This window comes from Amorphoplanes digitatis (genome assembly GCF_014205335.1).
GTDB classification, from domain to species: Bacteria; Actinomycetota; Actinomycetes; order Mycobacteriales; family Micromonosporaceae; genus Actinoplanes; species Actinoplanes digitatus.
In genome coordinates this window covers 3,077,773-3,135,443 of the sequence record NZ_JACHNH010000001.1, presented here as the reverse complement: position 1 = coordinate 3,135,443, position 57,671 = coordinate 3,077,773, and the positions used below count along the sequence as shown (strand labels likewise).

At 71.9% G+C, this 57,671-nt stretch carries 47 protein-coding genes and 1 pseudogene (2 of these 48 only partly in view); 21 read left to right on the top strand and 27 right to left on the bottom strand.

Going from position 1 to position 57,671, the window contains the following annotated elements; all coding sequences use genetic code 11:
• The 6 genes and pseudogenes from BJ971_RS13500 to BJ971_RS13485 form a co-directional block, all read right to left on the bottom strand.
• Positions 1 to 52 carry the start of an LPXTG cell wall anchor domain-containing protein gene (locus tag BJ971_RS13500; RefSeq protein ID WP_184993053.1) on the bottom strand. It extends 56 nt beyond the left edge of the window, so only the first 52 of its 108 coding nucleotides appear in the window; the start codon lies at positions 50 to 52; its stop codon lies off the left edge, out of view.
• Positions 53 to 66: 14 nt separating this feature from the next.
• Positions 67 to 1,074, bottom strand: coding sequence for a CLIPPER-2 domain-containing protein (locus tag BJ971_RS13495; RefSeq protein WP_438839538.1), 1,008 nt, complete (start codon positions 1,072 to 1,074; stop codon positions 67 to 69).
• Between the two features lie 12 nt (positions 1,075 to 1,086).
• Positions 1,087 to 1,257 (bottom strand): annotated as a pseudogene (locus tag BJ971_RS42645) (CLIPPER-2 domain-containing protein); the annotation flags it as partial.
• Entirely contained in the window at positions 1,242 to 2,597 is a 1,356-nt protein-coding gene (locus tag BJ971_RS42640; RefSeq protein WP_438839537.1) for a CLIPPER-2 domain-containing protein, read from the bottom strand. The pseudogene BJ971_RS42645 and the gene BJ971_RS42640, both read right to left, overlap by 16 nt.
• Positions 2,594 to 3,202 (bottom strand): DUF6923 family protein, encoded by a 609-nt coding sequence (locus BJ971_RS13490; protein WP_184993049.1) that lies wholly within the window; start codon positions 3,200 to 3,202, stop codon positions 2,594 to 2,596. Before BJ971_RS13490 ends, BJ971_RS42640 begins: the two co-directional genes overlap by 4 nt.
• A gap of 51 nt (positions 3,203 to 3,253) precedes the next feature.
• Positions 3,254 to 3,673 (bottom strand): MarR family winged helix-turn-helix transcriptional regulator, encoded by a 420-nt coding sequence (locus BJ971_RS13485; RefSeq protein ID WP_184993047.1) that lies wholly within the window; start codon positions 3,671 to 3,673, stop codon positions 3,254 to 3,256.
• Between the two features lie 84 nt (positions 3,674 to 3,757).
• Between BJ971_RS13485 and BJ971_RS13480 the strand changes: the two genes are divergently transcribed.
• The 3 genes from BJ971_RS13480 to BJ971_RS13470 all read left to right on the top strand — a co-directional run bounded on the left by BJ971_RS13480 (position 3,758) and on the right by BJ971_RS13470 (position 7,831).
• Positions 3,758 to 5,554, top strand: coding sequence for an ABC transporter ATP-binding protein (locus BJ971_RS13480; protein WP_184993045.1), 1,797 nt, complete (start codon positions 3,758 to 3,760; stop codon positions 5,552 to 5,554).
• A gap of 1,428 nt (positions 5,555 to 6,982) precedes the next feature.
• On the top strand, positions 6,983 to 7,636 hold the full coding sequence (locus BJ971_RS13475) for a hypothetical protein (RefSeq protein WP_184993043.1): 654 nt from the start codon (positions 6,983 to 6,985) through the stop codon (positions 7,634 to 7,636).
• 6 nt (positions 7,637 to 7,642) lie between these two features.
• The gene (locus BJ971_RS13470; protein ID WP_184993041.1) at positions 7,643 to 7,831 is read left to right on the top strand and encodes a hypothetical protein; all 189 of its coding nucleotides are present in this window, start codon (positions 7,643 to 7,645) and stop codon (positions 7,829 to 7,831) included.
• Positions 7,832 to 7,936: 105 nt separating this feature from the next.
• On the opposite strand, the gene BJ971_RS13465 is transcribed toward BJ971_RS13470, so the two are convergent.
• The 8 genes from BJ971_RS13465 to BJ971_RS13430 form a co-directional block, all read right to left on the bottom strand.
• On the bottom strand, positions 7,937 to 8,332 hold the full coding sequence (locus BJ971_RS13465) for a hypothetical protein (protein WP_184993039.1): 396 nt from the start codon (positions 8,330 to 8,332) through the stop codon (positions 7,937 to 7,939).
• 32 nt (positions 8,333 to 8,364) lie between these two features.
• Entirely contained in the window at positions 8,365 to 9,195 is an 831-nt protein-coding gene (locus BJ971_RS13460; protein ID WP_184993037.1) for a hypothetical protein, read from the bottom strand.
• A 135-nt stretch (positions 9,196 to 9,330) separates the two neighbouring features.
• Positions 9,331 to 10,659 carry an NAD(P)/FAD-dependent oxidoreductase gene (locus BJ971_RS13455; RefSeq protein WP_311772753.1) on the bottom strand — a complete coding sequence of 443 codons (1,329 nt, stop codon included), beginning with the start codon at positions 10,657 to 10,659 and terminating at the stop codon, positions 9,331 to 9,333.
• A gap of 126 nt (positions 10,660 to 10,785) precedes the next feature.
• Positions 10,786 to 16,164 (bottom strand): pullulanase-type alpha-1,6-glucosidase, encoded by a 5,379-nt coding sequence (pulA, locus tag BJ971_RS13450; RefSeq protein ID WP_184998828.1) that lies wholly within the window; start codon positions 16,162 to 16,164, stop codon positions 10,786 to 10,788.
• 169 nt (positions 16,165 to 16,333) lie between these two features.
• Positions 16,334 to 17,602, bottom strand: coding sequence for a Gfo/Idh/MocA family protein (locus BJ971_RS13445; protein ID WP_184993033.1), 1,269 nt, complete (start codon positions 17,600 to 17,602; stop codon positions 16,334 to 16,336).
• On the bottom strand, positions 17,599 to 18,453 hold the full coding sequence (locus BJ971_RS13440; RefSeq protein ID WP_184993032.1) for a class II fructose-bisphosphate aldolase: 855 nt from the start codon (positions 18,451 to 18,453) through the stop codon (positions 17,599 to 17,601). The genes BJ971_RS13445 and BJ971_RS13440 overlap by 4 nt, the downstream gene beginning before the upstream one ends.
• Positions 18,454 to 18,464: 11 nt before the next feature.
• Positions 18,465 to 19,370, bottom strand: coding sequence for a 1-phosphofructokinase family hexose kinase (locus BJ971_RS13435; protein WP_239087640.1), 906 nt, complete (start codon positions 19,368 to 19,370; stop codon positions 18,465 to 18,467).
• 17 nt (positions 19,371 to 19,387) lie between these two features.
• Positions 19,388 to 20,188, bottom strand: a complete 801-nt coding sequence (locus BJ971_RS13430) for an endo alpha-1,4 polygalactosaminidase (RefSeq protein ID WP_239087639.1) — start codon at positions 20,186 to 20,188, stop codon at positions 19,388 to 19,390.
• Positions 20,189 to 20,433: 245 nt separating this feature from the next.
• Here BJ971_RS13430 and BJ971_RS13425 point away from each other — a divergent pair, with 245 nt between their 5' ends.
• Positions 20,434 to 21,342, top strand: coding sequence for a carbohydrate kinase family protein (locus BJ971_RS13425; RefSeq protein WP_184993028.1), 909 nt, complete (start codon positions 20,434 to 20,436; stop codon positions 21,340 to 21,342).
• On the opposite strand, the gene BJ971_RS13420 is transcribed toward BJ971_RS13425, so the two are convergent.
• From BJ971_RS13420 to BJ971_RS13400, 5 genes are all read right to left on the bottom strand, one after another.
• Entirely contained in the window at positions 21,323 to 22,063 is a 741-nt protein-coding gene (locus BJ971_RS13420; RefSeq protein WP_239087650.1) for a carbohydrate ABC transporter permease, read from the bottom strand. The genes BJ971_RS13425 and BJ971_RS13420 overlap by 20 nt on opposite strands.
• Positions 22,064 to 22,142: 79 nt before the next feature.
• Positions 22,143 to 23,087 carry a carbohydrate ABC transporter permease gene (locus BJ971_RS13415; protein WP_184993026.1) on the bottom strand — a complete coding sequence of 315 codons (945 nt, stop codon included), beginning with the start codon at positions 23,085 to 23,087 and terminating at the stop codon, positions 22,143 to 22,145.
• On the bottom strand, positions 23,087 to 24,409 hold the full coding sequence (locus BJ971_RS13410) for an ABC transporter substrate-binding protein (RefSeq protein ID WP_184993024.1): 1,323 nt from the start codon (positions 24,407 to 24,409) through the stop codon (positions 23,087 to 23,089). Before BJ971_RS13410 ends, BJ971_RS13415 begins: the two co-directional genes overlap by 1 nt.
• Positions 24,410 to 24,423: 14 nt before the next feature.
• Entirely contained in the window at positions 24,424 to 25,311 is an 888-nt protein-coding gene (locus BJ971_RS13405) for an SIS domain-containing protein (RefSeq protein WP_184993022.1), read from the bottom strand.
• A gap of 74 nt (positions 25,312 to 25,385) precedes the next feature.
• Positions 25,386 to 26,678 carry an alpha-glucosidase/alpha-galactosidase gene (locus BJ971_RS13400; protein WP_184993020.1) on the bottom strand — a complete coding sequence of 431 codons (1,293 nt, stop codon included), beginning with the start codon at positions 26,676 to 26,678 and terminating at the stop codon, positions 25,386 to 25,388.
• A 116-nt stretch (positions 26,679 to 26,794) separates the two neighbouring features.
• On the opposite strand from BJ971_RS13400, the gene BJ971_RS13395 reads away from it, so the two are divergent.
• Positions 26,795 to 27,571, top strand: a complete 777-nt coding sequence (locus BJ971_RS13395) for a DeoR/GlpR family DNA-binding transcription regulator (protein ID WP_184993018.1) — start codon at positions 26,795 to 26,797, stop codon at positions 27,569 to 27,571.
• On the opposite strand, the gene BJ971_RS13390 is transcribed toward BJ971_RS13395, so the two are convergent.
• The gene (locus tag BJ971_RS13390) at positions 27,568 to 28,404 is read right to left on the bottom strand and encodes a siderophore-interacting protein (protein WP_184993016.1); all 837 of its coding nucleotides are present in this window, start codon (positions 28,402 to 28,404) and stop codon (positions 27,568 to 27,570) included. The two genes, BJ971_RS13395 and BJ971_RS13390, sit on opposite strands and share 4 nt — an antisense overlap.
• Positions 28,405 to 28,568: 164 nt before the next feature.
• On the opposite strand from BJ971_RS13390, the gene BJ971_RS13385 reads away from it, so the two are divergent.
• Together BJ971_RS13385 and BJ971_RS13380 are read left to right on the top strand one after the other, a co-directional pair.
• The gene (locus BJ971_RS13385; protein ID WP_184993014.1) at positions 28,569 to 29,807 is read left to right on the top strand and encodes an NAD(P)/FAD-dependent oxidoreductase; all 1,239 of its coding nucleotides are present in this window, start codon (positions 28,569 to 28,571) and stop codon (positions 29,805 to 29,807) included.
• Entirely contained in the window at positions 29,804 to 29,995 is a 192-nt protein-coding gene (locus BJ971_RS13380) for a hypothetical protein (protein WP_184993011.1), read from the top strand. Before BJ971_RS13385 ends, BJ971_RS13380 begins: the two co-directional genes overlap by 4 nt.
• Before the next feature lie 9 nt (positions 29,996 to 30,004).
• On the opposite strand, the gene BJ971_RS13375 is transcribed toward BJ971_RS13380, so the two are convergent.
• On the bottom strand, positions 30,005 to 32,344 hold the full coding sequence (locus BJ971_RS13375) for an FdhF/YdeP family oxidoreductase (RefSeq protein WP_184993009.1): 2,340 nt from the start codon (positions 32,342 to 32,344) through the stop codon (positions 30,005 to 30,007).
• Positions 32,345 to 32,502: 158 nt separating this feature from the next.
• On the opposite strand from BJ971_RS13375, the gene BJ971_RS13370 reads away from it, so the two are divergent.
• Together BJ971_RS13370 and gabT are read left to right on the top strand one after the other, a co-directional pair.
• Positions 32,503 to 33,939: a gamma-aminobutyraldehyde dehydrogenase gene (locus BJ971_RS13370; protein ID WP_184993007.1), complete on the top strand. Its 1,437-nt coding sequence runs from the start codon at positions 32,503 to 32,505 to the stop codon at positions 33,937 to 33,939.
• 2 nt (positions 33,940 to 33,941) lie between these two features.
• Positions 33,942 to 35,225 (top strand): 4-aminobutyrate--2-oxoglutarate transaminase, encoded by a 1,284-nt coding sequence (gene gabT, locus BJ971_RS13365; protein WP_184993005.1) that lies wholly within the window; start codon positions 33,942 to 33,944, stop codon positions 35,223 to 35,225.
• On the opposite strand, the gene BJ971_RS13360 is transcribed toward gabT, so the two are convergent.
• Positions 35,199 to 36,404 (bottom strand): saccharopine dehydrogenase family protein, encoded by a 1,206-nt coding sequence (locus tag BJ971_RS13360; RefSeq protein ID WP_184993003.1) that lies wholly within the window; start codon positions 36,402 to 36,404, stop codon positions 35,199 to 35,201. The two genes, gabT and BJ971_RS13360, sit on opposite strands and share 27 nt — an antisense overlap.
• Positions 36,405 to 36,640: 236 nt before the next feature.
• Here BJ971_RS13360 and BJ971_RS13355 point away from each other — a divergent pair, with 236 nt between their 5' ends.
• The 8 genes from BJ971_RS13355 to BJ971_RS13320 all read left to right on the top strand — a co-directional run bounded on the left by BJ971_RS13355 (position 36,641) and on the right by BJ971_RS13320 (position 48,861).
• A complete protein-coding gene (locus tag BJ971_RS13355; RefSeq protein WP_184993000.1) occupies positions 36,641 to 37,096 on the top strand; it encodes an Lrp/AsnC family transcriptional regulator in 456 nt (151 codons plus the stop codon).
• On the top strand, positions 37,093 to 38,463 hold the full coding sequence (locus BJ971_RS13350; protein WP_184992998.1) for an aspartate aminotransferase family protein: 1,371 nt from the start codon (positions 37,093 to 37,095) through the stop codon (positions 38,461 to 38,463). The genes BJ971_RS13355 and BJ971_RS13350 overlap by 4 nt, the downstream gene beginning before the upstream one ends.
• Positions 38,448 to 39,758 carry an NAD(P)/FAD-dependent oxidoreductase gene (locus tag BJ971_RS13345; protein ID WP_184998826.1) on the top strand — a complete coding sequence of 437 codons (1,311 nt, stop codon included), beginning with the start codon at positions 38,448 to 38,450 and terminating at the stop codon, positions 39,756 to 39,758. The genes BJ971_RS13350 and BJ971_RS13345 overlap by 16 nt, the downstream gene beginning before the upstream one ends.
• A gap of 80 nt (positions 39,759 to 39,838) precedes the next feature.
• Positions 39,839 to 40,048: a hypothetical protein gene (locus BJ971_RS13340; protein WP_184992996.1), complete on the top strand. Its 210-nt coding sequence runs from the start codon at positions 39,839 to 39,841 to the stop codon at positions 40,046 to 40,048.
• A 71-nt stretch (positions 40,049 to 40,119) separates the two neighbouring features.
• Complete coding sequence (locus BJ971_RS42090) at positions 40,120 to 41,670, top strand: tetratricopeptide repeat-containing diguanylate cyclase (protein WP_377885274.1); 1,551 nt, start codon at positions 40,120 to 40,122, stop codon at positions 41,668 to 41,670.
• 80 nt (positions 41,671 to 41,750) lie between these two features.
• Positions 41,751 to 43,100 carry a BNR repeat-containing protein gene (locus BJ971_RS13330; RefSeq protein ID WP_184992992.1) on the top strand — a complete coding sequence of 450 codons (1,350 nt, stop codon included), beginning with the start codon at positions 41,751 to 41,753 and terminating at the stop codon, positions 43,098 to 43,100.
• Between the two features lie 76 nt (positions 43,101 to 43,176).
• Positions 43,177 to 44,517, top strand: coding sequence for a glycoside hydrolase family 43 protein (locus BJ971_RS13325; RefSeq protein ID WP_239087638.1), 1,341 nt, complete (start codon positions 43,177 to 43,179; stop codon positions 44,515 to 44,517).
• Positions 44,518 to 44,784: 267 nt separating this feature from the next.
• Positions 44,785 to 48,861 (top strand): tetratricopeptide repeat protein, encoded by a 4,077-nt coding sequence (locus BJ971_RS13320; RefSeq protein WP_184992991.1) that lies wholly within the window; start codon positions 44,785 to 44,787, stop codon positions 48,859 to 48,861.
• Between the two features lie 76 nt (positions 48,862 to 48,937).
• Here BJ971_RS13320 and BJ971_RS13315 read toward each other — a convergent pair whose 3' ends face one another.
• Complete coding sequence (locus BJ971_RS13315; protein ID WP_184992990.1) at positions 48,938 to 49,360, bottom strand: hypothetical protein; 423 nt, start codon at positions 49,358 to 49,360, stop codon at positions 48,938 to 48,940.
• 105 nt (positions 49,361 to 49,465) lie between these two features.
• Complete coding sequence (locus BJ971_RS13310) at positions 49,466 to 51,889, bottom strand: alpha-amylase family glycosyl hydrolase (protein WP_239087729.1); 2,424 nt, start codon at positions 51,887 to 51,889, stop codon at positions 49,466 to 49,468.
• Positions 51,890 to 52,336: 447 nt separating this feature from the next.
• Between BJ971_RS13310 and BJ971_RS13305 the strand changes: the two genes are divergently transcribed.
• From BJ971_RS13305 to BJ971_RS13295, 3 genes are all read left to right on the top strand, one after another.
• Positions 52,337 to 53,446 carry a glycosyltransferase gene (locus tag BJ971_RS13305; protein WP_184992988.1) on the top strand — a complete coding sequence of 370 codons (1,110 nt, stop codon included), beginning with the start codon at positions 52,337 to 52,339 and terminating at the stop codon, positions 53,444 to 53,446.
• Entirely contained in the window at positions 53,443 to 54,483 is a 1,041-nt protein-coding gene (locus tag BJ971_RS13300) for a glycosyltransferase (RefSeq protein ID WP_184992987.1), read from the top strand. The genes BJ971_RS13305 and BJ971_RS13300 overlap by 4 nt, the downstream gene beginning before the upstream one ends.
• A 102-nt stretch (positions 54,484 to 54,585) precedes the next feature.
• A complete protein-coding gene (locus BJ971_RS13295; protein ID WP_184992986.1) occupies positions 54,586 to 55,011 on the top strand; it encodes a sigma-70 family RNA polymerase sigma factor in 426 nt (141 codons plus the stop codon).
• A gap of 10 nt (positions 55,012 to 55,021) precedes the next feature.
• Here BJ971_RS13295 and BJ971_RS13290 read toward each other — a convergent pair whose 3' ends face one another.
• Together BJ971_RS13290 and BJ971_RS13285 are read right to left on the bottom strand one after the other, a co-directional pair.
• Positions 55,022 to 55,444, bottom strand: coding sequence for a hypothetical protein (locus BJ971_RS13290; protein WP_184992984.1), 423 nt, complete (start codon positions 55,442 to 55,444; stop codon positions 55,022 to 55,024).
• Between the two features lie 97 nt (positions 55,445 to 55,541).
• Positions 55,542 to 56,660 carry a CaiB/BaiF CoA transferase family protein gene (locus BJ971_RS13285; RefSeq protein ID WP_184992982.1) on the bottom strand — a complete coding sequence of 373 codons (1,119 nt, stop codon included), beginning with the start codon at positions 56,658 to 56,660 and terminating at the stop codon, positions 55,542 to 55,544.
• A gap of 39 nt (positions 56,661 to 56,699) precedes the next feature.
• Here BJ971_RS13285 and BJ971_RS13280 point away from each other — a divergent pair, with 39 nt between their 5' ends.
• Positions 56,700 to 57,350, top strand: a complete 651-nt coding sequence (locus BJ971_RS13280) for an acetoacetate decarboxylase family protein (RefSeq protein ID WP_184992980.1) — start codon at positions 56,700 to 56,702, stop codon at positions 57,348 to 57,350.
• A 10-nt stretch (positions 57,351 to 57,360) separates the two neighbouring features.
• On the opposite strand, the gene BJ971_RS13275 is transcribed toward BJ971_RS13280, so the two are convergent.
• Positions 57,361 to 57,671, bottom strand: the end of a protein-coding gene (locus tag BJ971_RS13275) for a flavin-containing monooxygenase (protein ID WP_184992978.1). 1,144 nt of this gene lie beyond the right edge of the window; 311 of the gene's 1,455 nt are visible here — the last part of the coding sequence; its start codon lies beyond the right edge, outside the window; it ends in the stop codon at positions 57,361 to 57,363.

Here is a 57,671-nt window from a genome sequence, read left to right as displayed (position 1 = left end):
GGATCAGGGCCTGGCCGGCGAGCAGGCTGGTCGACAGGTCGTCTCCGGTCACCGGCAGGCCCTGGCTCACCGGGCCGTCGGGGCCACCCGGGATGGTCCGGTGAACACGGTCTCGCGGACGGCGACGTCGGTAAGTGCGACATCACCGACGTTCGTCACCAGGTAGGTGAAGGTCACCCTCTGGCCCTCGACGAACCGTGCGGGAGAGGTCGGTGAGCCGCTCTTGACCACCTCGATGGCGGGCGTGCCCGCGGCGCCACCGCTGTTGGTGAGCACCTCGGTGCCGCTGGGTGGCGACGTGACCGTGCCGCCGCCGGGGGTCGTTCCGCTCACCGTCGCGACGTTGCTGATCACGCCCTGGTCGAGGTCCTCCTGCGTGACGTCGTAGGTGACGGTGCAGGTCGTCGCGGTGCCGGGAGCCAGCGGTCCGGCCGGCGCGACGGGTGCGCAGGTCGGTGCGCTGAGCGTGCCGGTGCCCGTGAAGGACGTCTCGTCCAGGGTCAGGCCGGACAGCGCGATGCCGCCCGTGTTGGTGATGAGGAACGTGTAGGTGACCCGCTGGCCGACCGTGTCCACAGAGTCGGGGGACACGGTCTTGGTCAGGTCCAGGTGGGGCAGCCCGGTGGGTGTCACGCCCGGGACCGTCACGACGGCGGACGCCGGGTTGGAGACGACGCTGCCGCCACCGTCGGCCGCCGTGCCGACCGCGACCGCGGTGTTCCAGATGGTTTTGCGGTCCACGTCGGCCTGGGTCACCGTGTACGTCGCGGTGCAGGTGATGGAGTCGGACGGTGCCAGCGGCGCGGTGAGCGCGGTGGGCCGGCAGATCGGTGCGGAGAGCGTGCCGGTGCCGGTGAACGTGGTCTCGTCGATCGAGGAGAGGGTCACCGCCACGCTGCTGTTGTTGGTGATCTGGAAGGTGTAGGCGATCCGGTCGCCGGCGGTGTCGTAGACATCCGGGTCGGCGTCCTTGACCAGGGCGAGGGCCAGGCGGGTGGTGACGCCGACGGTCGCCGGGGCCTCGGGAGAGGTGGTCGTCGACCCGTCCGGCGCAATGCCGGTGGCGATGGCCACGTTGGACACCTGACCGGCTCTGATGTCGGCCTGGGTGACCGTGTACCCGGCGGTGCACGTGGCCCTGGCACCCGGCGCGAGTGTCGTCGGGCTCAGGGTGCAGGGCGGGTTCGCCATGGTGCCGGTGCCGCTGAACGAGTCGTCCCGCACGACCGCGCCGGTCAGGGTCACGTTGCCGCTGTTGACGGCCGTGAAAGTGTAGGTGACGGTCTGCCCGGCCGCGTCGACCGTGGCGGCGCGGCCGACTTGGTCAGCTCCAGCGCCGGCTGCCGGCTGAGATCGACCGGGGCGGAGTCCTCGTTGGAGCTCACGGGCGCACCGTCGGGATCGGCGCCGGCGGCCCGGGCCGCGTTGGTGATGACCTGTCGCGTCTCGTCGTCCAAGTCGGCCTGGGTCACCGTGTACGTCGCGGTACAGGTCACGGTGATGCCGGGCGCCAGCGAGGCGGCCTCCGGCGGGCAGCTGATCGACGACAGGTCTCCGGCGCCGTCGAAGCCGGTCTCGGAGATGCCCACCCCGCTGACGATGACGTTGCCGGTGTTGGTGACCGCGTAGGAGTAGGCGATCTCCTGCCCGGCGGCGGTGATCAGGACCGGATCCGCGCTCTTCTCCAGCGAAAGACCGGCTACGTTCGTGCCCGGAACGATCGCGGTGGAGGGCGGCGACTCCACCGGGACCTGCGTCCCCGGCGGGGTGCCGGTCGCGACGGCCGTGTTCTCGACGGAGCGCTGGGCCACGTCGGCGTCCGTGAGGGTGTACGTGGCGGTGCACACGGTCTGCTCTGTGGGTGCGAGCAGGGTGGCCTTCGCGTCGCAGGCGATGGCGGAGACGGCGCCCGAACCGGTGAAGTCCGTTTCGCGGATGCTGACGTTGGTCAGCGGGACGTTTCCGGAGTTGGTCGCCACGAAGGTGTACGTGACGGACGCGCCGGCGACGAAGGCCGTCTGAGCCAACGGTGCGGCGGACTTCTTGATCGTGATCCCGGGCTGCGCCACCGCGGTGTTGGTCACCGTGCAGGCGTAGTCGTCGGTGGTGGTGATCGGCAGCGTCCAGGCCCCCGCGACGCCACCGGGTGTGACCGGGGCGCCGGTGGTGGTGTCGGTGCACGCGATCGTGGTGTCGTAGTCGTCCAGGTCCGACGCCGAACCGGCGGCCATCGCGTCGGTGATGGTGTAGGTGCTGTTGTCGTCGACCGGCCAGTTGGTGGTGCTCACCGTGGTGGCGCCGCCCGCGGTGGTGGCCGAGGTGACGGGGGCGTCGCCGCTGTCGAGCAGGCTCACGGTGAACTGGTCACTCGCCCGCAGCCGCGCGGGCACCGACTTGGTGAGCGTGACCGTGGGAATCCTGTCCAGGAAGCACCGCGCGCCGTCGTTGCCGGACGAGGTGGGTCCCCTGGAGACCAGGATCGCGGCGCGGGTGCCCGGGTCGATGCGGTAGATGAAGCCGCTCTCGTTGTTCGAGGCGTACAGGAAGCCGCTGGCGTCGGCATAGGTGACGCCGTACGCGGACCGCTGGTTCCTCACCTCCGACGGCACGCCGGCGATCGCACCCTGGTCGGTCCGGTCGAACGGAGCAGGTGGACGTTGCCGTTGCCCGAGGTGGTCTCGGCGACGCCGAACAGCGCGCCGGCGACGTAGGACCAGTCCGAGGGCAGGTACAGCCCGGGCAGGCGGGCGATCGTGCCCTTCGCGACCAGCGCGGGAGGGGTGGACGCCCCGGGTGCCAGGTCGACCTCGTACCACAGCGCCAGGGTGGCGTTGGAGTTCATCTGCCACAGGTGCCCGGCCGGGTCGAAGTCGCCGACGTTGATGGCGGTGACCGGGAAGCCGGTGGGCAGGCCCAGCCCGAACATGGTGCCGTCTTTGTGGATCCGCGTCAGCTGGTTGGTCTGCTGGTCCCAGCCGTAGAAGTAGTTGTCGAGGGTGTTGTAGCCGACACCGTTCACGGCGCGCGTCGTCTTGCCCGAGCCGGTGGCGCCGGCGCCGGCGGCAAGGTTGACCTGCTGGACGTGGTGCGGGGTGCTGTTCGTCCCGTTCGGGCTCTGGAACAGGTAACCGGACTGGTCACAGGTCCACGGGTTGGTCTCGGCCAGTGCGGCGGCGGGTATCTCATGGCTATAAATGGCCAAACTGCCCCGAGGGGCCGGGTGGCGGCTACGTTCCGTGATCGCCGGCGGCGTCTAGTCGCGCAGCTCGCGCAGGATGCGGGCCAGCTCCGCGCGGTCTTCGCCGCTGAGCCCGGCGAAGAACCGCTCCGCCGCGGCCTGCCGGGCCGACTTGATCGCCACGCCGGTCGCGGTGCCCGCCTCGGTGAGGGTCAGCAGGGTGGCGCGCCGGTCGGCCGGGTCCGGCGCGCGGGCGACCAGGCCGCGCTCCTGGAGGTCGTCGACGACCTCGGTGGCCGAGCGGGCCGCGATCCGCAGGTGCTCGGCGAGCGCGCCCGGGCGCATCGGGCCGTGGCGCCACAGGACGCTGAGCGCCCGGCCGTGCGACGGCGAGATGTTCAGCGGCCCGAGGGTCTCGCGGTTGAGGTGGCGCAGGTTGCGGGCGACGGACCAGAACAGCTCGGACAGGCTGTCGTCGTCGGCGCCGCGGTCCACCGGAATACCGTACCAGCGATTGCGGTTGTAACCTCATGTTGAGGTAACCTCAGCTAATCACGTACCGGAAGAAGGTAGTCGCTCTTGGCATCAACACCCACCGAAGGCGGCCGCAAGGGCCGCGCGCACACCGTCACCGCCGCCGAGAAGAAGCAGGCCGCCGAGGTCTCGCTGCGCCGCATCGGCCGGCTCTTCGCCGCACACCGCCTCCAGCTCGCGGTCGTCACCGCGATCATCGTCGCCTCCTCCGTGATCGCCATGGCAGCGCCGTTCCTGCTCCGCGAGGTCATCGACCGCGCACTCCCCCGGCAGGACCTGACGCTGCTGGCCTGGCTGGTCGCCGGCATGGTCGCCGTCGCCGCCGTGACCTCCGCGCTCGGCGTCGCGCAGACCTGGATCTCCACCACCGTCGGCCAGCGGGTCATGCACCGGCTGCGCACCGAGGTCTTCGCACACCTGCACCGCCAGTCCGTGGCGTTCTTCACCCGGACCCGGACCGGCGAGGTGCAGTCCCGGATCACCAACGACATCGGCGGCATGCAGTCGGTGGTCACCTCGACCGCGACCTCGATCGCCGCCAACCTCACCACCGCCGTAGCCACCGCCGTCGCCATGGCCGCCCTGTCCTGGCAGCTCTCCCTCGTCTCGCTGGTCGTGCTCCCCCCGGCGATCCACCTGACCCGCCGCGTCGCCCGGATGCGCCGGGAGATCACCGCGCGGCGCCAGCGCGAGCTCGCCGACCTCAACGTGATCGTCGAGGAGGGACTGTCGATAAGCGGCGTGCAGCTGAGCAAGACCATGGGCACCGGCCCCGCGCTCGTCGAGCGCTTCACCGCCTCGTCCACCCGGCTCATCGACCTGGAGCTGCGCTCCGAGCTGGCCGGCCGCTGGCGGATGGCCGCGATGAGCATCATCTTCGCCGCCATCCCCGCCCTCATCTACCTCAGCGCCGGCCTGCCGGCGACCGCCGGCACGCTGAGCATCGGCACCCTCGTCGCGTTCACCGGCCTCCAGGCCGGCCTGTTCCGGCCGCTGATGGGCCTGCTGGGCGTCGGCGTCTCGCTGACCAGCTCGCTCGCCCTGTTCGCGCGCATCTTCGAATACCTCGACCTGCCGGTCGAGGTGGACGATCCCGCCGAGCCCGTGCGCCTGGACCGGCCGGTCCGCGGCCACCTGCGCTTCGAGGACGTCACGTTCGCGTACCCCGGCAGCACGACCCCCGCGGTCGCCGGCGTCACCCTGGACGTCCCGGCCGGCACGTCGCTCGCCCTGGTCGGCGCCACCGGCTCCGGCAAGAGCACCATCGCCGCCCTGATCGCCCGCCTCTACGACCCGTCCGCCGGCCGGATCACCGTCGACGGCATCGACATCCGCGACCTGCGGCTGGCCGACCTCGCCGGCATCGTCGGCGTGGTCAGCCAGGAGACCTACCTGCTGCACACGACCGTACGGGAGAACCTGCGCTACGCCCGCCCGGACGCGACCGACGAGCAGATCGAACAGGCCGCCCGGGCCGCACACATCCACGACCTGATCGCCGACCTGCCCGACGGCTACGACACGGTCGTCGGCTCCCGCGGACACCGCTTCTCCGGCGGCGAGAAGCAGCGCATCGCGATCGCCCGCACCCTGCTACGCGACCCACGGATCCTCGTCCTGGACGAGGCGACAAGCGCCCTCGACACCGTGACCGAACGCGCCGTGCAACACGCCTTCGACGAACTCTCCCGCGGCCGCACCACGGTGACCATCGCCCACCGCCTCTCCACCATCCGCGACGCCGACCAGATCGCGGTCGTCGCACACGGCCACATCCTCGAATCCGGCGACCACGCCGACCTCCTCTCGGCCGGCGGCCACTACGCCACCCTGGCCGCGTGACCGACGGCAGCCGCATCCACCCAGCCCACGCGACCAGCGGCCACCACGCCGCCTAACGGCGTCGAGCTGGACGTCGTCAGCCACGACCTGCTCAAGTTCGCCACCGCTTGAACGGCGATCCACGTCATGCCGACGCACCACCAGGCGGGCGCGATCACCGGCGGCAGCCGGCGGGCCGTGTGGCACCGCTGCACAAACCGAACCTCGACCTTCGGCTGCGCGGGTGAGACGGGTCGGCGGCGGCAACGTCACCGGTCCATCAGGAGGCAATCCACGGCCGCGACGGGTGTTGACCCTGTCCCGGCGGGGGGCGAGTCCGGCTTCCACCCCGGAGTCGGCACCCCTTGCGGATCACGACGCGCATCCACTGCCGCAGACGCTGACGCGACAGGCCACTCCGCGCGAATGTCACTCCCGCGGCACAAGAGAGCGAAATATGCACGGGGCTGCCGATGAGAGCTCGCCCGCTGGGCCGTCGAAATGCCTGATGCAGCGGACATCATATTCGTCGCGAAATCCCGAGTCCGGAATTGCTGGGGGCGGCGGAGGTCTTGCATTCCGCCGGTCGTCGACTCGGTTGAATTCACAATGGGTACTGCTTGTTGTTCGCGTGTGGATCCCGGCCCGGTCGCGATGCTCCTGGTGCGGATGAGGTCGGCGCGGGCGGCCCCGGTTCGCCGGTCCGGTCCGGGCCGGCACGGCGGTGGCGCGGCGCCGTTCGCCGGCGCGCCTCTCCGGGCGTGGTCGCCGATTGCGGGGCGCGCCGTGGCCGCCCACCCGGCGGGATCGATCCGACAGGCAGGGGAATCGGAGTCGGCGTCTCTCGGCGAGACCAGTCCAACGACTGGTCCCGCCGGGCGTGCAGGTCTTGGCGGATCCCACCCGGCCTGAGGTTTCGCCCGGCGAGCGCGGCTGGCCGATCTCCACTTGACCAGCAACCTCGTTCGGCGGATGCACTTCGGTCGGTTCCGCCGCGTCGGTGGTCTCGTCCAGTGAGGACGTCCGCGCAGATTCCACCAGGTGTGCAACCTCGCCCGACCGAGATGTCCGGGCAGGTTCCACCAGGTGCGCAACCTCGCCCGACCGAGATGTCCGGGCAGGTTCCACCAGGTGCGCGACCTCGCCCGACCGAGATGTCCGGGCAGGTTCCACCAGGTGCGCGACCTCGCCCGAAGGAGACGTTCCGCGCAGGTTGTTCCGGGTCGGCGAGGCAGTTGAGTCTGTGCTTCTCAGTTGGCTCGGTAGTGCAGGGGGTTCGGGCTTGTCGACGGCAAGCCGGCTGCGACGCCGCGACGGATCCTGATGGGTCGAGGTGCTGCGGCCCGCCGCCGGGCATCGGGTCGGTTCGACGTCGGCGGGCCCGGCCGGGCGGGTGGGTTGCGGGTCCTCCGGCCACCGCCCCGCCGGGCCTGCCGCAGTGTGTTCACCGTGTCGGCCGCGCAGCTGCCGCAGACGCCGGGCATGGCGTTGTGTCAAGCCCCATGCCCGGTGCCGCTCGTGCTCGCGGCGGAACTCGTCACGCTCGACGGAGTAATTTCGGGATGCGGTGCGGTCACGCATGGCGGCCAACTCACTGCTGGTGAAGAACTGAAGCTGCCGCATGTATTCATTATCTCGGAGCCTCCGACGTTTGTCCTTTCCGATCCACTTTCGATCATGCCAACTTTATCGGCGGCGAGCATCGATAAAGAAATGGCTGCATATTTAGATGAGCGCCGCAATAGAAGGCGCGTGGGGCCACTGGCGTGCCATGCCCCACCAGGGGTTCAAATCCCCTCCGGTCCGCAGACTCCCCTGCCGGCGTTCGCGCTCGGTGCCGACCAGAAAGCGGTCGTCGAACACAGCCGCATCCCCGAGTCCGGCGACCACGCCGGCCTACTGTCGGTCGGCGGCCACCGCGCCATCCTTGTCGCACGGCGCCGGCAATCGAGACCGGTCGGGGCATTCCTGAGAGGGCTACGATGGCCGCTGATGAGTTGCGGGCAACGCGCCGACATCGCCGCCCACGTCGACGCAGCGCTGCTGCGCGACGATTGGCACAAGGTGAAGCGGCTCACCACCCGGGAGCTCAATCAGGCGTGACCCGGCGTGGTGGACGACTTTGATCGGACGCTCGCCGAGATCGTGTTCAACGTCGGCGATGACCTGGGCCTCGTCCTCGCCGGTGGGTACGCGATCAGCGCACACAAACTCACCAGCCGACCGTCGCGGCAGCATTCCGCGACGCCGGACTCGCCGTCGCCGTCGTCGAACTCGCCGCGCGGGTGGCGCGGCTGACCGTCACCAGGAGCCCGATCCGGGCAGCCGCGACACCACCGACCGGGACGGATACCTCGACACGTGAGCCCGGTTGGTCTGGTTGCGCCGGTCGAGCGGGGCGGATCAGGGTTTGCAGGTGGTCTGCAGGTTGGTGGTGAGGCGGTCGGCGAAGGTGGCGTCGGCGGTGAGGCGCTCGCGGAGCTGGGTGACCTGGGCCTTGGTGAGGCCGGGGTAGGCCGGGGTGGCGGCGTAGGCCTTGGCCATCTCGGCGGGGTTGTCGTAGACGGTGGACTGCACCGTGCACAGGTGCGCGGCGGTGGCCGTGATGAAGGCGTCCTCGGCCGTGCGCGGTCCGCCGGCGGGCGCGGCCTCGGTGGTCGCGGCGGGCTGGGCCGGGGCGACCTGGGCCGCGGCGGTGGTGTCGGCCTGTGTGCCGCAGGCGGTGAGTCCTAGCAGGGCTGTCGCGGCCACGGCGCCGGCCGCGGCGAGGGTCAGGGTGCGGGTGGCGCGTGCTCGCATGATCGGCTCCGTTCGCATGGTGGGCAGGGTCATCAGACGGCGCCGAGCAGGATCGAGCCGGTGAAGCTGCCGCCGTCGTAGGTGGCCTTGACCGGTACGCGGACGGTGGCGTCGGCGGGCTGGTTCCAGGCGGTGGCGTCGAGGCGGACGCGGACGAAGTCGTCCTGGCCGACGGGCAGGGCGGAGCCGCCGTCGAGGCCCGCGGAGTCGCGGTCGCCGGGGTAGACGACGGTCAGCCCGGGCGGCGGGGTGAGGGTGACGCGGAAGTTGTCCAGGTTCGGCCTGTTGCCCCGGAAGGTGATCGTGGCCCAGGTCGGGGTGTCCTTCTTGATCAGGACGGGGGCGGTCTTCAGGACCACTGCCGGGTCGGTGCTCGGCGTCACGGGCAGGGTCACGGGCAGGGTCACGCTGCCCTTGGGCCCGCTGCACACGACCTTCTTGTCCTTGAGGTCGTCGTCCTTCTTGATCTGCCCGGGCGGGAGCAGGCGGTAGTCCACGTTCAGCGTCAGCGCGACGGGTGCGGTCGCGGCGGCGGGTGCCGTGACGCGGAACGCGGTGTAGTCGAGGTTGCCCGCGGCGAGCGTGTCGGCGGTGTAGAACGACGAGTGGTCACCGGTGCTGGCCGGGTAGCCGACCGTCGGGCCCTTGCCGGTGAGGGTCACGTGGACGTCGCAGACGTCCTGGTCGGCCTGCCACATGGTGCTGACCCAGCCCTGCTGGCCGGGAAGCATCGTGGCAAGGGTCGGTACCATCAGCGTCAGGGCGTCGTCCTTGCCCGCCGCCGAGGCCGGCGCCGCGAGGCTCACCATCCCGGTCGCCGTCGCCGCCATCAGCACCGATGCCGCGCCTACCCGAACCCGCATTCGACCATCCCCCGTTTGATGTCTGTGTACTGCCCGTACACAGACACCTTCGGCACCGGGTCGCGGGCGGTTAGCCCGAATTTCGGTACCCGAACACAAGAGCAACCGGACGGCACCACGCCTGCAACCCGGGGGTCAGGACGGGTCGGAGGACCGATTCGTGGTGTAGCGGTCGAAGGGGTTGCCGTATTCGCGGACGGCGGTGCGGGCGTAGGCCTGCTGGAACGTCGAGACGCGCTCCGAGCGGCCCCGGCCCAGGAAGCTGACCGCCCAGTGCAGCACCGCCGTCACCCGGTTCTTGAAGCCGACCAGGTACAGCAGGTGCACGGCGAGCCACATCAGCCAGCCGAGGAAGCCCGACACCCGTACCCGGCCGACGCTCGCCACCGCCGAGAAGCGGGAGATCGTCGCCATGCTGCCCTTGTCGAAGTATTTGAACGGCGGGCCGGGTTCGCGGCCGTCCAGGCGGCGCTTGATCTGGCCGGCGACGTAGCGGCCGCTCTGGATCGCGACCTGCGCGACGCCGGGCAGGGCGTCGAGCGACATCATGTCGCCGACCGCGTAGATCTCCGGGTGTCCGGGCAGCGAGCAGTCCGGGTTCACCCGCAGGCGGCCGGCCCGGTCCGTGGCGGCGCCGGTCGCCTCGGCGAGGCGGGTGGCCAGTGGGGGTGCGGCCACGCCGGCGGCCCACATCTTGGTCATCGACTCGATGCGCCGTCGGCCGCGCTTGGTCTCCACCTCGATGCCGGTCGCGTCGACGCCGACGACCCGGGTCTCCAGCTCGACCTCGACGCCGAGCAGGTGCAGCCGGCGCAGGGCGCGGGTGGACAGGTGGTCGCCGAACGTGTTGAGCACCGCGTCGAGCGCGTCCACCAGGATGACGCGGGCCCGGCGCGGGTCGATGTGGCGGTACTGGCCGGGCAGGTTGCGGTGGGCGAGTTCGGCGATCTGGCCGGCCATCTCGACGCCGGTCGGGCCGGCGCCGACGACCACGAAGGTCAGCCAGCGTTCCGCGTCGGCGGGGTCGGGTTGCAGGTCCGCCAGCTCGAAGGCGCCGAAGATGCGGGCGCGCAGCTCGAGCGCGTCGTCGATGCTCTTCATGCCGGGTGCGTGGTCGGCGTAGCCGTCGTTGCCGAAGTAGGACTGGGACGCGCCGGCGGCGACGATCAGGGTGTCGTAGCCGACGGTGTAGTCGATGCCGGGTGCCTCGACCGTCACGGTCCTGGCCGTGGCGTCGATGCCGGTGACCGTGCCGAGCCTGACGTCCACGTTGCCCTGGCGCCGGAGGATCTCCCGGATCGGCGGGGCGATCTCGCCCTCCGAGAGGATGCCGGTCGCCACCTGGTAGAGCAGCGGCTGGAACAGGTGGTAGGCGGTGCTGTTGATCAGGGTGACGTCCACCGGGGCCTTGCGCAGGGACTTGGTGGCGAAGAGCCCGCCGAAGCCGGCTCCGACGACCACCACGCGGTGCCTGTCATCAGATCGTTGAGGCATCAGGCGACGGTATCAACGATCACGAACGCCCGCCGGTGGTCACCCTCGGGGCGGAGGGTGACCACCGGCAGGCCGTGTGGCCCGGGGCGTGCCCGGTCAGTTCTGCACGAACACCGCCGTCGTGCGGGCCGGCACCCGGAACGCGCCGGTGGCCCGGTCGAACGTCGCCGGCTCGTGCTGTGCCGGGTGCAGGCCGATCGACGCGCCCGAGAGCGCCGGGACCGTCTGGGTCACCGCGGCCGGGGTGGCGTTGAAGACCACCGTTACCGACTTCCAGCGGCGGTCCAGCCCGCGGCCGTCGAGGTGCATCGTGATGACACCGGGTGTCTCGGCCGTGCCCGAGAGCGGGAACGACAGCCGCTTCTGTACCTCCGCCGCCGTCGGCAGGCCGAAGACCGGCGACGACTTACGGATCTCCAGCAGCTCCCGGTAGCGCGCGTCGGCGAGGTTCACCGCGTCGCAGCCGGGCACCAGCGCCTTGTCGGCCAGCAGCGGCTTGGCGTACTGCCACTTGGGCTCGTTGTCGGCCGCCGGGGGCAGGCCGCGGCCGAAGCCGTTGCCCTTGGTGCAGTCCCAGGCGATCTGGTTGAACCAGTCTCCGGAGTTGAACGAGTTGCGGTCGAGCGACTTCGAGCGCAGCCGTTCGCTGCCCGCGGTGACGAAGCCGACGCCCTGGCCGAGCGCCGTGGTCGCCAGCGCCACGGACTGCAGCTTGGCGCGGTCCAGCGCCGGGGTCGCCTGCGGCAGCTTGTACGCGAACGCGTCGTACAGGATCTCGTTGTCGTGCGCGTCCACGTAGGTGATCGCCTCGCCCGGCGCGGCGTTGTATCCCGCCGGTGACCCGTTGTAGTCGACCTGCGCGCCGGTGACCGGCGTGCCCGCGCTGTTGACGAACCGGTACGACGCCAGGTTGCCGCTCAGGCCCACCTTGATCTGGTCCTGGTAGCGCAGCAGCCGGGCCTTCTGCTCCTCGGGCGTCCCGTTGATCGGGTCGCCGTTGGGGGCGGTGAACAGGCCGGAGGCGAAGCCCTGGATCCGCGGGTTGCCGTCGAACGGGCCGCCGCCGCGCACGGCGTCGCGGAGCCGGTCGTTGAACGTCCCGATGCCGGTGCCGGCCATGTTGGCCTGGGTGGCCTGCTCGAAGCGCGCGTCGTTGGCGATCTCGCCGAAGTTCCAGCCCTCGCCGTACAGGTAGATCTTCTTGCCGTCGACGCCGTCCCGGGCCGGGGTGAGCTTGTCGAGCGCGGCCCGCACGGCCAGGATGTTCGCCTTCGGGTGGTGGCCCATCAGGTCGAAGCGGAAACCGTCGACCTTGTACGCCTTGGCCCAGGTGACGATCGAGTCGACGACGAGCTTGCCCATCATCGTGTTCTCCGGCGCGGTGTTGGCGCAGCAGGTCGAGTTCGCCACCGTGCCGTCCTCCAGCAGGCGCTGGTAGTAGCCGGGGACGATCTGGTCGAGCACCGAGTGCGGGTCGGTGCCGGCCGCCGACGTGTGGTTGTAGACGACGTCCATGACCGCACGCAGGCCGGTGCCGTTGAGCCCGGCGACCATCTGCCGGAACTCCTTGGTCCGCGCGGCCGGGTCGACGGCGTAGCCGCCCTCCGGCGTCGTGTAGTGCAGCGGGTCGTATCCCCAGTTGAAGCCGTCCTGCGCGGCGACCGCCGTGACGCACTTCTGCTGCTCGTCGGAGTCCGGCGGCAGCTTCGCCAGGTCACAGGCGGGCTGCTTCTGGTCCGCGCGCTTCTCGGGGATGGTGGCGAAGTCGAACACCGGCAGCAGGTGCACGTGGGTGGTGCCCGCCGCGGCCAGGGACTTGAGCTGCTTCATGCCCGCGGTCCGCGGGTCGGTGAAGGCACCGTAGGTGCCGCGGTGCGCCGGGGGCACCGTCTCGTCGCCGATGGAGAAGTCGCGGACGCTGAGCTCCGAGATCTGGATCCGGCCGGGGGTGTACTCCGGCTTGCGCAGCCCGGACCAGCCCGCCGGCGCGAGCGCCGGGTCGGTCAGGTCGGTGATCCGGCTGTGCGTCGAGTCGGCCGACAGGTCGACCGAGTACGGGTCGGTCACCGACGCCGTCACGACCTTGCCCGCGGCCGGCTGCCACGCGGTGACCCGGTACCGGTAGTACTTGCCCTTCCAGTCCTTGGTGCCGGTCGCCGACCACACGCCGGTGTCGGCGTCGCGGGTCATCGGCACCTGCTTGGCGGTCGCCGCCGGGTCGTCGAAGAGCTCGAGGGCGACGGTACGGGCGGTGGGCGCCCAGACGGCGAGCGTCGGCCGCTTGCCGTCGAAGGTCGGGCCGAGGTCCTCGTCGGCCGCGTCGGCGTAGATGTCGTCGAGGACGCCGGCGGTCTGCACGCCGGTGGCGGAGATCAGCTTGCCCTCGGCGTCGCGCTCGGTGACCGCGACCTGGCCGCGCAGCACGTCCTTGAGCCCGGACAGGTCGCCGGTGCGGAACGCCGGGTACTGCCACAGGTGCGGGTTCTTCGCGCGCTGCGCCTCGGTGAGGCCGTTGCGCCGGGCGGTGAGCCGGACGCTCTCGTGCGGGCCGGCCAGCTCGCCGTCGAGGATGCTCAGGCCGCCCTCGGGCGCCCAGACCAGGTCGTACACGCGGCCGTCGGTGCCCGCGCCGACCGGCTCGAGCGTCGTGCCGGTGCCGGTCTTCCAGGCGATCGTCTCCCGGTCGATCCAGACGGCGTTCGACTTGCTCAGGTCGGCGACGCCGCCGCCGGCCTTGCGCACCACGGGCAGCAGCCGGTCCGGTACGCCGGCGAGCAGCCAGACCTCACGCCCGGCGGCGGCGAAGTCGAGCCGCTGGTCGTCGGGCAGGTCCTTGGCGTCGCCCTTGTGGATGATGTAGTTCAGCCCGGTGGCCCCGGCCGCCAGCGGCACCCGGAACGTCACGCCGTAGTCGTCGGTCGAGGCGGGCGGGAGCGGCGCGGACCAGTCGGTCGGGCTCGCCGCGCCGGACCAGACGTGCATGCCCCACCCGGCGTAGTCGTTGTCGGCGCGGCGGTAGTGGATGACCGCGGTGTTCGGGTCCTGCTCGGCGGCCGGCCCGGTGGTGACGATCGCCGGGTCGCCCTGCTTGAGCCAGATCTCGGGGTTCTTACCGGGGTCGAGGAAGCGGTCCTGCTCGACGTCCTTGACGCCGTTCTTGTCGACCACGATGAATCCGACGTTCTTCGCGCCGGGCTTCAACTTCACCCAGGCGAAGCGCCCGTACGCGTCCACGCCGTCGAACGGCTGCCCGGCGGGCCAGTCGGTGGCGGCCGACGGGTCGATGTCGCCGAACGTGTAGAGCCCCCAGTTGTCGTAGTCGCCCGCGGGGCGCTGGTAGTGCACGATCGCGTAGTCGGGCCCGGCGGTGGTCGCGGGCGTGCCGACCTTGATCTGCGTCGTGGTGGTCGCGAGGCGTCCTCGAACGTCGCGCACCACCGCCTTGTACTTCACCGTGGTGCCGCCGGCCAGGCCGGTCAGGTCGTGGTAGATCCGGTACGGCGCGCGGTCGGCGGTGCCGAGCGGACGCCACGGCCCGTTGCCGACCTGCGCGGCGAAGGTGACCGTGGAGAGGTGGTCGCCGGTGGTCTCGGCGGTGAGCTCGGCGCGGGTCGGCACGAGCGCGCCGGCCGTGGGAGCGGTGAACTTCACGGTGGGCTCGGCCGCCGGTACGGCGACCGGCTTCGCGGCCTTGAGCACCACGGTCGACAGCGCGGGTACCCGCACGGTCAGCTTGCCGTCGGCGCCGGTGGCGGCCGGCGCCGCGCCGCCGTAGACGCCCGCGAAGGAGGCGTTCGGCGTCCAGGTGTCGAGCGTGACGGTCTGCGCGGTGGTCGCGTTGTTGGCGGCGACCACGTACTCGACGTTGGTGCGGCGGTCGATCCGCGAGGTGGCGAAGACGCCGGGGCCGTCGGCCGCGTACCGGGTGATCTGGAGGCCGTCGACGAGCGCCGGGTGGAGCTTGCGCACGTCGGCGAGCGACCTGATGGTCCGGTAGATCGGGTGGTTGCTCTCGTAGTTGGCGCTCGCGTGGGTGCGGTCGGTGCCGATCAGGTCGTCGTCGAGGTACTCGGCCGTCTTGGACGCGAACATGTCCTGGCGGGCGTCCTTGTCGCCGCCGGGGCCGGTGAAGCCCTGCTCGTCGCCGGAGTAGACGACCGGCTGGCCGCGGGTGAGGAACATCAGCTCGTGCGCGAGCTGGTCGCGGCGCAGGTAGGTGGCGGGGTCGGCGGAGCCGCCCTGTATGAACGAGCCGATCCGGCCCATGTCGTGGTTGCCGAGGAAGGTCGGCAGCCGGTCGGCGCCGGTGTCGGGCGAGGTGTAGAGGTCGTCCCGCGCGTAGAGGTCGGAGAGTGCCTTGGCCGTGCCGCCGTCCGCGGTGAACGACTTCGCGGCCGCCTGGAAGGAGAAGTCCAGGGTCGCCGGCAGGCCGCCGCGGCGCACGTAGGTCGACTCGACCTCCTGGTCGGCGCTGTAGACCTCGCCGAACATGAAGAAGTCCTTCTTGCCGGCCTTGCGGGCGGCGGCGTCGATGCCCTCGGCGAACTGCGGCCAGAAGTCCAGGTTCGTGTGCTTGACCGTGTCGAGGCGGTAGCCGTCGATGCCGGTCTTCGCGATCCAGTCGCCGTAGATCTTCGTCATGCCCTTGACGACCTCGGGGCGCTCGGTGAACAGGTCGTCGAGGCCGAAGAAGTCGCCGTACTCGCTGTCCTCGCCGACGAACGTCGAGTCGCCGCGGTTGTGGTACATCGACGGGTCGTTGAGCCAGGACGGCGACTTGGCCCGCGCGTCCTTCGGGTCGATCACCGGGGTGTACGGGTACGACGCGTCGTTGAGCTTCGGGAAGGCCCGGGTGCCGTCGGCGTAGTTGCGGTCCTCGAACGGCCGCCCCTTCGCGTCGGTGTACGGCGAGGTCGGCTTGTCGATGTAGGTGTACTTGTCCTCGGCGTACTTGATGACGTCCGCGGTGTGGTTGACGATGATGTCGAGGAAGATCTTCATCCCGCGCTTGTGCGCGAGCTTGACCAGCCGCTCGAGGTCGGCGTTCGTGCCGAAGTGCGGGTCGACCTGGGTGAAGTCGGTGATCCAGTAGCCGTGGTACCCGGCCGAGATGTCGGCGCCGCGGCCCTGCACGGGCTTGTTCTTGAAGACCGGCGCGAGCCAGATCGCGGTGGTGCCGAGCCCCTGGATGTAGTCCAGCCGGTCGATGATGCCCTGGAGGTCGCCACCGTGGTAGAAGCCCTTGTCGGTGGGGTCGTAGCCGGTCGAGAGCCGGTCACCGGCCAGCCCGCCGTCGTCGTTGGCCGGGTTGCCGTTGGCGAACCGGTCCGGCAGGACGAAGTAGAACTGCTCGGCGGGGGCGGGACGCTGGTCGAAGCCCCAGCTCGCGAGCGCCGCCGCGGTCGGCTCGGCGCCGCTCGCCGCGCGCGCGGGCACGGCGGAGGCCACCGGGAGCAGCACGGCGAGGACCAGCATGACGACGAAGCTCAGACGACGTCTGAGCAGCAGAATTTCCACATTGAGGCCTTCCGATGGGTGGCGACGGACGCACGCTAACCCTCGACGGATGGCCCTTGCAAGACCTTGCAGTAACTGTCGCGTAATTACATCGCATCGCCCCAGTAACAATATGGACATAGGGGCTTCAGTCGGCCGCGCCGTCCGGGCGCAGGTGCACCACCCGCCCCTCGAGCCGGGCGCGCTCCGCGGCCCAGACCACCCGGTGCGTGGCAAGACTTTGCGCCGCATCCGAGGAGATCAGCGCCGGGTCGCCGGCCGCGACCGCGGCCAGGAACGCCTCGGTCAGGCCCCGGTCGCCGCCGGCGTGCCCGCCGGCCGCCGAAGGATCGCCAGCGGCGACCTCGAGGACCTCCTCGGCGCCGGTACGGAAGTCGACGTACCGCAGCCGTACCCCGTCGCCGTCCAGGTAGCCGTGCGTGCCCATGAGCCGCGTGCGGCGGTGCTCCGCCGGCGTGAACGCGCTCATCGTGAACGAGCAGGTCGCGCCGTCCGGGAACGCCATCGACACCTCCTGGTGGTCGACGACGTCGTTGCCCGCGCCGTACACGCAGCGGCCGTACGGCCCGGTGCGCAAAGCGTGCAGCACCGCCGGCCCGGTCGCCTCCTCGGTGACCGCGCCGAGCGGCCAGAAGTGCCGGGCCGGGTCGGCGAGGGCGGCGAGGTAGAGCCGCTTCGCCGAGTACGGGCAGGCCGCCTCCACCCGGCAGTCCAGGCAGCGCTCGGCCGCGCCCTCGGGCCGGTGCTCAGCCCGGAAGTGCGTCAGGCCGCCGAACGAGCTGACCCGCTCCGGGATCGCGCCGAACAGGTGCACCAGCCAGTCGATGTCGTGGCAGGACTTGGTGAGCAGCATCGGGCCGGACTCCTCGGTGCTGCTCCAGTTGCCGCGCACGAACGAGTGCGCCTGGTGCCACCAGCCGACCGGCTCCAGGTGCTGCACGTTGACCAGGCGGCCGATCCGCCCCTCGTCGAGCACCCGCCGCAGCAGCCGGGTGTATGGGGTGTAGCGCAGCACGTGGCAGACCGCGACGATGACCCCGTTGCGCAGCGCAGCGGCGGCGATGTCGGCGGCCTCCGCCTCCGTCGGCGCCATCGGCTTCTCCAGCAACAGGTGGTAGCCCAGGTCGGCGAGCCGGACCGCCGGATCGCGGTGCAGGCGGTCCTGGGTGGCGACGACGGCCGCGTCCGCGAGCCGGCCCGCGCCGGCCAGTTGCGACCAGTCCGCGAAGACCCGGTCCGCGGCGATGCCGAACTCGGCCGCGACGGCCTCGCGGCGCCGCGGGTCCGGCTCGGCGACGGCGACCACCCGGCCCGCACCGGCGGCGACGGCGTGCCGCGCGTACGTCCGGCCGCGCAGCCCGGCACCGACCAGTGCGAGCGTGACAACGGGCCTCATCGGTGCGCCGGGGTGGTCGTGCCGGCCAGCAGTCGCAGCGCCGCGGCGACCGTGCCGGCCATCGCGGCCCGGGCCGGCGCCAGGTACCGGCGGGGATCGACGAGCGCGGCGTCGCCGTCCAGGCTCGCGCGGACCGCGCCGGTGAACGCGCTGTTCAGCGCCGTCCCGATATTGATCTTCACCATGCCGTGCCGGACCGCCGCGACCAGCTCGTCGTCCGGCACGCCCGACGAGCCGTGCAGCACCAGCGGCACCGGCACCGCGGCACGCAGCCGGCCGATCAGCTCGTGGTCGAGCCGCGCGGTCCGGGTGCGCATCGCGTGCGAGGAGCCGACCGCGACGGCGAGCGCGTCGACGCCGGTCGCCGCGACGTACGCGGCGGCCTCGCCCGGATCGGTGCGGGCGCCGGGCGCGTGCGCGCCGTCCTTGCCGCCGATCGCGCCGAGTTCGCTCTCCACCCACAGGCCCCGCCGCCGCCCGCGCCGCACCGCGGCCGCGGTCGCGGCCACGTTGTCGGCGTACGAGCTCGCCGACGCGTCGTACATGACCGAGCCGAAGCCGTGCGCCGCCGCCTGGTCGAACAGCTCGTCGCTCTCCACGTGGTCGAGGTGCAGGGCGACGGCCGCCCGGGACGAGTCGGCGACGGCGCGCGCGGCGGCGGCGATCGGCGCGAGCCGGCCCTGGTGGAAACGGACCGCGTTCTCGCTGATCTGGAGGATCACCGGCAGGCCGGCCTCCTCCGCGCCGGTGACGATCGCCTCGGCATGCTCGACGGTGATCACGTTGAAGGCGCCGACGCCGCCGCCGGCGGCCCGGGCCGCGGCGACGATCTCGGCGGTCGGTGTGAGCATGGCGGTTCCTCTCAGGCGGCCCGGACGCGCACGGCGGGCAGCAGGCGTCGATAGGTCTCGGGGTCGACGGCGCCGGCGAGCGGGGCCGCGACGGCGGCCGCCGACAGGGCCACCGCGTCGGCGAGCAGTTCGGGCCAGGGCGTGCGGTCGCGCAGCCCCCGGGCGAGCGCGGCGACGCAGGCGTCGCCGGCGCCGGTCGGGTTGCCGGTCAGCCGCTCGGGCGGCACGCACCGCCAGGCCTGGTCGCGGGTCAGCGCGAACAGCCCGTCGGGCCCGCGCGAGACGACCACGGCGCGGGCGCCGCAGGACAGGGCCCGGGCCGCGCCGGCCTCGTGGCGCCCGGTGTCCGCCGGCGTCGTCAGGGCGCGCAGCTCGGCGGCGTTCGGCTTGACCAGGTCCGGGCGCCCGGCCAGCCCGTGCCGCAGCGCCGCGCCGCTGGTGTCGAGCACCGAGGGCACGCCGCCGGCGGCGGCGAGGCGCACCAGGGTCGCGTACGCGTCGACCGGGACGCCCGGCGGGAGCGAGCCGCAGAGGGCGACCACGTCGGCGTCGCGGAGCAGGCCGCGGAAGTGGGCGACGAAGGCCGCCCACTCCCCCGGCGTCACCGGCGGGCCCGGCTCCCAGAAGCCGGTCGCGGAAACGTCGTCGGCGACCGCGACCGTGCGCCGGGTCTCGCCGGCGATCGGCGTGAACGCGGCCGGCACCGCGTCGGCGGCCAGCAGCGCGGTGACCCGGCCGCCGGTCGCGCCGCCCAGCAGGCCGGTCGCGAGGACCGGCTCGCCGAGCGCGTGCAGCACGCCCGCCACGTTGAGCCCCTTGCCGCCGGGCCGCTCGGCCACCGCGGAGACCCGGTGGGTGCCGTGCCGGACCAGCTCGCCGACCCGGTAGGTCAGGTCGAGCGCGGGGTTGAGGGTCACCGTGACGATCATGAGGATCAGCAGGCGTTGTAGACGTAGGTGCCGCTGCCGGGCGCGGTGACGTTCACGTCGCGGCGTACCACCGAGCTGCGCGCGCCGATCGCGGCGCAGGCCCGGCGGTAGCCGCCGGAGGTGTACTCGATGGCGATCACGTTGTCGCCGTAGACGTCGGTGAAGTCGCCGCACTCGTCGTACTGGCCGCACTCCTCGGCGATGGCGAAGTCGAGCCCGGCCGCCTTGCCCTCGCCGCCGAGGCCGGTGGTGTTCTTCTGCGCGATCGCCAGGCCCTTGGCGTGCGCGTGCGGCGCGAGCAGCCGCAGGTAGGCGACCGCCTGCGCCTTGGTGAGGTAGCTGGGAAAGCGGTCGTAGGTGTCGATGTTGTCCGGCTCGACGGCTCGGAAGCCGGCCGCGGCGCAGCCGTCGATCCAGCCGTTGACGACGGCGGCGAGGGCCGTCCGCTTCGCCGCCGTGCGGATGTCGAGCACGATCTCGTTCCAGTCGCCGTCGATGACGTACCGGCCGGCGGAGTCGCGCAGCAGCAGGTCGTCGTGGTTCGCCTGCCACCAGGCGACCTCCTGCGGCTGCACCTGGAACGCGTTGACGTAGCAGATGTTGTAGAGGCCGGCGGCGGGCGCGGCCAGCCGGTCGCGGCTGACCACCTGGACGCCGGCGGGCGGGGTGTATGCCGCCCCGATCTGGTAGTCGAACTTGGCGTTGACCGGCGGCAGGGTGACCGCCGCGGCGTCGGCCCGCGGGGCGGCTCCGACGGTGAGGGTGAGTGCGACGACGGCGGCGAACAACGCTTTTCGGGTGACCACGGCTGAGACTCCCAGGGGTGCTCAGGGATCTGCCCCGCCTCGGGCGCCGGAGAGCGCCCTGGCGACCTGGTGCCGGGCTGGGGATTACCGGCTGGGCTGGATCGTTGTCAGCGATTCAACTGATCGAACGCGCAGGTGTCAACTGTCGTTTGTGCGCGTATGGTGCTCTCGACGCCAGTTTGAGGCCCGAAATCGGGCAAGTGCGCAATTCAGATTGTTCATTTGAACAATGGCGAGGGAGAAGCATGGACCTGCTGGTGGTCGGCGACGCCAACCCCGACCTGGTGCTGCGCGGCGACGTGCGCCCGCGCTTCGGCCAGGCCGAGCAGCTGCTGACCGGGGCCGACCTGGTCCTGGGCGGCTCGGCCGCGATCACCGCGGCCGGCTGCGCGCGGCTCGGCCTGGACACCGCGCTGCTCACCGCGCTGGGCGACGACGTCTTCGCGACCGTCACCCGGCGCCACCTCGAGGACCGCGGCGTCACGCTGCTGCTGCGCCCGTCCGGCGGCGCGCCGACCGGGCTGAGCGTGATCCTCGCCCCGGCCGGCGACGACCGGGCCATCCTGACGCTGCCCGGCACCATCCCGGCGCTGCGCCCGCGGGACGTCACCGCCGAGCTCCTGGCCACGACCCGGCACCTGCACGTGGCGTCGCTGTACCTCCAGCCGCGCCTGGCGGCCGGGCTGGCCGGGGTCTTCGCGCGGGCCCGCGCGCTCGGCGTCGGCACCTCGCTGGACACCAACTGGGATCCCACCGGGCGGTGGGCGTCGATCACGGAGATCCTCGCGCACACCGACGTCTTCCTGCCCAACGCCAACGAGCTGCGCGCGGTCACCGGCCGCGACGACCTGGACGAGGCCGCGGCCCTGCTTGTCGCGACGGGCACGACCGTGGTGATGAAGGACGGCGCCGCCGGCGCCCGCGCGTGGTGGCCCGGCGGCGCATGCGCCGCGCCGGGCCGCCCGGTCGACGTGGTCGACACGACCGGCGCCGGCGACAGCTTCAACGCCGGATTCCTGGCCGGGCGGCTCGCCGGCCTGCCGGTCGCCGGCGCGCTCGCGTGGGCGACCGCCGCCGGCTCGCTCAGCACCCGGGCGGCCGGCGGCACCGCCGCACAGGCCACCCGCGCGGAGCTCACCCCTTCAGGCCGGTGAACGTCATGGTGGCGATGAAGCGCTTCTGTGCCACCAGGAACGCCACGATCAGCGGCATCGTGGCGATCACGTTGCCGGCCATCAGCTGCGACCATTCCGTACGCCGGGTGCCCTGGAAGCTCGCCAGCCCGACCTGGAGGGTGAACCGGCTGTCGTCGCTGATCGCCACCAGCGGCCAGAGCAGGTCGTTCCAGCTCGACAGCAGCGTGAACACCGCGAGGGTGGCCAGCGCGGGCCGGGCCAGCGGCAGCACCACGCTGACGAACGTGCGCAGCGTGCCGCAGCCGTCGAGGCGGGCCGCCTCCTCCAGCTCGACCGGCAGCCCGAGGAAGAACTGCCGCATCAGGAAGATGCCGAACGCGGAGGCCAGCCACGGCACGAACGCCGCGGCCAGGGTGTCGACGATGCCGGCCCGGGCGAACATCAGGTACGTGGGGATCATCAGCAGCTGGATAGGGATCATCACGGTCGCGATGATCGCCAGGAACGCGACGCCGCGGCCGGCGAACTTCAGCCGGGCGAAGCCGTAGCCGGCCAGCGAGCACAGGATCAGGTGCGCGGTCACCGCGATCGCCGACACCAGCACGGTGTTGGCGAACCAGCGCACGATGTGCGACTCGGCGAGCAGCGTGACATAGCCGTCGACGTGCAGGCCGGACGGGAGGAACTTCGGCGGGAAACGGTTGATCTCGGAGGCGGTCATGAACGAGGTCAGGACCATCTGCACCAGCGGCAGGACGAAGATAGCGCCAGCGGCATGAGCAGCAGGTGCCAGGGGCTGAACGGCAGCTTGCGCGGCATCAGAAGACCTCCGATCCGCGGCGGCGGCTGTACCAGATGACGCCGACGGTCAGCAGCATCGTCACCGCGAAGAGCAGGTACGCGACGGCGGCGCCGTAACCCAGCCGCTGGGTCTGGAAGGCCAGCTCGTAGATGTAGTAGACGACGGTCTGCGTGCTGTTCATCGGGCCGCCGCGGGTGGTCGTGTAGATCAGGTCGAACAGCTGCATCGCGGTGATGGTCTGCCAGATGGCGACGAAGACGGTGACCGGCCGCAGCTCCGGCAGGATGATGTGCCGGAACACCCGCCACCGGCCGGCGCCGTCGACGGTCGCGGCCTCGACCAGGTCCGGCGGAATGTCCTGGAGGGCCGCGAGGTAGACGACGGCGGTGAAGCCGACCTCGCCCCAGAGCGCGATGACGCAGACGACGAGCAGGGCCTGCCCGGGGCTCTCCAGGAACTGCTGTGCGGGCAGCCCGAGCCGGCGCAGCGCCTCGTTCGCGGCGCCGAACTGCGGGTTGAAGACGAAGCTGGCCAGGATGCCGGTTGCCGCGGCCGACGCGACGTACGGCACGAAGATGCAGGTGCGGTAGAAGCCGATCAGCCGGATCCGCTGGTTCAGCGCGACCGCGATCAGCATGCCCAGCAGGATGGACGCGGGCACGAACAGCAGCGTCAGCACCAGCGTGTGCCGCGCCGCCGCGATCGCGTCCGGGTCCTGCACGATCCGCTGGTAGTTGCGCCAGCCGACGTCGACGGCCGGCGCGATGCCGTTCCACTTGGTCCGGGAGATGAAGAACGCCCAGACCGCCGGGAAGAGGGAGAGGCCGACCACGATCAGCGTCGCCGGCCCGGCGAAGGCCCAGCCGGTGACGTTGCGCCGGGCCGACCGGCCGAGCCTTCCGCGGGGCCGGGCGGCGACGTCCGGGCGGGTACGGGGTGTCGCCGCGAACGTGATCGCCATCAGTCCTCCAGCGCGCCGGCCGATTTGCGGGCCGCCTCGTCGAGGGCCTCCTTCGGTGCGGCCGCGCCCTGGAGCACCGCGGCGATGGCGTCGCCGACGTTGCGCGACATCACCTCGTAGCCGGGCACCGTCGGCCGGGCCTGCTTGGCGTTGGCGAGGTTGTCGAAGAACTTCTGGCCGCCCGGGTACTCCCGGACGTACGCCGCGAACTCGGGCGTGCCCTGCTCGACCGAGCGCAGCGGCAGGTTGCCGACCGCGAGGTTCCACTTCGCGTCGACCTCGGCGCTGGTCAGCCACTTGATGAAGGCGCGGGAGGCGCCGGCCCGGTTGGCGTCGTCGTGGTCGAAGAGCACCCACAGGTCCGGGCCGGAGACGGTCTGGTGGTCGCCGTCGACGCCGGGCAGGACGGCGACGCCGTAGTCGAGCTTGGCGTCCTTGATGTCGAGCAGCGACCACGGGCCGGAGAGCATCATCGCGACGTGGCCGCTGTTGAACAGCGGGCCGTACTTCTGGTCGGTCTGGTCCAGGTACATCGACCTGTCGTCGACGGCCATCGCGCGCAGCGTCTCCAGCGCCTTGACCCCGGCCTCGGAGTTGAAGGCCGGCGTGGTGCCGTCGAGTATCTTGCCGCCGTGCTGCCAGAGCAGCGGCCACAGGTGCCAGGTGGTGTCCTCGCCGCCGGAGACCGAGTACGCGGTCCCGTAGGTGTTCGTCGAGGCGTCGGTGAGCCGCTTGGCCGCCGCCCGGAAGTCCTCCCAGGACCAGTCGTCGGTCGGGTACGGCTGCCCGGCGGCGTCGAAGAGCTTCTTGTTGTAGATCAGCGCCAGGTTGTCGACGAGCGCCGGGATGCCGATCACCTTGCCGTCGGCCGTCGCGACCGCGCGGGCGGCGGCCGGCATCTCGGTCCACGCGAACGCCGGGTCCGCCACGTACGAGGTGAGGTCCTGGGTCCGCCCGCTGGCGCCGAGGTCGCCGGCCCAGTTGCCGTACGCGTACGAGATGTCGGGGTAGCTGCCGCCGGCGAATCCGGCGGAGAGCTTGGTCAGCAGGTCGTCCGTGGTCGGCGCGCCCGGCGAGGTCTTGATCGTCACGTTGGGGTGCGCGGCGTGGTACTCGGCCGCGAGCCGCTCGGCGACCTGCTCGGCCTCCGAGGTCTGGCCGGTCCACCAGGTCAGCTCGACCGCCGCGGCGGGGTCGTAGCCGGCGGCGGCGTCCTTGCCGTCGTCGTCTGAGCCGCCGGTGCAGGCGGCCAGGAGCAGTAGTGCCGCGCTCGTCGCGGCCAGCAGCCGGGCCGGCCGGCCGCGCGGGTGGGTGGTCGTCATCCTGGTGCCTCTCGTCAGGCGGCGTCGGTGAGTACGACTGAGCGGGTCAGCAGGCGGGGACGGTCGGGGTCGAGGCCGCGGTGTGCGGCCAGGGCCAGGGCGAGGCGCTGGGCGAGGATCAGCTGGGCGAGCGGGTCGCGATCGTCGCGGTAGGTGGTGGCGCCGGCCGAGCGGCCGGCGTCGTCCAGCCCGATCGGCACGGCGCCGAACGAGAAGACCAGGCTGCGCGCGCCGGCGACGGCGACCGGCCCGTGCCGGAAGTCCATCGCCGGGTAGGACTCCGAGTACGCCTGCGCCGCCTCGCGGACCTTGAGCGCCGCCTCGTGTGCGAGCCCGACGGTCCAGCCGGTGCCGAGGAAGACCAGGTGGTCGATCGTCGCCGGGTCGGCGGGCAGCGGCGCGGCCAGCGCGGCCCGCCCGTCGGCGACCAGGTGGCCGAGATCCGCGCCGAACGCGGCCCGGGCCAGCGCCAGGACCGTGGTCGGGAAGCGGGTCTGCACGACGCTGCGCTCGTCGGCGAAGTCGAGCAGCAGCCGGCTCTCGGCGAGGCCGTCGACCGGCATGCCGGGCACCGCGGTGACGGCCACCCGGTGTGCGCCCGGCGGCACCTGCCGCAGCGCGTCGAGCACCTCGGTGGAGGTGCCGGAGCGGGTGATCGCCACGACCCGGTCGTAGCGCCTGCGCGGGACGTACTCGGAGGCGCAGACCGCGTCGGTCTCGCCGAGGCCGGCGCCCTCCCGCAGCTCCGCGATGCTCTGCGCCACGAACCAGGAGGTGCCGCAGCCCAGCACCAGCATCCGCGCGCCGGGTGCCGCCAGTTCCCGGCGGGCTTCGGCCGTCTGGGCCAGGGCACGCTCCCAGACGGCGGGCTGGCTGGCGACTTCCGCCGATGTGTCGTTCATGGTCGAGAATTATGCTCGTTTGTTTTCGTTTCTCAAGGCTTCGTGTCCAAACGAGCAGTCCAAAATGCACAGTTCTAGCGGAGCGCCTCCGGGATCAGGTCGCCGTGGGCGGCGGTCAGCTCGTCGCACAGCTCCCAGATCCGGTCGAGGCTCAGCGTCGCGGCGGTGTTCGGGTCGACCATCGCGGCCTGCCGCACCATCCGCCGGTCGCCGGTCAGCGCCGCCCGCACGGTCAGCTCACCGACGTTGACGAACCCGCGGTTGAGCGCGGCGCACTGCGCCGGCAGCGCGCCGACGCGCTCCGGGCGTACGCCGAGTGCGTCGACCACGCACGGCACCTCGACGGCGTAGCCCTCCGGGAGATTGCTGATCAGCCCGGCGTTGGCCACGTTGGCGTGTATCCGGCGCCGGGTGCCGGTGGTGATGCTGTGGATGACCTGCGGCGCGTACTCGGTCGCGTCGCGGCTGACGTCGAGCGGCTCGCCGGCCAGCACCGCGCGGCGGGTCTCGCGGTACTCGTCCACGTTGTCCGCGCTGATCCGCAGGTAGTCGCCGACCGGGATGCGCAGCCGCTCGATCTCGGCGTCGTCGCGCAGGTACCAGGGCACGTACTCGCTGGAGTGCTCGCTGGTCTCGGTCGGGAAGTAGCCCAGCCGGCGGTACATGTCCATCCGGACCCGGCGGCGCAGCCCCGGGTCGCGCTCCAGCAGCTCGTCCAGCCGCGGATAGAGGCTCTCGCCCCGGTGCTCCAGGCGCAGCAGCCAGGCCTGGTGGTTCACCCCGGCCCCGGTGTAGTCCACCTCGGAGTACGGCACGCCGAGCAGGTCGCTCAGGTCGCGCACGGTCCAGTAGACGGAGTGGCACAGGCCGACCGCCCGCAGGTCCGGCGCGATCGCCGCGAGGTAGCCGATGTTCATCGCCATCGGGTTGGTGTAGTTGAGCAGCCACGCCCGCGGGCACAGCTCGCGCATGTCGGCCGCGATGCCCGCCAGCACCGGGAACGTGCGCAGCGCGCGGAAGATGCCGCCGACGCCGAGGGTGTCGCCGATCGTCTGGCGCAGCCCGTACCGCGCCGGGATCTCGAAGTCCCGGACCGTCGCGGCGTGCATGCCGACCTGGACGGCGTTGACGACGAAGTCGGCGCCGTCCAGGACCACCCGCCGGTCGAGGCTCGTCGTGATCACCGGAAGCGCGCCGAGCTGGGACGCCGTGCGACGGGCGATCGCCTCCGCGGTCTCGAGCCGCTCGGCGTCGATGTCGTGCAGGGCGAGCGTCACGCCGCGCAGCTCGTCGAACGTCAGGATGTCGGCGAGCAGCTCGCGGGTGAAGACGACGCTGCCCGCGCCGAGGAACGCGATCGTGGTCATGGCGGAATTGTTCGGGCCGGTGTCCGAATCGCGCAAGGAATTCTGGCGTATCGCTTGGAAACGAACTATGGTGACTGCGCGTTTGCTCAAGTCAACCACGCTCTCGATGAGGACCGATGCCCCAGAGTTCCCTGCGCCGCGCCGACCGGGTGTCGGCCATCCTGGAGCGCGTCGCCAGCAACGGCTCCGTGGACGCCGGCCACCTCGCCGGCGAGTTCCAGGTCTCCTCGGCCACCATCCGCCGCGACCTCCAGGTCCTCGAGGACCAGAAGCTGCTGTCGCGCACGCACGGCGGCGCGGTCGCGGTCGACGTCGCGTACGAGCTGCCGGTGCGCTACCGCATCGGGCAGCACCGCGAGGAGAAGGCCCTTGTCGCGCAGAAGGTCGCCGCGCTGCTGCCGAAGGGGCCGCTGACGCTCGGCCTGACCGGCGGCACGACCACCCACCTGCTGGCCCGGCTGCTCGCCGAGCGCGTCGACCTGACCGTGGTGACGAACGCCCTGAACATCGCCGCGGAGCTGGCGCTGCGGCCCCGGCTCAAACTGATCATGACCGGCGGCGTGTCCCGCACCCAGTCCTACGAGCTGGTCGGCCCGATCGCCGACCAGGCGCTCGCCGGGCTGAACATGTCCGTCGCGGTGGTCGGCGTGGACGGCATCAGCGCCCGCGGCGGCCTGACCACCCACGACGAGATCGAGGCCAACACCAACGCGACGATGATCCGCCGCGCGGACCGGGTGATCGTGGTGGCCGACGGCTCCAAGGTCGGCCGCGTCTGCCTGGCCAGCATCTGCGCGATCACCGACGTCGCCACCCTGGTGACCGACGCGAGCGCGGACCCGGCCGGCGTGGAGGCGATCCGCCGCACCGGCACCGAGGTGATCGTGGCCTAGCCGGCCTCGGCCTCCTGCTCGCGCTCGATCTGCTGGTTCCACTCGCGCTTGGTGGACTGCCAGCCGTCCTCGTTGAGGCCCCGGCGCCAGTACCCGGAGATCGACAGCTGGGACATCGGCAGGGCGTGCTCGACCCGCAGCAGGGCGCGCAGGTCTTTCACGAACGTCGCCTCGCCGTGCACGAACGCGTGCACCCGGCCGGCCGGGAAGTCCAGCCCGCGCACGGCCGGCACCAGCAGCTCGCCGTGCGGCCGGGCGCCGCGGTGCAGCCAGGTGATCTCGGCGTCGGCGGAGGTCTCCAGCTTCTGCTCCTCCGCCGGGTCCTCGACCTCGATGAACGCCCTGACCCGCGCGCCGGCGGGCATGCGCTCCAGTGCGACGGCGATCGCCGGCAGCGCGCTCTCGTCGCCGGCCAGCAGGTGCCAGTCGGCGTCCGGGTCGGGCGCGTAGCCGCCGCCCGGGCCCATGAAGCGGACCGGGTCGCCGGGCCGCGCGCCGGCCGCCCACGGCCCGGCGATGCCGGCGTCGCCGTGCACCACGAAGTCGATCCACAGCTCCGGCACCTCGGGCAGCCAACGGCGGACCGTGTACGTCCGCACCAGCGGCTGCCGCTCGCGCGGCATCGTCTCGCGGATCACGGCCAGGTCGAACGGCTCCGGGTAGGTAGTGCCGGGCGGCGGGAAGTACAGCTTGACGTAGTGGTCGGTGAACTCTCCGGCGCTCATCCCGGACAGGCCGGCACCGCCCACCACGACGCGAACCATGTGCGGCGTGAGCTGCTCGACCCGGGTGACCTCCCCGAACCGCGCCGCCCGGACTGGCCTGTTCGCCATGAGAACACTTCCCTAATGATGTCGGTCCGGGTAAGGCTACCCTTACGAAACCACCTCCGCCCGGCGCCCCCGGCCCACGCCGCGTATGCATCATCCGGGCACATCGGGTACGACCCGGACGCGAGCGCCCGAGTCGTGGCATGGTGTCCGGATAGGAGGGTGCCATGACCGTGGACCGCACGTTCGTCATCGCCGGCGCCGGACTCGCCGGTGCGAAGGCCGCCGAGACCCTGCGCGCCGAGGGCTTCACCGGCCGGATCCTGCTGATCGGCACCGAGGACGAGCGGCCGTACGAACGGCCGCCGCTGTCCAAGGGGCTGCTGCTCGGCACGGCCGATCGCGCCGACGCCTTCGTGCACGACCCCGCCTGGTACGGCGAGAACGACGTCGAGCTGCGTACCGGCACCACCGTCGGCGCCATCGACCCCGAGAAACGCCGGGTGCGCCTCTCCGACGGCGACGAGCTCACCTACGACCGGCTGCTGCTGTCCACCGGCGCCTCGCCCCGGCCACTCGCCGTGCCCGGGGTGGGGCTGGGCAACGTGCTCACCCTGCGTACCCTCGCCGACTCGGACCGGATCTCCGCCGCCGTGCGCGCGGGCACCCGGCTGGTCATCGTGGGATCCGGCTGGATCGGCCTCGAGGTGGCCGCGGCCGCCCGCGGCCGCGGCGCCGAGGTGACCGTGGTGACGCCCGACGCGCTGCCGCTGCGCAATGTCCTCGGCGACCGCATGGCGCAGGTGTTCCTCCGGCTGCACCGCGACCAGGGCGTCGACTTCCGCTTCGGCACGCAGGTCCGCGAGCTGCGCGGCGACGTAGACGTGTCGCAGGTCGTGCTGACCGACGGCACCGTCGTTCCCGCCGACGCCGTGCTGGTGGCGATCGGCGTCACCCCGAACACCGGCCTCGCCGACCAGGCCCGGCTCCCGGTCGACAACGGCGTGCTCGTCGACCGGCGGTTGCGCACCGCCGACCCGGACATCTTCGCCGCCGGCGACGTCGCCAACATCGACCATCCGCTGCTCGGCGCGCGGATCCGCGTCGAGCACTGGGCGACGGCGCTGAACACGGGCCCGGTGGCGGCCCGCGCGATGCTCGGCCAGGACGTCGAGTGGGACCACCTGCCGTACTTCTTCACCGACCAGTACGACCTGGGCATGGAGTACGCCGGCTGGGTGCCGCCCGGCGCCGCCGCCGAGGTGGTCGTCCGCGGCGACGAGCAGGGCGGCGAGTTCATCGCGTTCTGGACCGTCGACGGGCGGATCGCGGCCGGCATGAACGTTAATGTGTGGGATGTGACCGACCAGATACAGGACCTGGTCCGGGCGGGCCTGCGGGGCGTCCGGGTCGACCCGGCCCGGCTGGCCGACCCGGACGTGCCGCTGTCGGAGGTAGGGACATGAGCGAGGCGCTGACCCGGCTGCTGCGGTGGGAGGAGTCCGGCGGGAACTGGCGTGTCCTGGTGCGCACGCCGGACGCGGTCGAACTGGCCCTGCTCACCTGCGACGCCGGCGAGGAGGTCGACCGGCTGCTCACCGCCGACCCGGCCGTCCTCGACCATCTCGGCGACCGCGACCGCTCCGGGCAGTAGCCCGGCCGGCTACGGCGCGGGCGCGGACGCCGTGACCTCGACGATCAGGTGCTTGGTCAGCGGCTGGTCGCTCTGCGGGCTGTTGTCGGTCAGCGCGCACAGCACGTTCAGCTCCGGCATGTAGCCGGTGACACTGCCCCTCGGTGTGTCGTAGCCGACCGCCCGGTAGCCCCAGACCGTCCGGGTGCTGCCGTCGCGGGCGTGGCTGGTGATGTCGATCAGGTCGAACTCGCCCAGCCCACGCTCCGCCATGTCCTCGCGGTTCATGAACAGCAGCGTGCGCAGGTTCTTGATCCCCCGGTAGCGGTCGTTGTCGGAGTAGATGGTGGTGTTCCACTGGTCGTGCGAGCGGACCGTCGACAGCATCAGCCGCCCCGCCGGTGGCACCACGTCCGGCATCGGCGCCGGGTTGAACTCCGCCTTGCCCGAGGCGGTGAGCCAGACCCGCTCGCGGGCGGGCTGGGCCAGCCGGAAGCCGAACGGCTCGCGGGCCCGGCGGTTGAAGTCCTCGAAGCCGGTCAGCGCCCGGGCCATCACGTCGCGGATCCGGTCGTAGTCCTCGGCGTACAGCTCCCAGGGCGTCGCCGACGCGGGCAGCGTGGCCCGGGCCATTCCGCACAGGATCGCGGACTCGGAGCGCAGCAGCGGCGAGGCCGGCTTGCGCTTGCCGTACGACAGGTGCACGTAGCTCATCGAGTCCTCGACCGTGACGCCCTGCTCGCCGGTGGCCCGCACGTCCTTCTCGGTGCGGCCGAGGCACGGCAGGATCAGCGCGCGGCGCCCGTGCACCAGGTGGCTGCGGTTGAGCTTGGTGCTCACCTGCACGGTCAGGTCGGTGTTGCGCAGGGCCGCGAACGTGGCCGCGGTGTCCGGCGCCGCCAGGGCGAAGTTGCCGCCGAGGCTGACGAAGACCTTCACCGTGCCGGCCGCCATCGCCTCGATGGTGGCGACCGTGCCGAGCCCGTGCGCGCGCGGCGAGACGATGCCGGTCGCCGCGTCGTGCTTGGCCAGCCACTCCTCGGTCGGGTGGTGGTTGACGCCGCAGGTCCGGTTGCCCTGCACGTTGCTGTGGCCGCGGATCGGCGACGGCCCGGCGCCGAGGCGCCCGATGTTGCCCCGCAGCAGGAGCAGGTTGACGATCTCGCGCATCGTGTCGACGCTGTGCTCCTGCTGCGTCAGGCCGAGGCACCAGGCGATGATCGTGCGCCGCGACGCGATGTACCGGCCGGCCAGGTCCCGGATGATCTCCTCGGCGACCCCGGACTGGTGGACGATGTCGTCCCACTCGGTGTCGTCGACCAGCTTGCGGTAGGCGTCGTAGGCGTCGGTGTGCGCTTCGATGAACTCCTGGTCGACGGCGTTCTGCTCCAGCACCACCTTGGCCAGGCCGCGCAGCAGCGCCAGGTCACCGCCGATGCGGGGCTGTACGTTCATGGTGCCGGTCTTCGTGGCACGCATCGTGGCCATCGAGGCGAAGTCGTGCGGCACGATCGTGCGCTTGCTCGCCGCCTCGATCAGCGGGTTGACGTGCACGATCTCGGCGCCGCGCCGGGCCGCCGCGGCCAGCGAGGTGAGCATCCGGGGTGCGTTCGAGGCGGCGTTGACCGCCATCAGGATCAGCAGGTCCGCGGACTCCCAGTCGTCGAGGTCGCAGGTGCCCTTGCCGGTGCCGATCGCCGCGATCAGCGCCCGGCCGCTCGCCTCGTGGCACATGTTGGAGCAGTCGGGCATGTTGTTGGTGCCGAACTCGCGCACCCACAACTGGTAGAGGAACGTGGCCTCGTTGCTGAGCCGGCCGGAGGTGTAGAAGGCGGCCTCGTCCGGGCCGTCGAGACCGCGCAGGGCGTCGCCGACCAGGGCGTACGCGTCGTCCCAGGAGATCGGCACGTACCGGTCGGTCTCCGGGTCGTAGCTCAGCGGCTCGGTGAGCCGGCCCTGGTTCTCCAGGTCGAAGTCGTTCCAGCCGTTGAGCTCGGTGACCGTGTGCTGCGCGAAGAACGCGCCGTCGACCTTCTTGCGGGTCATCTCCCACGTGACGTGCTTGATGCCGTTCTCGCAGACGTCCAGGTGCAGGCCGTTCCGGTCGTCCGGCCAGGCGCAGCCGGGGCAGTCGAAGCCGTCCTTGCCCGGTGCGAGCTTGAGCTGGTTCATCTTGAGGATCGCGTGCGGCGCGGCGAGCGGCTCGCGGGCGGCGGCGATGACGCGGCCGACGCTGCGGGTGGCGCCCCAGCCGGCCGACGGGTGGTCGTCGTCGCGCCGGGAGAAGTCGCCGCCGCGGCCCGGGCCCCGCCCGGTCGCGGGCGTGCCCGGCGAACCCTGCCCCAGCCGGTCTCCAGGGATCTCCGTCATGACTGCTCCTTTCGCCCGGCGCGCGCTGCTGTCACCACGCTTGCACGCCGATCGCAAGATAGCCAACCGCGACGGAAACAGTGGTCGTAGGGTCTTGTCTGCTGCGGATTCGGTGAAAAGATGTCTCCGCGAGGCGTGATATCACTGCGGGAGGCCGGATGACCACCAAGAGCGTGCTTACCAACTTCATCGGCGGGGCCGCGGTCGAGCCGGTCGAGGGGCGCTACGAGGACCTGATCGACCCGTCGACCGGCGAGGTGTTCGCCGCCGCGCCCGTCTCCGGGCAGGCCGACGTCGACAACGCGATGGCCGCGGCCGCTGCCGCGTTCGAGAAGTGGCGGGACACGACCCCCGCCGAGCGCCAGCGCGCCCTGCTGCGCTTCGCCGACGCGCTGGAGGCCCGCACCGACGAACTGGTCGCCGCGGAGTCGCGCAACACCGGCAAGCCGCTCGGGCTCACCGCGAGCGAGGAGCTGCCGCCGGCGATCGACCAGATCCGGTTCTTCGCGGGCGCGGCGCGGCTGCTCGAGGGCCGCTCCGCCGGCGAGTACCTGTCCGGGTACACCAGCTACGTGCGGCGCGAGCCGGTCGGCGTGTGCGCGCAGGTCACACCCTGGAACTATCCGCTGATGATGGCGGTGTGGAAGCTGGCGCCCGCGATCGCGGCCGGCAACTCGGTGGTGCTCAAGCCCTCCGACACCACGCCGGTCACCACGATCATGCTGGCCGAGATCGCCGCCGAGTTCCTGCCGCCGGGCGTGCTCAACGTCGTGGCCGGCGACCGCGACACCGGCCGGGCGCTGGTGTCGCACCGGACCCCGGCGATGGTGTCGATCACCGGATCGGTCCGGGCCGGCATGGAGGTCGCCTCGGCGGCCGCCGCCGACCTCAAGCGCACCCACCTCGAGCTGGGCGGCAAGGCCCCGGTGGTGATCTTCGACGACGCCGACGTCGAGGCGGCGGCCGCGGCCATCGCCGAGGCCGGCTACTTCAACGCCGGCCAGGACTGCACCGCCGCCACCCGGGTGCTGGCCGCGCCGGGCGTGTACACCGACTTCGTCGCGGCGCTGGCCGAGCAGGCACGCGGCACGCGGACCGGCCCGCCGAGCGACGCGGACGTGCTCTACGGCCCGCTCAACAACGCCCGGCAGCTGGACCGGGTCGGCGGCTTCGTCGACCGGCTGCCCGATCACGCAAGCCTCGACGCGGGCGGCGCCCGGGTGGGCGAGCGCGGCTACTTCTACTCGCCGACCGTCGTGTCGGGGCTGCGGCAGAGCGACGAGATCATCCAGAACGAGGTGTTCGGCCCGGTCATCACCGTCCAGCGGTTCACCGACGAGGACGAGGCGGTGCGCTGGGCCAACGGCGTCGAGTACGGCCTGGCCTCCTCGGTCTGGACCGCCGACCACGGCCGGGCGATGCGGATGACCCGGCGCCTCGACTTCGGCTGCGTCTGGGTCAACTGCCACATACCCTTGGTGGCGGAGATGCCGCACGGCGGGTTCAAGCACTCCGGCCACGGCAAGGACCTCTCCGTGTACGGCCTGGAGGACTACACCCGCATCAAGCACGTCATGCACAGTCTCGGGGGCTGACGATGAACTCCGAGGAACTGCACAAGCGCCGCGGCGCCGCCGTCGCGCGCGGGGTCACCTCCGTGATCCCGTCGTACGTCGAGCGCGCGGCCGGCGGCAGCCTGCACGACGTCGACGGCCGGGAGTGGATCGACTTCGGCTCCGGCATCGCGGTGACCAGCGTCGGCAACTCGGCGCCCCGGGTCGTCGCCGCCGTCCGCGAGCAGGTCGAGCGGTTCACGCACACCTGCTTCATGGTCGCGCCCTACGAGTCGTACGTCGCCGTCTGCGAGCAGCTCGCCGCGCTGACCCCGGGCACCTTCGACAAGCGGGCGGCGCTGTTCAACTCCGGCGCCGAGGCGGTGGAGAACGCGGTCAAGATCGCCCGGCACGCGACCGGGCGGCAGGCCGTGGTGGTGTTCGACCACGCGTACCACGGGCGTACCAACCTGACGATGGCGCTGACCGCCAAGTCGATGCCGTACAAGCACCGGTTCGGGCCGTTCGCGCCGGAAGTCTACCGGGCGCCGATGTCGTACCCGCTGCGCGACGGCGGCCTCTCCGGTGAGCAGGCGGCGGCGCGGGCGATCGACGTGATCGAGAAGCAGGTCGGCGCCGCCAACGTGGCGGCGGTGCTGATCGAGCCGATCCAGGGCGAGGGCGGCTTCGTGGTGCCGGCGCCGGGCTTCCTGCCGGCGCTGGCGGCCTGGGCCCGGTCGGCCGGCGCGGTGTTCGTCGCCGACGAGATCCAGACCGGCTTCTGCCGCACCGGCGCGTGGTTCGCCTGCGAGCACGAGGGCGTCGAGCCCGACCTGGTGACGACGGCCAAGGGCATGGCCGGCGGGCTGCCGCTGGCCGGGGTGGTCGGCCGCGCCGAGCTGATGGACGCGGTGCACCCCGGCGGGCTGGGCGGCACGTACGGCGGCAACCCGATCGCCTGCGCGGCGGCGCTGGCCGCCATCGAGACGATGCGCGAGCTCGACCTGAACACCGCGGCGCAGCGGATCGAGGCGTGGTTCCGGCCGCGCCTGGACGCCGTCGCGGCGGCCGGCGCGGGCATCGCCGAGGTGCGGGGCCGCGGCGCGATGCTCGCCGTCGAGCTGGTCCGGCCCGGGACGATCGAGCCGGACCCGGCGCGCGCCGCGGCGGTGGCCCGGGCCTGCCACGACGCCGGGCTGCTGGTGCTGACCTGCGGCACCTACGGCAACGTGCTGCGCTTCCTGCCCCCGCTGGTGATCTCCGAGGAGCAGGTCACCCGGGGCCTGGACATCCTCGCCGGATCACTGCTCGCGCAGCTGCCAGGGTGAGCCGTACTCGACGAGCTTGTCGAGGAAGGGCACGGCGTCGAAGGCCTCCGGGCCCAGGACGCCGGCGCCCTGCCACACCCCGGCGGCGAGCAGCTCCAGGGCGATCACCGGGTTGACGGCCGTCTGCCAGACGACCGCCTGCGACCCGTACTCCCGCATGGACCATTCGTTGTCGACGACGTGGTAGAGGTACACCGTCAGCGGATCGCCGTCGCGGTCCGCGCCGGTGACCAGCGTGCCCGCGCAGGTGCTGCCGGTCATCCGGTGCCCGAGCGCCGCCGGGTCGGGCAGGCAGGCCGCCACCACGTCGCGCGGCGACACCGACACCCCGCCGACCTTGACCGGCGCCGTGCGGTCCAGCCCTAGCTTGCGCAGGGTCTTCAGGACGTCGATGAACTCCTTGCCCAGGCCGTACTTGAAGGTGACCCGCCGCGCGGGCACCCAGCGCGGGATGAGCAGCACCTCCTCGTGCTCGACGTGCACGCACTCGACCTCGCCGATGCCGCCGGGGAAGTCGAAGACCTCCGGCTCGCTCAGCGGCTCGGTGGTGAACCAGCCGCGGTCCGCCTCCCAGATCACCGGCGGGTTGAGGCACTCCTCGATCGTGGTCCACACCGAGAACGAGGGCGCGAAGTCGTAGCCCGCGACGACGAGGTTGCCGCCGTCCCGGATGCCGATCTCGTCGATCCGGGAGAAGAGGTGATCGGCGGCGTACCTCGCGAAGACGTCGGACAGGCCCGGCTCGACGCCCATGCCGACAAGGGCGAGCCGGCCCTCGTCGAGCCAGCGGCCGGCCGCGGCGAACTGCTCGTCGCCCAGCTTGACGCCGGTGAGTGAGTACGGCTGCTCGGCGTGCGGGCGCGACAGCGACATGGCCATGTCGAGGTAGTCGGCGCCGGCCGCGTGCGCGCCGTCGAAGATCGGCATGACGAAGCGCGGGTCGACGGCGTTGAGCACGTGGGTGATGCCGTGCTCGCGGCAGAGCGCGGTCACGGCCGGCGCCGACGAGGCGTCCAGCTCGGCCGCGACGAAGCCCTTCGGCTCATGCCCGGACACCGCCGCCTGTGCGCGGGCGAGGTCTCGGTCGGCGACCACGAAGCGTTCGTAGAAGTCGCGGCGGGCGGCGATGCCGACGGCCGCGGCGCCGACGCCGCCGGCACCTACGAGCAGTACACGCATGACAACGCCTCTCCGCGTAACAAGCACCGAAAACGTGTTACGAGCACGTTAGCGCGACGGAAACGCTTGTCAATGGCCCAAAAATCTGCGATAAACGCAGTTGTGAGACCACGACACCGCCGGCCCGGAGCGCCCGCGCCACCTTCGGGGGGTCAGCGCGACGGAATCACGGGACCGGCCGGAACTCGCCAACGGATTCCGTTGCGATTCCCCCGGGCTCAAGCCAGAATCGCAGCGTGACGGACCTGGCCCTGGACGATGTCAACAAGCAGATCATCGAGCACCTGCAACGCGACGGACGCATGTCCTACGCCGGGCTCGCCAAGATCATCGGGTTGTCGGAGGCGGCCGTCCGGCAGCGCGTACAACGCCTGCTCGACGGAGGCATGATGCAGATCGTCGCGGTCACCGACCCGCTGATGCTGGGCTTCGCCCGGCAGGCGATGGTCGGCGTCAAGGTGACCGGCGACCTGCGCCCGGTGGCCGAGGCCCTCGCCCAGATACCCGAGGTCGACTACGTCGTCTACTGCGCCGGCGGCTACGACCTGCTCGTCGAGCTCGTCTGCACCGACGACGAGCACCTGCTGACGCTGCTCAACGACTCCATCCGTGCGGTGCCGGGCGTCACCGGAACGGAGACATTCATGTACCTGAAGCTCGCCAAGCAGACCTACGCGTGGGGGACCCGATGACCGAAGAACTCTCCGCCGCCGCCCGGGACCATCTGTGGATGCACTTCACCCGGATGTCCTCATACACCGGCGCCGGCGCCGCCGAGGTGCCGGTCATCGTGCGCGGCTCCGGGCCGTACATCTGGGACCAGCAGGGCCGCCGCTACCTGGACGGGCTCTCCGGCCTGTTCGTGGTGCAGGCCGGGCACGGCCGCACCGAGCTGGCCGAGGCCGCCTCCAAGCAGGCCTCGGAGCTCGCCTACTTCCCGCTCTGGTCCTACGCGCACCCGACCGCGGTCGAGCTGGCCGAGCGGCTCGCCGCGCTGGCGCCCGGCGACCTGAACCGGGTCTTCTTCACCACCGGCGGCTCCGAGGCCGTCGAGAGCGCGTGGAAGCTGGCCCGCAGCTACTTCAAGCTGACCGGCAAGCCGATGAAGACCAAGGCGATCTCGCGGACCATCGCGTACCACGGCACCACAATGGGCGCGCTGTCGCTCACCGGCCTGCCGCTGATCAAGCAGGAGTTCGAGCCGCTCGTGCCGGGCGCGCTGAAGGTGCCGAACACCAACTACTACCGGCGCCCCGACGAGTCCATGAGCGAGGAGCAGTTCGGCATCTGGGCCGCGGACCGCATCGCCGAGGCCATCGAGTTCGAGGGCCCGGACACGGTGGCCTGCGTGTTCCTCGAGCCGGTGCAGAACGCCGGCGGCTGCTTCCCGCCGCCGCCCGGCTACTTCCAGCGGGTCCGCGAGATCTGCGACCGCTACGACGTGCTGCTCGTCTCCGACGAGGTGATCTGCGCGTTCGGCCGGCTCGGCGAGTACTTCGGCTCGGCCCGCTACGGCTACACCCCCGACATCATCACCTGCGCCAAGGGCCTGACCTCCGGGTACGTCCCGCTGGGCGCGATGATCGCGTCCGAGCGCCTGGTCGAGCCGTTCCTGACCGGCGCGAACTCGTTCTCGCACGGCATCACGTTCGGCGGGCACCCGGTGGCGTCCGCGGTCGCCCTGGCCAACCTCGACATCTTCGAGCGCGAGGACCTCAACGGCCACGTCCGGGCGAACTCGGCGCTGTTCCGGTCCTACCTGGACCGGCTGACCGACCTGCCGATCGTCGGCGACGTCCGCGGCGACGGCTACTTCTTCGGCATCGAGCTGGTCAAGGACAAGGCCACCAAGGCCACGTTCGACGCCGACGAGTCCGAGCGGCTGCTGCGCGGCTTCCTGTCCCGCGCGCTGTTCGAGAGCGGGCTGTACTGCCGCGCCGACGACCGCGGCGACCCGGTCATCCAGCTCGCTCCCCCGCTGATCTGCGAGGAGCAGCACTTCGCCGAGATCGAGCAGGCGCTGCGCTCGGTGCTCACCGAGGCCTGGACCCACCTCTGAGCGCGTCGTACTGGCTGGCCGCCGCGCACGAGCCGGCGGCCGCCCGGTCGCCGCTGCCCGGCGACCGCGACGTCGACGTCGCGATCGTCGGCGGCGGGTACACCGGGCTGTGGACCGCGTACTACCTGGCGCGCGCCGACCCGGGCCTGCGGATCGCGGTGCTGGAGGCCGAGTACGCGGGCTTCGGCGCGTCGGGCCGCAACGGCGGCTGGTGCTCCGGGCTGTTCCCGGTGCCGGTGAGCGCGCTGGCCCGCCGGCACGGGCGCGACGCCGCCGTGGCCATGCACCGCGCGCTGGCCGCGAGCGTGGACGAGGTGGGCCGGGCGGCCGCGGCGGAGGGCATCGACTGCTCCTTCGCCAAGGGCGGGACGGTGGCGCTGGCCCGCTCGGCCGCCCAGCTGCGCCGGGCCGAGGCTTCCGCGCGCGAGGCCGAGGAGTACGGCCTGGACGTGCGGCTGCTGGACGCCGCTGCGGCGGCGGGCATCTGCGGCGCGACCGGCGTCCGCGGCGGAACCTTCAGCCCGGACTGCGCCTCGCTACAGCCCGCGACCCTGGTCCGCGGCCTGGCCACGGCGGTCGAGCGCGGCGGCGTCGCGATCTACGAGGGCACCCGGGCGCTGCGGCTGTCGCGCGGGTCGGTGGTCACCGACCACGGCACGGTACGCGCGGACGTCGTGGTCCGCGCCCTGGAGGGCTACACCTCCGGGCTGGCCGGGCACCGGCACGCGCTGGCGCCGGTGTACTCGCTGATGATCGCCACCGAGCCGCTGCCGCCGTCGGCGTGGGAGCGGATCGGGCTGGCCCGGCGGGAGACGTTCACCGACTATCGGCACCTGATCGTCTACGGTCAGCGCACCGCCGACGACCGGCTCGCGTTCGGCGGGCGGGGCGCGCCGTACCACTTCGGGTCGCGGGTGCGCCCGGCGTACGACCGGGAGCCGGCGGTCTTCGACGCGCTGCGCCGGGCCCTGGCCGACCTGTTCGGCGTGTCCATGCCGGTCGAGTACCGGTGGGGCGGGCCGCTGGGCATCCCCCGGGACTGGATGCCCTCGGTAGGGCTCCGCGACGGCGTCGCCTGGGCCGGCGGCTACGTCGGCGACGGCGTCGCGGCGGCCAACCTGGCCGGCCGGACGCTCGCCGACCTGATCACCGGCGCCGGCACCGACCTGACCGGGCTGCCCTGGGTCGGGCACCGGTCCCGGCGCTGGGAACCGGAGCCGCTGCGCTGGCTGGGCATCAACTCCGTCCGGCACGCGACCGCCCTGCGCGACCGGCTGGAACGCGCCCGTCCTTAGGATTTCGCGAATAAAGGTGCAGATGTCGATCGACCGGCCGATGGAAGGGCCGAGAGTAGATCATCTGACGGGAGTACGGCATGGCGGTAGAAGGCATCGGCCCGGCGAATTCGACCGGTTCCGCCGCGCGCATCGAGTTCCAGCGGTTCCAGGAGAAGGTCGCCTCGGACCTCGCCGAGAAGAGCGCACAGAGGGTCGCCGCCGCGGACAAGGAGGCGGTCGTCAAGACCGACGTGAAGGCGCTGGCGGAGCGGCAGGAGAAGACCGGCACCGTGGACCTGATGGTCTGACCGAATACGCCCCGCGCGGCACGCCGCGCGGGGCGGTCGGGAGGTTCCGGATCGGGCGGCGGCAACCGATAATGAACGCTGTGAGTGAGGCCTCGATCGCCGGGCGCGACCTGGATGCGGAACTGACCGCGCTGGAGGACCGCTTCGGGGCGGACACCGAGACGGTGCTGGCCCGCTCCGAGCAGATCGAGCTCGCCGCACGCGCGCTGCCGGACGAGGCGGTGCAGGTCCGCGCCCGGCTGTTGCAGGCCAACATGCACCGGCGCGCCGGCGACGTTGCCCGGGCCGCCCGGATGTGCTGGGAGGCCAACAGCTGGGCCGACGAGCGCGCGCACCGGCCGCTGCTGGCCCGCAGCCATCAGATGCTGTCCGCGGTCTACGACAACCTCGGCGACACCGCGACCGGGCTCGAACACGCGCTGCGCGCCGTCGAGTTCCTCGACGACGACACCCCGCCGCGGCTGCGGGCCGTGATGCTGGTGAAGCTGGCCGACGACCTGGCCATGGCCGGCTCGCCGGACGCCGCCCGCGAGCGGTACCGGCAGGCCGAGGAGATCGCGCTGGGCCTGGCGGACACCGCCATGCTGGTGACGGTGCTCAACAACTTCGCGTACGCGGAGTACCTCGCCGGCGACTTCGAGCGGGCCTGGGCCGCCATGGAGCGGCTGCGCGAGACCACCGACCGGGCCGGGCAGCGGCTCACCCCGGACGCGGTGGACACACTCGCGCGCATCGAGATCGCCCTGGGCCGGCACGGCGACGCGGCCCGCACCGCCCGCGCGAACGTTGCGGAGCAGGCGGCCGGCGGCGGGGACGACATCGACTCGATGGCCGAGTTCCTGCTCACCCTCGCCGTGGCGCAACGCCACCTGGGCGACACCGCGCAGGCGCAGGACAGCCTCGACGAGTGTGCCGTCCTGTGCCGCGAGCGCGACCTCGCCGGCATCGGCGTACGGGTGTTGCAGGAGCAGGCGGAGCTGCACGCCGCGCGCGGGGAGTTCGCGCGCGCGTTCGCGGCGCACAAGGAGTACCACGCGGCCGAGCAGCGCCTGGTGTCGCGGGAGCGGGCGGCACAGGCCCGCACCCGGCACGCGATGTTCGAGACCGCGGAGGCCCGGCGCGAGGCCGAGCGGTTCCGCGAGCAGGCCCGGCGTGATCCGCTGACCGGCCTGCACAACCGCCGGTACGTCGACGAGCAGCTGCCGGCGCTGCTGGCGCGGACGCCGGCCGTCGTGGCGATCGCCGACCTGGACCACTTCAAGCGGATCAACGACCAGTGCTCGCACCAGATCGGCGACCGGGTGCTGGTCGCGGTCGCCGGGCTGCTGCTCGAGGCCGCCGCGGCGCCGGGCTTCGCGGCCCGGCTCGGCGGCGAGGAGTTCCTGGTCGTGATCGCCGGACCGGACGACGCCGGCGCGGCGCTGCGGCTCGATGAGCTGCGCCGCGCGGTGGCCGAGCACGACTGGGCACCGCTGACCGGCGGCCTGCCGGTGACGGTCAGCCTCGGCGTCGCGACGGCCGCGCTGGGCAGCGATCCGTCGCCCGTGCTGGCCCGGGCCGACCGCGCCCTGTACGCCGCGAAGCACGGCGGCCGCAACCGGGTGAGCGTCGCCGCGCATTGATGGACTTGACTGTCTCGGATCCGGCGGCTTAACGTCTCGGGAGCCTTCCGCGCACCGTCGAAGCCATTCGAGGTCGATCGATGAAACGTTTCATGCTCGCCGTTGTCCTCCTGCTCGCCACCCTCCTGGCGGGCACGCCCGCGCTGGCGGCGGCGCCGTCGGTGACACAGACCTCGGTCACCGTGCTCACCACGACGGGCCGGACCGCGCTGACCTACACCGGTTACATGAACGGCGAGTCCTTCCAGCAGGACGGCATCACCACGGTCGCCGGCTGGCAGTACACGGCGTTCTGGGACCAGAGCGGCTACGTCAACCTGTCCCGGCGCAAGCTGCCGTCCGGCGCCTGGCAGAACCTGCGGCTCACCGACTACGCGACCACCTCGACCGACTCGCACAACACCATCAGCATCGGCGTCTCCCGGCAGGACGGCACGCTGCACCTCGCCTTCGACATGCACTCCTCGGCGCTGCGCTACCGCAGGTCGGTCGCCGGGCTGGCCACCTCGCCGGACACCGCGGCCTGGCAGGCGAGCAGCTTCGGCGCCGTGCGGACGACGCTGACCGGCGCGGCCATGCCCGCGCTGACCTACCCGCAGTTCCTCACCACCCCGGCCGGCAAGCTGCAACTCGCCCTGCGGACCGGCACCAGCGGCGCCGGCGACGAGGTGCTCTACGAGTACGCGTCCGGCGCGTGGACCCTCGTCGGCCGGTTCATCGACGGCACCACGGCCGACAACAACGCCTACCTGTTCGGCCTCGAGTACGACTCGACGGGCCTGCTGCACGCCACGTGGACGGTCCGCGAGACCTCGAACGCGAGCACCAACCACGACCTGTTCTACGCGTACAGCCGGGACGACGGGCGCACCTGGCGCAACAACGCCGGAACGGTCGTCGCGACGACCGGCAGCACGCCGCTGATCTCCGACTCGGCCGGCCTGCGGGTCTGGTCCATCGGCCAGAACCGCGGCCTGATCAACCAGGAGTCCCAGGTCGTCGACGCGGCCGGGATCGTGCACGTGCTGGCGTCGCACCTGCCCGCGGCGGCCGCGTCCAATGCGGACTTCACCGCCGCCCGGGAGAGCGCCGTGCTGGTGCACTACTGGCGGGACAAGGCGTCGAAGGTGTGGCACCAGACCTACACGCCGTTCCTGGAGCGGTCCAGCCGCGGTGACATCGGCGTCGACGCCGGCGACAACCTCTACGTCGCCAGCGGGGACTCCTCGACCCGCAAGCTGCACATCGAGACCGCGTCGAAGGCCTCCGGCTGGACGGACTGGACGCTGCGGTACACCTCGGCGGCGATCTACTACTCCGACCCGCTGATCGACCACGAGCGGCTGCGCGGCCTCGGCGTGCTGAGCATCTTCGCCCCGCGCTACGGCGGCAGTCAGATCGACGTGCAGGACTGGACGGTCCGCCCCTGACCGCATCTTGACGGGAGTCTATGTATTGCGCTGAGATGAACGCCATCGATTGTTACCGGTCACAATTGGAGGAGCCGTGCACCGACGAATCCTGGCCGCCGCCCTGAGCGGCCTGGCGGCCGGCGCTGCCTGGGTCGGGCTGAGCGAAAACCCCGCCGCCGCGGCCGGCCCCGCACCGCACTACCTGATGACCGCGTTCACCAACTCCAGCGAGTCCAACATGTACGTCTACGACTCGTCGAACGCCACGGACTACAGCCTGATCCGGGCGAACGCCTACACGCCGCCGTCCGGGCTGATCCGCGACCCGAGCGTCATGCGGCACACCGACGGCTACTACTACATCGTCTACACCACCAACTGGACCGGTAACACGATCGGCTTCGCCCGCAGCGCCGACCACGTGAACTGGACGTTCCTGCGCAACGTCACCGTCGGGCTCAACGGCTCGACGGGCAGCACCTGGGCGCCGGAGTGGTTCAAGGACACCGACGGCAGCATCCACGTCATCTTCTCCGCGTCGACCGCGGGCACGGCGGGGCAGTTCCAGCCGTACCGGATCACCGCGACCAGCGCCGACCTCTCCACCTGGAGCTCGCGTGCGGCGATCGGCATCCCGGCGAACCACATCGACACGTTCGTCGTGCGCTCCGGCGGCACCTACCACGCGTTCGTCAAGAACGAGACCACCAAGTACATCGAGCACGCGACGGCGGCGTCGCTCACCGGGCCGTGGACCTTCACCGGTACGGGCAACTGGGCCGGCTGGGGCTCCGGGCTCGAGGGCCCGGCGCTCGTGCAGCTCCCGTCGGGCGCCTGGCGGCTCTACTTCGACCAGTACGGCGCGGGCCGCTACTACTACGCGGACAGCACCGACCTGAACACCTGGTCGGCGAAGACCGAGCTGCCCGGGCTCTCCGGCACCGTCCGGCACTTCACCGTGCTGCGCGAGAACGTCGGCGACAGCACCGCCGTGCCGACCGGCAACCGGTCGCTGCGCTCGGCGAACTTCACCGACCGCTACGTGCGCCACCGCGACAACCTGGGCTACATCGACCCGCTGAGCTCGGCGAGCAGCACCGCCGACCGGCAGTCCGCGACGTTCACCGTCGGCGCCGGCCTGGCCAACGGCAACTGCTACTCGTTGCAGTCGATCAACCCGACCGGCCGCTACCTGCGCCACTACAACAACCGCCTGGTGCTGGCCGCGAACGACGGCACGGCGACGTTCCGCAATGACGCCACCTTCTGCGGCCGTGCCGGCCTGTCCGGCACCGGGACGACCTCGTTCGAGTCGTACAACTACCCGGGCTTCTACATCCGGCACTACAACTACGAGCTGCGCATCGACCGCAACGACGGCAGCGCCACCCTCCGGGCGGACGCCTCCTTCACCGTCACGACGCCGCTCGCCTAGAAACGTCCGTCCGGCAACCGTGCGCATCCCCCCAACCCGCACGGTTGCCGGCCGGCGAGCTCACGCGGGCGGCACTACCAGGACCGCGAGCGTCACCACACGCTTCCGTCACGTCCCCCGCACTCGGTCTGCTGTGGCCGGTTGGTTGGCGGGGTTGTGTTGGGCGGCACCCGTTCGGTTTCGGATGTAAACGGTCGGGGGGTCGTGTTCCAGGGGTTGTTTCTTCTAGGGTGCGGTGGCTGCTAGTAACGGCGAGAGGCGAAACTAGTGATCACCGGTCTGGTGCTTGACGACGCGGGTTTTGAGGTTCTGGCTGGCGGAGAGCGGGTCGGGCCGCGCCGGTTGCTGGGGCCTGAGGATGCGCGGACGTTGCGCGAGCTCGCGGACCGGTATGTGCGGGCGGTGTACGCGGCCGCCGACGACGCGGAGTTCATCGGGTTGGGCCAGGAGCTGTTTCAGTGGCTGGACGGCGATCACCGGCAGCTGAGCGCGCTGTTGAAACGGGTGGGAGCGCCGGTGGTGTTCGAGGTGCAAGCACCGCAGCAGCCGTCGGATGCGGCGTGGGCGGTGCTACGGGCCCCGTTCGAGGTGTTGGCCCGCCCGGACGGAGGTCTCCTGGCCGCGGACCGACTGGCGCGATTCGAGGTGGTGCGCCGGCTCGGCACGCCGAAACCGGCGCAGACCCTGGACGGGTTTCGTCTGGGTGTGATGTTCATGGCATCGTCGCCGCGGGGGCAGGCGGAGCTGGATTTCGAGGCCGAGGAGTCGGCGATCCTGGACGCGATCGGTGACCCGCGGATCGATCTCGTCGTGGAGGACACCGGGGATCCGGTGCAGTTGGGTCATCGGCTGGCGGATCTGGGTGGGATGCCGGTGGTGCACCTGTCGTGTCACGGGGTGAACAACTGGCGGGCCGGGCCGGGTGTGGCGGGTGTGCCGGTGTTGCTGATGGAGGACGAGCTCGGTCAGGGCCGCCCGACGGCGGCGCCGGAGTTGGTGCGGTTGGTCGACGGGAAGACCCGGCTGGTGTTCGTGTCGGCGTGCCTGACAGCGACCGGTGCGGACACCGACGGGCATCTACCGGCTGGTCCCGGCCGGCGTGCCGGGGCGGCGGTGGGTGCGGGTGGGGTGGTGGCGCATTCGATGGCGACCGGGCTGGTCGCGGCGGGGGTGCCGGCGGTGATCGGCTGGGATGGGTCGGTGACCGATGGCGCGGCGATCCTGTTCGCGCAGGAGTTGTATCGCCGGTTGCGGGATCGGGCGCCGTTGGCGGTGGCGGTCGGTGACGCCCGCCGGGCGGTCCTGGCCTCGCCGAACCCGCGGCTGCGCGAGGACTGGCATCTGGCGCGCGTCTGGCTGGGTCCGGACGGGGGCGGGCCGGTGGTGTCCGGGACACGTAAGCGGACGCTGTTGTCGGCCGGGCACGCGACCAAGACGTTCCTGGACAAGAAGAAGCAGCATGTGCCGGTGGCGGAGCCGAGCATGTTCGTGGGCCGGCGCCGCGAGTTGCGGCAGACGTTGCAGGCGTTGCGTGCCGGTGAGCGGGCCGGGGTGTTGTTGCACGGTCAGGGCCGGTTGGGTAAGTCGAGTCTTGCGGCGCGGATCGCGGACCGTTTCACCGATCGGGCGGTGGCGGTGGTGTTCGGCGATTACAGCGCTCTGGGTGTGCTGGACGCGATCGCGGTGGCGGTGCAGACCAACCCGGCCGCCCGAGAGTTGATCGAGCAAGGTCTGTCGGCGGTGCGGCAGCGGCCGGAGGCGTTGGAGTCGCTGCTGGTGGATCTGTTGTCCGGGCCGTGCGCCCAGACGGCCGACGGGCAGCGGCCGCTGTTGTTGATTGTGGATGACCTGGAGCAGATCCTGGAGCCGGATCCAGCCGGCCTGCACCGGGTCGCGGCCGGGGTGGCGCCGGTGCTGGCCGCGGTGTTGCGGGCGTTCAGCCCGGATGTGACGGACAGCCGGCTGGTGGTGACCAGCCGGTTCCGGTTCACCCTGGACGGGTTGCAGGACCGCCTGGAGGCGGTGCAGTTGGAGCCGTTGTCGGCGGTGGCCCAGCGCAAACTGGCCCGCCGGCAGCAGGCCCGCACCACCGACCAGCTGCGAGAGGAACGCCAGCAGCTCGCGGAACGGGCGGTGGCGGTCAGCCGGGGCAATCCCGGCTTGCAGGATCTGATCGGCGGGCGGCTGGTCTACAGCCAGGCGGTCGACGCCGCACGGGCAGAAACGGCGGTGGCCGGGATGGAGGCCTACCTCGACCGAGGCCGGCTGCCCTCGGACACCGAGGTACGCGAGTTCCTGGAGAACTTGGCCCTGGACACCCTGATCGACCAGGCCGGACCGGCGCATACCGCGCTGCTGCGACAGCTGACCGTCTTCGACCTCCCGGTACCGGACTCGGTCGCCGCGGTCCCGGCCGCGCGGACGGGCGGCTCGATCGAGCGGTTGTGCGGGCTCGGCCTGGCCGACGTCTTCCCTGACGGATATCGGCCGGACCGGCCGGCGGTCGCGGTGAACGCGTTGACCGCCGGCAGGCTCACCCCGCTGACCGCCAGCGAAAGGGCGGAGGCCGCCGCCGCGGTGGTGGAGCCGTTGCACACCGCGTGGGGCGGGCCGGCGCCCCAGGGCGACCGGGATCCGCTGTTGGCGTTGCAGCTCACCCGTCTCGCTCTGCTCGCCGACCAGCCGACCGTGGCCGCCTCCTGTGCCGTCGAGGCGGTGCGAACCATGCGGGCCGGGCCGGCGGTCGACGCGTTTCGGCTCGGCTCGGAGGTTGTCGCGTTGCTCGACCGGCACGGGACGCCGGTGCCGGGGGTGCTGCTGCGGGTGGTCGCCGACGCCGCGGCCAGCAGCGGTGACGGCGATGCCGCCGACGCCTTGCTCCAGCGGGCGGTCCAGAGCACGGCCGGCGTTGACGAGCCGGGCGTCGATCCCCTTGATCACGCCCGCGCGCTCGGCGAGCGGGCCCGGCGTCTGGTCACCCGCGGCGATCTCCAACAGGCCGAGCAGCTGCTGCGCCGGGCTCACCAACTGTTCACCACCGCCGGCTCCGAGCTGGAAGCTGCGGCCGTCGACGGCGAAATCGCCGACATCCTGTACCAGCGGGGCGACTACGACGAGGCACTCCGCATCCACCGCCAAGTGCAGCTGCCGGTCTATGAACGGCTCGGCGACAACCGCGAGACCGCGGTCACCTGGGGCAATGTCGCCGACATCCTCTTCCACCGGGGCGACTACGACGAGGCACTCCGCATCCACCGGGAGGAGACGCTGCCGGTCTATGAACGGCTCGGCGACACCCGCTCGACCGCGGTCGCCTGGGGCAAGATCGCCGACATCCTCTACCAGCGCGGCGACTACGACGAATCACTCCGCATCCGCCGAGAAATGCAGCTGCCGGTCTTTGAGCGGCTCGGCGACACCCGCGAGACCGCGATCACCTGGGGCAGGATCGCCGACATCCTCTACCAGCGCGGCGACTACGACGAATCACTCCGCATCCACCGAGAGCAGACGCTGCCGGTCTATGAACGCCTCGGCGACACCCACTCAACCGCGATCACCTGGAGCAAGATCGCCGACATCCTCTACCAGCGCGGCGACTACGACGAATCACTCCGCATCCACCGAGAGGAGACGCTGCCGGTTTATGAACGCCTCGGCGACACCCGCTCGACCGCGGTCACCTGGGGCAAGGTCGCCGACATCCTGTTCCAGCGGGACGACTACGACGAGGCACTCCGCATCCGCCAAGAAGTGCAGCTGCCGGTCTTTGAGCGGCTCGGTGACATCCGCTCGACCGCGGTCGCCTGGGGCAAGATCGCCGACATCCTCTACGAGCGCGGCGACTACGACGAAGCACTCCGCATCCGCCATGAAGTGCAGCTACCGGTCTACAAGCGCCTCGGCGAAACCCGCGAGACCGCGATCACCTGGGGCAGGATCGCCGACATCCTCTACCAGCGCGGCGACTACGACGAGGCACTCCGCATCCACCAGGAGGAGGCGCTGCCGGTCTATGAACGGCTCGGCGACATCGGCGGCATCGCCTCAGTCAACTGGGGGCAGGCACAAATCGAACTGGCACAGCGGGACTACCAATCAGCGCATGATCACATGGTCGAAGCGTTTCAGGTTTTCCATCGACTCCAGCGACCCGACGGTGTCGCCGTCGTCGGGAGCACCTTGGGCGAGCTCCTGCTGGCCGCAAGCCTGCCCGACGCAGCTGAGGCGGTACTCGAAAGCAGCCTCACCGCAGCCCGGACGATCGGCAACTCGGCCCTGGAGACGCACATCAGAACGCTCCTGAGCAGAATCGACACCCCGCAAGGACCCACCGACTCTTGACCGGCACCCGGCACGGCACCGCCTGGGCCGACGGTGACGGAATCATCTGGTGCGGTGACGCCTGGCGACACCCCCGCTACGCGGCGAGGATGCCGGCGGTGGTGACGGGTGGGTGGGACTCGGCGAGGACGGCCGAGAGCGGCTCGGGCTCGATCGGGAGCTGGGCCGCGCCCGCGCCCGACACCGGGCGCGGGCGGCGTGGGTGCACCCGGCCCGAGCTGCCGCCGCGGCCCGGGTAGACCATCAGGCCGTTGAGCGGGTCGGGGACCGCGTCCAGGGCGGCCCGCACGGCCGGCAGGTTCCGGAACACCGGCCACTGCTCGTCGCCGCGGAAGGCGATCTCGAACAGCACGCCCCAGCTGTGCCGGTGCCAGTGCCACTCGTAGGCGCCGTTGGTCACGGCGGCCTCGGTGAGGGCGTTGCCGTGCGCGTCCTGCCAGCGCGCCGCCGAGAGCGCCGCGCCGTCGAAGACCTCGATCGACCACCAGTGCAGGTCCATGGTGTGCCGATGGTACGCCCGAGCCGCCCGCGCGGGCCATGGCGCGAGCCGGAAATGGCAGACCGCCGGCCCCCGTGCGGAGGCCGGCGGTCTGCGCGGTGGTGACTACTTGAGGTACGGGCCGGCCGTGCCGATCTTGCCCGGCGCGGGGTTGCCCGGCTGGCTCAGCACGTAGACCCGGAGGTTGCCCTTGCCCGAGGCGGCCGCGGTCAGCGTGCCGTTGCCGACGGTCTGCGTGTCACCGGTGACCGCGTCGACGTAGGTGCCGTTCGGGATGCCGGTGAACGTGGCCGTGCCGGAGAGGGCGACGAGCGCGAAGCTGTCGACGCCGCCGGCGGTGAAGCGGCGCTTGAACGCCATGGTTCCGGAGATGCCCTCGGTGGAGTACTGCCCCTTCTGGAGGGCGGGGATCGCCCGGCGGATCTGGTTGAGCCGCTGCACGTGCTTGACCAGCGGCTGGGCCAGGGTCGTCGCCATCGCGCCGGAGGCGCTCGACACGACGCCGAAGTCCGTCGCGGTGACCGAGCCGGCCAGATGGTCGCCGTAGTACGCGCGGCCGGTCGTCGCCAGCGGGCAGGTCGGCCCGCAGTCGATCGGCTTGCCGGCCTGGAACTCGATCTCCGAGCCGTAGTACAGCGTCGGGATGCCGCGGAACGTCCACATCAGGCTCATGTTCTCGGCCCAGGCGTCGGTGCCGCCGGCGTAGCGGACCGAGGACTTGTTCGGGCCGTAGTCGTGGCTGTCGACGTAGACGGCGTTGTAGGTGGCGTCGTTGTAGCTGTCGTCGGAGTCCTTGCCGTTGTAGAACGCGTTGTTCGCCTCGCCGAAGTTCATGTGCATGCGCATGTCGATCACGTTCATGCCGGAGAACTTGCTGTGGTCCGGCGCGTGGTACGTGTTGCCGTTGAGGAACGCGTTCGTGCTGGTCGGCTGGTTGCCCGGGCCCATCAGGTTCTCGTACTCGAACTGTTCGGCGGCCGCGCGGATGTCGTCGGCGCTGTACTCCTTGCGCTCCTTCCAGGTGAAGAACTGCGCGGAGTGGTTGACCGAGCCCCGGTTCCACTTGTCGTGCACGAACGCGGCGACCTCGCCGAAGACGTAGAAGTCCTTGCCCTTCTCGCCGTGGGTGGCGACCGCGTGCTGCTGGATGGCCGGCAGGAAGCGCCGGTTCCAGGTGCTGCGCGGGATGTGCACGGCGGTGTCGACCCGGAAGCCGTCGACGCCCATGTCGATGTACCTGTTGTACGCGTCGATCAGGTAGTTCTGTACGACGGTGCTCTCGGTGTTGAAGTCGGCCAGGTCCTCGTGGATCCAGCAGCTGCGGGCGTCCTCGCCCTCCCAGTTGCCGATCCAGCAGCGGTGGTAGTACTCGGCGGGGAACATGCCCGAGGTCGGGCTCGGCCACTGGCAGTTGTAGAGCGTGTACCCCTCGGCGCTCTTGCCGCCGGTGGGCTTGCCCCAGTTGAGGCAGGTGTTGCCGACCGGCTCGGTCGTGGACCAGATGTCGCCGTTGTAGTAAGACTTGCCCGAGGTGGGCTCGACGGTCAGGCCGTCGTAGGCGAAGCCCGCGTTCTTCTGGTCGTAGTACCAGCTCCACTGTGCGTCGCGGACGCCGTACACGGTGGGCGTGAAGAGACCCTTGGCGCCCCAGCGGGAGCTGTGGTTGTAGACCACGTCCTGGTAGATCTTGATGCCCTTGGCGTGCGCCTTGTCGATCAGGTCCTGGTAGGTGTTGCCTGCGGTCTCCAGGCGGCTGTCGACGCGGTAGAAGTCCCAGCCGTGGTAGCCGTGGTAGTCGTAGTCCGAGCGGTTGAGCACCACCGGCGTGATCCAGATGGCCGAGAAGCCGAGGCCCTTGATGTAGTCGAGCTTGTCGACGAGGCCCTTGAAGTCGCCGCGTAACATCGGGTCGTTGTTCGCCGCGTTGCCGGACTTCACGTGCTGGCTGCCGCCGCGGTTGTTGGCGGTGTCGCCGTCGTTGAACCGGGCGGTCATGACGAAGTAGATGCTGTCCTCGCGCGGGTCGCCGCCGAGCGGCGTGCCGGTCGGGGTGCCGGGCGCGGAGGTCGGTGTCGCCGTCGGCGTCGGCGTGGGAGTCGGCGTGGGTGTCGCCGTCGGCGAGCTGGTGGCCGTCGGCGTCGGCGTGGCGGTCGCGCAGGGGTTCCCGGTGCCCGGGCGGCCGGCGGCCACCGTGACGTCGCCGGTGCCGAGGCTGTAGTTGGCGCCGTTGTTGTTGTCCCAGACGCCGCTGCCGTTGTTGAACACGACCTGTAGCCCGGTGGCGTCGCCGAGGTCGATGGTGCGCGACAGCCAGCCCGTGCAGGCCGTCTGCATCGGCACGCCGGGTACCGCCGTCCAGCTGCCGCCGTACGGTGCGTAGTGGATGTTGACCGTGGTCCAGCCGGACGGGCGCTGGTAGTAGACGGTCACGCTGCTCGCGGCGGACGCGGCGGCGACGAAGCCGAACGTCGCGACGGCCAGGACCGATGCCATGGCCAGGCCGAGACGTCTTCTGATGCTCACCTTCACCGGGGGGCTCCTCAGGGGGTGCGTGCAAGCCCCGTGGCGGGGGCACCACGGGGTCACGGTTGAGCCATTTGCTGGAACGTCTTGCGGATGACTGCCCTGCACCGGGGCCTGCGCTTCGCCCGAGCCATGCAAGACCTTGCAAGTTGTTTCAGAAGTTACCAAGCGATGACGATGACGTAAAGAGGCGTGCACATGCATCGATGAAATGCCGCCGCGCGGGTGGACGTGACGAAGCCGTCAGCCTGCGCGCGCCCGATGGCGCGTAGGCTGGCGGGACCGGGAGTGACGACGTCACCGGCTCGTCACCAGGTTCCTCATCTGCACCGGCAGCGCCGGGCACGTTCCTCGGCATCACGGATTCGACGCACGGCCCCAGACCCCGGCCCGTCGGGGCCTATCCGGGTGTGCCCGCGTGGATCGACGCAACCACTACGGAAAGCAGGCCCCGTGGCCACCAGGTACGGCTTCCTCAGCACCCACCCGCCGACCCACTGCGGCCTCGCCACCTTCAACGCCTCCCTCGCCGCGAGTCTCACCGCCGGCACCGGCTCCGGCGGTGTCGTCCGCGTCACGACGGGCGCCGCCGCGGGACCGCCGGGACCCGGCGTCGTGCACACCTGGCCGGCGCTGGAGGCCGGCGGATGGCGGGCCGCCGCCGACGCCCTCAACGGCCACGACGTCGCGATCGTCCAGCACGAGTACGGCATCTACCCGGGCACCGACGGAGCGGACGTGCTGCGGCTGATGCGGCGGCTGACGGTGCCCAGCATCGCCGTCCTGCACACCGTGCTCGCCTGGCCGACGCCCCGGCAGAAGTCGCTGCTGGAGCAGATCGTGGCCACGGCCGGCGCCGTCGTCACCATGACCGGCACCGCACACGACCGGCTCGTCGTCGGCTACGACGTCGACCCCGCGAAGATCTCGGTCATCCCGCACGGTGCCGCCGTTCCCGCCGGCCCCGCGGTGGCCCGCGGGCCGCGGCCACACCTGCTCACCTGGGGGCTGCTCGGACCCGGCAAGGGCATCGAATGGGCCATCCGCGCCCTGCCGCTGCTGCGCCGGCTCGACCCCGTCTACACCGTGGCGGGCAGGACACACCCCAAGGTGATCGAGCGGCACGGCGAGGCGTACCGGACCGGCCTGCATCAGCTCGGCGCCGAGCTCGGCGTCGCCCACGCGGTGGCCTACCGGTCCGGCTATCTCGACGACGCCGAGCTGGGCGGCCTGATCCGCTCCGCCGACGTCGTCGTCCTGCCGTACGACTCCGCCGAGCAGGTCACCTCCGGCGTGCTGGTCGAGGCGGTCGCCGCCGGCGTACCGGTGGTGGCCACCGCCTTCCCGCACGCGGTGGAGCTGCTCACCGACGGGCCGGGGCTGCTCGTGCCGCACCGCAATCCGCGGGCGCTGGCCGCCGCCATCCGCAAGGTGCTCACCCGGCCCGGCATCGCCGGGGCCACCGCCGGCGTCGCCACAATGAGCTGGCCGGAGGTCGCGGCCCGCTACGACAGGCTGGCCGACCGGCTCATCGCCACGCGCGCCGCACCCGCGCCGGCGTGACCGCCACCCTGGGCGTACCGGCGCAGCACCGGCGGACGCCGCCGCCCAGCTTCGCTCATCTCTCCCGGCTGACCGACGACACCGGGCTGCTGGAGCACGCCCGGCACGCCGTGGCCCGGCGTGCGCACGGCTACTGCACCGACGACGTGGCGCGCGGACTGGTCGTCACCAGTCGCGAGGCCGAGCCGTCGCCGGAGGTGCAGCGGCTGGCCGAGGTCTACCTGAGCTTCCTGACGCACGCCCAGCACGACAGCGGCGCCTTCCACAACCGGCTCGGCTACGACCGGCGCTGGACCGACGATCCGGGACTGGGCGACTGGTGGGGCCGGGCGTTGTGGGGTCTCGGCACGGCGGCCGCCCGGAGTACCGCGCCCTGGATCCGGCGGGAGGCCATGGTCGCCTTCACCCTGGGCGCCGCACGCCGCTCGCCGTCGCCGCACGCCATGGCCTTCGCCGGGCTCGGCGCCGCCGAGGTGCTGCGCCGGGAGCCGGGCAACGCCCCGGCGGCGGCTCTGCTCGCCGACGCCGCCAAGGCCGTCGGCTGGCCCGAATCCGACCCGGAATGGTCCTGGCCCGGGCGCCACCTCGCCTACGCGAGCGCCGCGCTGGCCGAGGTCGTCATCGCCGCCGGCCGGTTCCAGCAGGACGTCGCGCTGCTGGCGGCCGGCCTGCGCATGCTGGCCTGGCTGCACGACGTTCAGCTCGGCGACGGGCGTCTGTCCGTACTGCCGGCGGCCGGCTGGCGGCGCGGCGAACCGCGGCAGCGTTACGACCAGCAGCCGATCGAGGTCGCCGCGCTGGCCGACGCCTGCGCCACCGCCGCCTCGGCGACCGGGGACGACAGTTGGAACGACGGCGTCCGGCAGGCGATCGGCTGGTTCCTCGGCGACAACGACCGCGACGCGGTGATGTGGGACCCGGCGACCGGTGGCGCCTACGACGGGCTGACACCGCTCGGCCCGAACCTCAATCAGGGCGCGGAGTCCACCCTCGCGTTGATCGCCACCCTCCAGCACGGCCGGAAACGGGTGAGGTGACCGTACGAGCAGTACGCTTCATCCGGACCGGGGAAGAGGCATCATGATCGCACGATCGCCACGACGTCACCGCCGCCGACAAACACGTCCTGGGCAGCGATGATGACCGAGGTGGTGTTCCTGACCGAGTACCGCAGGGAACCCACCCGGCTACTCATGCTGCTCCGGCGCTCGGCCGCGGACGACCGGGACGCCTTCACCCGGCTCTACCACGCACTCTCGCCGGACGTGTACGCGACCGTGCACGCGGCGCTCGGCGACGACCGCGTCAACGAGGTCACCGCCGCCACGTTCCTGGAGGCCTGGCACTCCGCGGACCTGCACACCGCCCCGGGCACCGACGTGGCCGGCTGGATCATCGGCATCGCCGCGCGTCGCGCGGAGGAGCAGGACGAGCCCGCGGAGCAGTGGGACGGCCCCGGCGCCGGGGCGTCGCACCCGAGTCACGCCTCCTGCTCACCCCGGGAGATGCTGGCGGGGCTGCTGAAGCGCAGAACCATGCGCCGCAGCCCGTTCCGCCGGGGCTGACCGGGCGCGGTCAGGCGTGCGACAGGACCGGCAGATCGGCGCCCGTGTGCTCCGGGCCGGTCGTCGCGACACCGGCGCAGTCCGCGCCGAAGGGCCCGCCGGCGACATCCGGGTGGCCGCGCGAGCCGTCGGCCAGCGAGGCGGCGCACTGCTCGTCGAACGCCTCGCCGGGCAGGCCGGCGGGGTTGGCGGTGCTCCACAGGAACGGCGCCTGCCCGGCCTTGGCCAGCCCGGCCCGCGCCGGCCCGCCGGTGCCCGCGCGGTAGGCCCGGGTGGTGCGGCCGTGCCCGCGGAGGTCGTGCGTGATGCAGCGGTGGCCGGTGGTGCCCGCCACCAGCAGCTGCGCCTCCCAGCTGTCGGGTACGAACGGATCACCGGTGCCGAACTCCTGATGGAGCAGTTCGGCGTCGTCATGGTCGGCGAACGTGCTCATCGTGTGCTCCCTTCCGACGTGTGTGACCGGGTCACTAGTGAAATGTCCGCTGTCAGCCCCGTCGAAACCTTTGCCGCCAAGGTCCGGAGCGACAACTTCACCGTACGCCGCCGGTCACCTTCCAGTCGGCGAGCACCTCGCGGGTGTGCTCGCCGGGCAGCGCGGGCCGGCCGACCGGCCCGGGCGGGGTCAGCGAGAACCGGGGCGCCGCGGCCGGCTGCCGCACCCCGCCGGGGCTCTCGAACGTGCCGCGCTGCTCGAGGTGGGGATGGCGGGCGGCCTCGGAGAGCGACAGCACCGGCGCAACGCACGCCTCGGTGCCCTCGAAGACCGCGGCCCACTCCTGCTGGGTGCGGGTCTCGAAGGCGGCGGCGATCCGGGCACGCAGCTCCGGCCAGCGGGCGAGGTCGTACTGCGCGGGCAGGTCGTCGCCGGGCGCGAGCAGCCGGATGAACTCGGCGTAGAACTGCGGCTCCAGGGCGCCGACCGCGAGGTAGCCGCCGTCCGCGGCCGGGTAGACGTCGTAGAACGGCGCGCCGGTGTCGAGGATGTTCACGCCCCGCTCGTCGCGCCAGCGGCCCTCGGCGCTCAGGCCGTACAGCAGGGTGGTCAGGTGGGCGGCGCCGTCGGTGATCGCCGCGTCGACCACCTGGCCCCGGCCGGTGCGCTCGGCCTCGCGCAGCGCGGCGAGGACGCCGACCACCAGGTAGAGGGAGCCGCCGCCGAAGTCGCCGAGCAGGTTCGCCGGCACCTGCGGCGGGCCGCCCGCGCGGCCGATCGCGTGCAGCGCCCCGGTGATCGCCAGGTAGGTGATGTCGTGCCCGGCGCTGGAAGCGAGCGGGCCGTCCTGGCCCCAGCCGGTCATCCGCGCGTAGACCAGGGCGGGGTTGCGGGCGAGCGCCGCCTCCGGGCCCACGCCGAGCCGCTCGGCGACACCGGGCCGGTAGCCCTCGATGAGCACGTCGGCCCGCTCGGCCAGCGACAGCACGAGTTCGCGGTCGTCGTCGCGCTTGAGGTCGGCCGCGATCGAGCGCTTGCCGCGGTTGAGCAGGTCGTACCGGGGGTCGCCGGACAGCGGCGAGCCGGGGCCGACCCGGTCCACCCGCACCACGTCGGCGCCGAGGTCGGCCAGCAGCATCCCGGCGAACGGCGCCGGGCCGATCCCCGCCAGCTCGATCACTTTCAGGCCGCGGAGCGGACCTTGATCACCTGACACATCTGCCTCCTAGGTGGAAATGCGAATAGGATTCTGGCCATGTATCCGCCGGAACCCTGGGACCTGCGCGGTCAGCTGTACCTCTCGGTCTTCGCCGTGCCGCGCGGCGACCTGCCCACATTGCCCGATCCTCTCGCCGCGGCGGTGCGGCCGCTGCCGTTCGGGCGGCGTGCGCTCGTCGGCGCCGCGTGGGTGCGCTACGAGCCGGGTGGAATCCTCCAGTACCAGGAGCTGCTGTCGGCGGTCCTGGTGCACGAGGGCGGCCGGCCCCGGGTCAGCATCACCGAGATCTGGGTGGACAGCGCGGAGTCCCGTGACGGCGGCCGCGAGCTCTGGGGCATCCCCAAGGACCTGGCCGAGCTGGACGTGCGCACCGGGCCCGACGGCCGCACCGAGGGGACCGCGAGCATCGCGAGCGGCCGGATCGCCGCGGCGTCGTTCGGCGCCGGGCTGCGGCTGCCCGGGCGCTGGCCGGCACCGATGTCGGTGGCTCAGGCGCTCGACGGCGCGGTCAAGCGCACGACCGTGCGCGGGCGGGCCGGGCTGCGGCTGGGCGGCTCCACCTGGCGGGTCGAGCCGGACGGGCCGCTGGGCTACCTCGCCGGGCGGCGGCCCCTGCTGACCGTCACCCTTGCCGACTTCGGTCTGCGCTTCGGCGTACCGGCACCGGCCGCCGCCGCGTCGTCCTGACGCCGGCATCTCAGCGGAAGTCGGCGGGCCGCGGCCGCGCGGTCCGGCGGCGGTACTCCCCCGCCATGCCGGGCCAGTTGGTGACGACGCGCCCGCTGGCATTGCGGTACCAGCTCTGGCAGGCGGTCCACACGCTGCCGGCGAGGCGGCCCTGCACCTCCGCGTCGTAGGCGGCGGCCACCTCCGGGCGTACCTCGAGCGGCGCGGCGCCGGCCGCGAGCATCCGCACCGCCTCGACGATGTAGCGGGCCTGCGACTCGTGGAAGTAGATGACCGAGGTGTTGCCGGTGTTCGTGTTGGGCCCGTAGACCAGGAACATGT

Bases quoted from the DNA above. Each gene is read 5' to 3' on its own strand.
- BJ971_RS13440 (WP_184993032.1), bottom strand. From the start codon at position 18,453: ATGCTCACACCGACCGCCGAGATCGTCGCCGCGGCCCGGGCCGCCGGC.
- BJ971_RS13415 (WP_184993026.1), bottom strand. From the start codon at position 23,087: ATGGCGATCACGTTCGCGGCGACACCCCGTACCCGCCCGGACGTCGCC.
- BJ971_RS13295 (WP_184992986.1), top strand. From the start codon at position 54,586: ATGACCGAGGTGGTGTTCCTGACCGAGTACCGCAGGGAACCCACCCGG.
- BJ971_RS13460 (WP_184993037.1), bottom strand. From the start codon at position 9,195: ATGCGGGTTCGGGTAGGCGCGGCATCGGTGCTGATGGCGGCGACGGCG.
- BJ971_RS13290 (WP_184992984.1), bottom strand. From the start codon at position 55,444: ATGAGCACGTTCGCCGACCATGACGACGCCGAACTGCTCCATCAGGAG.
- BJ971_RS13465 (WP_184993039.1), bottom strand. From the start codon at position 8,332: ATGCGAGCACGCGCCACCCGCACCCTGACCCTCGCCGCGGCCGGCGCC.
- BJ971_RS42090 (WP_377885274.1), top strand. From the start codon at position 40,120: ATGAACGCTGTGAGTGAGGCCTCGATCGCCGGGCGCGACCTGGATGCG.
- BJ971_RS13420 (WP_239087650.1), bottom strand. From the start codon at position 22,063: ATGGTCCTGACCTCGTTCATGACCGCCTCCGAGATCAACCGTTTCCCG.
- BJ971_RS13370 (WP_184993007.1), top strand. From the start codon at position 32,503: ATGACCACCAAGAGCGTGCTTACCAACTTCATCGGCGGGGCCGCGGTC.
- BJ971_RS13340 (WP_184992996.1), top strand. From the start codon at position 39,839: ATGGCGGTAGAAGGCATCGGCCCGGCGAATTCGACCGGTTCCGCCGCG.
- BJ971_RS13445 (WP_184993033.1), bottom strand. From the start codon at position 17,602: ATGAGGCCCGTTGTCACGCTCGCACTGGTCGGTGCCGGGCTGCGCGGC.
- BJ971_RS13330 (WP_184992992.1), top strand. From the start codon at position 41,751: ATGAAACGTTTCATGCTCGCCGTTGTCCTCCTGCTCGCCACCCTCCTG.
- BJ971_RS13385 (WP_184993014.1), top strand. From the start codon at position 28,569: ATGACCGTGGACCGCACGTTCGTCATCGCCGGCGCCGGACTCGCCGGT.
- BJ971_RS13375 (WP_184993009.1), bottom strand. From the start codon at position 32,344: ATGACGGAGATCCCTGGAGACCGGCTGGGGCAGGGTTCGCCGGGCACG.
- BJ971_RS13400 (WP_184993020.1), bottom strand. From the start codon at position 26,678: ATGACCACGATCGCGTTCCTCGGCGCGGGCAGCGTCGTCTTCACCCGC.
- BJ971_RS13395 (WP_184993018.1), top strand. From the start codon at position 26,795: ATGCCCCAGAGTTCCCTGCGCCGCGCCGACCGGGTGTCGGCCATCCTG.
- BJ971_RS13425 (WP_184993028.1), top strand. From the start codon at position 20,434: ATGGACCTGCTGGTGGTCGGCGACGCCAACCCCGACCTGGTGCTGCGC.
- pulA (WP_184998828.1), bottom strand. From the start codon at position 16,164: ATGCTGGTCCTCGCCGTGCTGCTCCCGGTGGCCTCCGCCGTGCCCGCG.
- BJ971_RS13360 (WP_184993003.1), bottom strand. From the start codon at position 36,404: ATGCGTGTACTGCTCGTAGGTGCCGGCGGCGTCGGCGCCGCGGCCGTC.
- BJ971_RS13350 (WP_184992998.1), top strand. From the start codon at position 37,093: ATGACCGAAGAACTCTCCGCCGCCGCCCGGGACCATCTGTGGATGCAC.
- BJ971_RS13315 (WP_184992990.1), bottom strand. From the start codon at position 49,360: ATGGACCTGCACTGGTGGTCGATCGAGGTCTTCGACGGCGCGGCGCTC.
- BJ971_RS13405 (WP_184993022.1), bottom strand. From the start codon at position 25,311: ATGAACGACACATCGGCGGAAGTCGCCAGCCAGCCCGCCGTCTGGGAG.
- BJ971_RS13280 (WP_184992980.1), top strand. From the start codon at position 56,700: ATGTATCCGCCGGAACCCTGGGACCTGCGCGGTCAGCTGTACCTCTCG.
- BJ971_RS13390 (WP_184993016.1), bottom strand. From the start codon at position 28,404: ATGGCGAACAGGCCAGTCCGGGCGGCGCGGTTCGGGGAGGTCACCCGG.
- gabT (WP_184993005.1), top strand. From the start codon at position 33,942: ATGAACTCCGAGGAACTGCACAAGCGCCGCGGCGCCGCCGTCGCGCGC.
- BJ971_RS13410 (WP_184993024.1), bottom strand. From the start codon at position 24,409: ATGACGACCACCCACCCGCGCGGCCGGCCGGCCCGGCTGCTGGCCGCG.
- BJ971_RS13380 (WP_184993011.1), top strand. From the start codon at position 29,804: ATGAGCGAGGCGCTGACCCGGCTGCTGCGGTGGGAGGAGTCCGGCGGG.